Raw genomic sequence first — 57,671 nt, 5'->3', positions numbered from 1 at the left:
CCGTTGCGCAACAACCAGTACATCGCCAGCAATGCCAACAGCTCACGCTTCACCGGCAGCGAAGCCCAGTTCGACTGGCGCCTGGGCAGCGCCGACCGCCTGCGCCTGACCTATGCCTATGTCGATGTCCACGCCAGCAACCCGGTCGACGAACAGTTCACCGCCCGCAACAGCGGCTCGGCCGGCTGGATGCGCGACTGGAGCCACGGCTGGTCCAGTTCGGTCTTCTACTATGGCGACGATGCCATCAATCAATATCGCTTCGAACGGGTCGACCTGCGCCTGGCCAAGCGTATTCCCTTTCGCCGGGCCAGCCTGGAATTGGCCGGGACCCTGCAACAACGCCTCGACGACCAGCCCATCACCTGGGCCGACAACAACTACAACCAGCGCAGCGTCTTGTACTTCAGCGCAGAGCTGGAGTTCTGAACATGAGCCGCCAGGGGTCAAGGATGACATCGGCATGGAACCTTTGCCTCAAGCGACTGGGCCTGGCCCTGCTCGTGCTGTTGTCGAGCGCCCCGGCGCGCTCGGCCGAAGTGCTGTTGACCGGCCTCGAGGACAGCCCCGGGGTCCAGGCCTTTACCGCCGCGCTGGCGCAGCAGCGCCCGACCGACCAGATACGCTTCGTGCCTCTGGCCCAGATGCCCGAACCCAGCCGACTGCCCCCGGCCACTCGCCTGATCCTGCTGGACCCCGCCGGCCTCGACTGGCGGCTGAAGGATAAACAGGGGCCGGCGACCCTGGTCCTGCGCATCAGCCGCCTGCAAGCCATGCAACGTCTGGGCAGCGGACCGACCGCCAGCCTCAGCCTGCTCTGGAGCGACCCACCGCTGTCGCGCCAGCTGCGCCTGATCCGCGAAGTGATGCCCCAGGCCCGGCGAATCGGCGTGCTCTATACCCAGGGCAGTGAGTTCCTGTTGAACGAACTGAATCAGACGGCCCGCTCCCTGGGACTGGAGATCGTCCCCCAACGCTGGGACGACACCAGCGACAGCCGCCCCCTGCAAACCCTGCTCAAGAACAGCGACGTGCTGCTCGGCCTCGACGATCCGACCTTGTATAACCCCAGGACCGCGAAGAACCTGCTGCTCAGCAGCTATGCCCGGCAACTGGCACTGATCGGTCCCAACGCCGGCTTCGTCAAGGCCGGCAGCCTGGCCAGCACCTACAGCGACCAGACCGACTGGCTGGCGATCCTCGACGAGCTGCTCGACCGCGCCCCGTCCGGCTGGCCGAGCAGCCTCTACCCGCAACGCTTCAAGGTCCTGAGCAACCCGCAAGTCGCCCGCTCCCTGGGCATCGAACCGATTGACGAAGTCTCGCTCGCCAGCCGGCTGGCCGAAGGAGAAACCCGCCCATGACCCTGCGACGGTATTGGGGCATCAGCGCCCGGACCCAGATGATCAGCCTTGGCCCCGCGCTGTTGCTGACCTTGCTGCTGATCAGTTTCTTCACCTTCGTGCGGATCCAGGACCTGCGCCAGGAACTCGACCACACCGGCCAACTGATCGCCAACCAGCTGGCGCCGGCCACCGAATACGGGGTGATTTCCGGCAACAGTGAAGTCCTCGACAGCCTGATGCGGGCGACCCTGGCCACACCCCACGTGCGTTTCCTCGAGGTCCAGGACCGCAGCAACAATATCCTGGTGTATGTCGAGCAACCCTCCCAGGAACAAGCCCGGCAGCAGTCGGTGAAACTGTTCCAGGCCCCGGTACGCCTGCAACGCATTCAGTTGGACACTGACTTCCTGAAGGAAGGCAGCACCTCCGGCGCGACGCCGAGTGAGGACTATCTGGGGCGGGTGATCGTCGGCATGTCCAACGACGCCTTCAGCCAGCGGCAGCAGGAAATCCTGCTCAAGGCCGGGATCCTGGCGCTCTTCGCCCTGGTCTTCACCTTCCTCCTGGCCCGGCGCCTGGCGGCCAGTCTGGCGCAACCGATCAGCGCCATGGGCCTGGCGGTCAAGGCGATTCAACAGGGTGACTACAAGACCCAACTGCCGGTGGTCGACGACGCCGAGCTCGGCGCCCTGTCGCGGCATATCAACAACCTCGCCGGAGCCCTCGATCAGGCCAGTCGCGAACAGCACCAGGCCATTGCCCAATTGATCCAGACCCGGGAGGAAGCGGAACGGGCGAACAACGCCAAGTCGGACTTCCTGGCCATGATGAGCCATGAACTGCGCACCCCGATGAACGGCGTGCTGGGCATGCTGCAACTGCTCGAAACCACCGAGATGACCGAGGAACAGACCGAGTACGCGGCCCTGGCCTCGGAGTCCACCGAACACTTGCTCAAGGTGATCAACGACATCCTCGACTTCTCGCGGATCGAACGTTCGGCCCTGGAACTGGAACATATCCCGTTCAACCTCGCCGAACTGATCAACAGCTGCGCCCAGGCCTTCCAGCACAACGCGAGCCAGCGCGGCCTGAGCCTGGACCTGCAGATCCCTGCGGACATGCAGACCCTGCAGGTCAAGGGCGACCCGACACGCATCCGCCAGATCCTGGTCAACCTGATCGGCAATGCACTGAAGTTCACCGAGCACGGCAGCGTCGGCATCGAGCCACACTGGCAGGCACTGGACAACGATGTGCTGTGGTTTACCTGCACGGTGCGCGACAGCGGCATCGGCATTTCCAGCGAACGCCTGGAACTGATGTTCGATGCCTTCCAGCAGGCCGACAGCTCGATCTCCCGGCGCTACGGCGGCACCGGCCTGGGCCTGCCCATTGCCCGGACCCTGGCCGAACGCATGGGCGGCACCCTGCACGCCCGCAGCGAGGAAGGCCTGGGCTCGGTGTTCACCCTGGAAATCCCCCTGGCCCTGCACCGCCCGACCGCATCCGCGGTCCTGGCGCCCGTGCCGGGCGGCCATGGCGAAGGACGCAAGGTGCTGCTGGTGGAAGACAACCCGGTCAACCAGACCGTCATCGACGCCATGTTGCGTGGCCTGGGCTTCGACGTCAGCCTGGCCACCGATGGTGCCCAGGCCATCGATCGCGCGCGCAACGGCCTGTTCGCGGCGATCCTGATGGACTGCCGGCTACCGATCGTCGACGGCTACGAGGCCACCCGACAAATCCGCCAACTGCCCGAGTACGCTCAGGTCCCGATCATCGCCTTGACCGCCAACGCCTTGCAGGGCGACCGCGAAAGCTGCCTGCGGGCGGGCATGAACGACTACCTGGCCAAGCCCTTCAAACGCATGGATCTACAGCAGATTCTCCAGCAATGGCTGCCCTGAATACGATGTGCGACTGGCGTGAAAGACGAAAGTGCGGCAGTCTTAGGCACCCGAATGAGCTGGAAAACCGGCTTGAATAAAAATTTCAGTGCACAAGTGTACATTCATGTCCTTGGTGCTGTGACTTTCACCACAACGCAATAGTCTATGAGTAGGCTGTCGATTCGAGGCATGAACGCTTCGATCGGCCGGGAAGATTTGCCCCACCTGCCGCATGGGATTATTGAGGAGCTCGCATGACCAAACAAAACGCCTTTACCCGGGAAGATCTGCTGCGCTGCAGTCGTGGCGAGCTGTTCGGCCCAGGTAACGCGCAACTGCCCGCCCCCAACATGCTGATGGTGGATCGCATCACCCATATCAGCGAAGAAGGCGGCAAGTACGGCAAAGGTGAATTGGTCGCCGAACTGGATATCACCCCGGACCTGTGGTTCTTCGCCTGCCACTTCGAGGGCGACCCGGTGATGCCAGGCTGCCTGGGCCTCGACGCCATGTGGCAGTTGGTCGGTTTCTTCCTCGGCTGGCAGGGTCTGCCGGGCCGTGGCCGTGCGTTGGGTTCGGGCGAAGTGAAATTCTTCGGCCAGGTCCTGCCGACCGCGAAGAAAGTCACCTATAACATTCAAATCAAGCGCGTCCTCAAGGGCAAGCTGAACCTGGCCATTGCCGACGGTTCGGTCACTGTCGACGGTCGCGAGATCTACACCGCCGAAGGCCTTCGGGTCGGCGTCTTCACCTCCACTGACAACTTCTAAGGGTTATCCGCATGCGCCGCGTCGTTATCACTGGTCTGGGCATCGTTTCGTGCCTGGGCAATGACAAAGAGACCGTCTCCGCTAACCTGCGTGCAAGTCGCCCTGGCATCCGCTTCAACCCGGAATATGCCGAAATGGGTCTGCGTAGCCAGGTTTCCGGCTCCATTGACCTCAATCTCGAAGAGCTGATCGATCGCAAGATCTATCGCTTCGTTGGCCACGCGGCGGCTTACGCCTACCTGGCCATGAAGGACGCCATCGCCGACTCCGGTCTGAGCGAAGAGCAGGTGTCCAACCCGCGTACTGGCCTCGTGGCCGGCTCCGGCGGCGCATCGACCCTGAACCAGATGGAAGCGCTGGATATCCTGCGCGAAAAGGGCGTCAAGCGCGTCGGTCCATACCGCGTGACCCGCACCATGGGCAGCACCGTTTCCGCCTGCCTGGCCACGCCGTTCAAGATCAAGGGCCTGAACTACTCGATCTCCTCCGCCTGCGCCACCAGTGCTCACTGCATCGGTACCGCCCTGGAGCAGATCCAGATGGGCAAGCAGGACATCGTCTTCGCCGGTGGCGGTGAAGAAGAACATTGGAGCCAGTCGTTCCTGTTCGACGCCATGGGCGCGCTGTCCACCCAGTACAACGAAACCCCGGACAAGGCCTCCCGCGCCTACGACGCCAAGCGTGACGGTTTTGTCATCGCCGGCGGTGGCGGCATGGTGGTGGTCGAGGAGCTGGAACACGCTCTGGCCCGCGGCGCGAAGATCTACGCGGAAATCGTCGGCTACGGGGCAACCTCCGACGGCTACGACATGGTCGCGCCAAGCGGCGAAGGCGCGGTCCGTTGCATGCAGATGGCCATGGCCACTGTCGACGGCCCGATCGACTACCTGAACACCCACGGCACCTCGACTCCGGTCGGCGACGTCGCGGAAATGAAAGGTGTGCGTGAAGTCTTCGGCGACAAGGCACCGGTCATCAGTTCGACCAAGAGCCTGTCCGGCCACTCCCTGGGCGCCGCCGGCGTTCACGAAGCGATCTACTGCCTGCTGATGATGGAAGGCAAGTTCATTGCCGGTTCCGCCAACATCGAAGAGCTGGACCCGGAAGTCGCTGACATGCCGGTACTGACCAAGACCCGCGAGAACGTTGAGCTGAACAACGTGATGAGCAACAGCTTCGGCTTCGGCGGCACCAACGCCACCCTGGTCCTGAAGCGCTGGCAGGGCAAGTAAGCCCGGCTTGATCACAGAATGAAAAACGCCCCGACTGGTTCGGGGCTTTTTTTTGCAAACAACGCCGCTTTACCTATACTCACGGTGAGCAAATCTCCTGAAAAGGAGCAACCATGAAAGGTTTTCTCTGCTCCCTCGCATTTGTCGTCATCAGCGCTGTCAGTAGTCTGCCCTCGATTGCAAATGCCCAAGTGGGTATCAATATCAACCTGGGTGCACCTCCCCCACCGAGTTATATTGTTCCAGCGGCGCGCCCGGGATATATCTGGGCGCCTGGGTACTGGAACCTCGTAAGCGGTCGCCGTGTCTGGGTCAATGGTTTCTGGGTACCTGCTCGCCCCGGGTATGCCTACACCCCCGCACGTTGGGTTCACGGCCCCCACGGTTGGCACTTTCAAAAACCAGGGTGGAACCACCATCGGCCGTCCCATCACAAACCGCCTCACAAACCGCCCCATAAACCTCCTCATAAGCCGCCTCATAGACCTCCAGCAGGCGGTGGCAGGCCCGGTGGAGGACCGGGTGGAGGGCCGCGTGGTTGATCAGTAAACGATCAAACAAGCAGTTCGATGCCAACTCCACAATGGCGCGCGAGCGCAAAAAAGCTGAACACCACGCGCACCGAGTGATCTATAAAGCTCAGGGTCTTTTCCCGTCACTCTCTGCGCGAGGTTTGTCATGAGCATCACCATCAACACTGAATCCAGCGAAGGTTTTCGTCACAGCGTCCAGATCGATGATCATCAGTTGTTTACCGATGTCCCCAAGAGTGCCGGGGGCGAAGGCTCGGCACCGGAACCCCACGATTATTTCGACGCGGCCCTGGGAACCTGCAAAGCCCTGACCCTCAAACTCTACGCCCAGAAGAAAGGCATTCCGCTGACGGGGGTCACCGTCGAGGTCAAGCGCGACAACAGCCAGGAACAGAAAGGTCACTATGGCCTGCAGGTCAAACTGACCCTCAAGGGCGTGCTCAGCGATGCCCAGCGTGAAGAGCTGCATAAAGTCGCGGATCGCTGCCCGATCCACAAATTGATGACCAGCACCGAAGTCAGCATCGAAACCCTGCTGGCCGAAGGCGCTTTCAGCCAGTAAGGGCAGCGGCGAAAAAGCGGGTTATGCTCTGCGCATTACCCGCTGAGCCAGGAAGCCCCATGAACACACCACTGGTGATCCGTCCTCGCGCCGAGGATGTCGAAGGCCAACCGATCCTGCGCCCCCTGCCCTCGGCTCAGTGCCGCAGCGTCGGGCCCTTCGTGTTTTTCGACCATATGCTGGAAACCCGCTATGCCCCAGGGCACGGCATGAATGTGCGCCAGCATCCGCATATCGGCCTGTCGACCCTGACCTACCTGTTCGACGGCGAGATCGTGCACAAGGACAGCCTCGGCTCCGACCAGCACGTCAAGCCTGGCGATGTCAGCTGGATGACCGCCGGCAGCGCCATCGCCCATGTTGAAAGGACCCCCGCCGAGCTCGTCGCCAGCGGCTCCAGCCTGCATGGCTTGCAGATCTGGCTGGCGTCACCCAAGGCCTTCGAACAGGGTCACGGTCATTACAGCCATCACCCGGCCGCCAGCCTGCCCTTCAGTGACACCCTGGGGGTACGGATCTGTCTGATCGCCGGCAGTGGCTTTTGCCTGACCTCACCGGTGCCGGTCCTGTCGCCCACGCTGTATGCCGACATCCACATGGAAAGCGGGACCACCCTGCTGATTCCGGATGAGCATGAGGAGCGTGCGGTGTATGTGCTGGAGGGTGAGGCACAGCTTGAAGGTGACGCGCTGGAGCCGCGCAGCCTGGTGGTGTTGCCGAAGGGGGAAAGCCTCACGCTGTTCGCCGAGGGTGAGTGTCACCTGGTGGTGATCGGAGGTGCGCCGCTGGATGGGCCGCGACGGATGAACTGGAACTTCGTCGCCAGTGATCCGGCGTTGATCGATCAGGCGCGGACACGCTGGGCGGCCGGGGATTGGCCGACGGTGCCGGGGGAAAGCGAGCGGATCGAGTTGCCACAGAGGCCCGCCGCAGAAAAGCCCTGAATCCGACGCTATCCTGCGGTTGAAACACCCCTCCCCTGTAGGAGCGAGCTTGCTCGCGATTAGGCCAGCAAGTTTTGCATCGCTCTTGCGGCCGTCATCGCGAGCAAGCTCGCTCCTACAGGGGGGCAGCGTATCAGACGTGATGTCAGAGGCTGGCTCAGCCCTTGAACACTTCGTCCAGCAGGTTGTGCATCGACACAAAGGCCCGCGCCGCGGTCTTCGCGTCGTACATCATCATGCCCGGCGTATTGGCGTGCGGGTCGGTGAAGGAATGGAACGCGCCGCCATAGCTCAGGAGCTGCCAATCGACACCCGCCGCATTCATCTCAGCTTCAAATGCCGGCAGTTGCTCTTTCGGCACCAACGGGTCGGACGCGCCGTGCAGCACCAGCACCGAACCCTTGATGTTCTTCGCTTCCGATACATCCGGCGTATCCAGCGTGCCGTGGAACGACACTGTCGCTTTCAACGGCGCGCCAGTACGGGCCAGCTCCAGGGAGCAGCAACCGCCAAAGCAGAAACCGAAGGTCGCCAGCTGCGCCGTGTCCACCGCTGCCAGGTCCTGGCTTTGCAGCGCTTCAAAGGCCGCCTGCATGCGCTTGCGCAGCAGGACACGGTCGTTTTTCAACGGCATCATCGCCGCACCGGCTTCATCGCCATTGCTCGGACGAACCGACTGACCATAGATGTCGGCGATCAACACCACATAACCCTTGGCCGCGACCGCCTGGGCGATCTTCTCGGCACCGGCGCTGACGCCCATCCAGTTCGGTGCCATCAACAGACCTGGACGTGGCCCTTTGTGGCTGGCATCAAAGGCCAGACGGCTTTCATAGGACTGGCCATCAATCTGATAAACCACCGAACTCACAGTAACCTGGCTCATTTCGAACTCCGAAAAAAACATCCAAGGATAAAAAAACCCGCCGAAGCGGGTTTTCGTGCAACGAGCTTAAGCTGACAGCTCAACCAACAGCTTGTTCAGGCGGCGAACATACGCCGCCGGATCCTTCAGGCTGTCACCGGCCGCCAGGGCCGCCTGGTCCAGCAGGATGTGCGACAGATCGCCAAAGCGGTCCTCGTCCGGCTCCGCATCGAGCTTCTCGATCAGCGGGTGCGCCGGGTTGAATTCGAAGATCGGCTTGGAATCCGGCACTTTCTGCCCGCTCGCTTCGAGGATCTGGCGCATCTGCAGACCCAGGTCCTGCTCACCGATGGCCAGGATCGCCGGGGAGTCGGTCAGGCGATGGGAAACCCGCACTTCGCTGACAGCGTCGCCCAAGGCAGTCTTGATACGTTCAACCAGACCTTCTTTGGTCTTGGCGACTTCCTCGGCAGCCTTCTTGTCCTCTTCCGAGTCCAGATTGCCCAGGTCCAGGTCGCCGCGTGCCACATCGACAAAGCTCTTGCCGTCGAACTCGTTGAGGTAGCTCATCAGCCACTCGTCGATACGATCGGTCAGCAGCAGCACTTCGATGCCTTTCTTGCGGAAGACTTCCAGGTGCGGGCTGTTCTTGACCTGGGCGTAGGTTTCGCCGGTCAGGAAGTAGATCTTGTCCTGACCTTCCTTGGCGCGAGCCAGGTACTCGGCCAGGGACACCACTTGCTCACCGTCGTCACCCAGGGTGGAGGCGAAGCGCAGCAGGCCGGCGATTTTTTCCTTGTTGGCGAAATCTTCAGCCGGGCCTTCTTTCATGACCTGGCCGAAGTTTTTCCAGAAGCCCTTGTATTGCTCAGGCTCGTTCTTCGCCAGTTTTTCCAGCATGTCGAGGACACGCTTGGTCAGCGCCGACTTCATCGAGTCGATGATCGGGTCTTTCTGCAGGATTTCCCGCGAGACGTTCAGGGACAGGTCGTTGGAGTCGACCACACCCTTGATGAAGCGCAGGTACAGCGGCAGGAAGGACTCGGCCTGGTCCATGACGAACACGCGCTGGACGTAGAGCTTGAGGCCTTTCGGCGCTTCACGCTGATACAGGTCGAACGGAGCACGAGCCGGCACGTAGAGCAGCGAGCTGTATTCCAGCTTGCCTTCGACCTTGTTGTGGCTCCAGCTCAGCGGGTTCTCGTAGTCATGGGCGATGTGCTTGTAGAACTCCTGGTATTCCTCGTCCTTCACCTCGGTGCGCGGACGGGTCCACAGGGCACTGGCGCGGTTGACGGTTTCCCATTCCAGCGCTGGCTTCTCTTCGCCTTCGACTGCGGCCACTTCTTTCGGCAGCTCGATCGGCAAAGCGATATGGTCGGAGTACTTCTTGATGATGTTGCGCAGGCGCCAGCCATCGGCGAATTCGTTTTCAGCCGATTTCAGGTGCAGGACGATGCGGGTACCACGGTCGGCCTTGTCGACAGTGGCGACTTCGAACTCGCCCTCGCCCTTGGACGACCAGTGCACGCCTTCGCTGGCGGCAAGGCCGGCGCGACGGCTGAACACTTCAACCTGGTCGGCGACGATAAAGGCCGAGTAGAAGCCCACGCCGAACTGACCGATCAGGTGCGAATCCTTCTTCTGGTCGCCCGAGAGGTTCTTCATGAAGTCGGCGGTGCCGGACTTGGCGATGGTCCCCAGGTGGGTGATCACATCGACACGGCTCATGCCGATACCGTTGTCTTCGAGGGTGACGGTGTTGGCGTCCTTGTCGAAGCTCACACGGATCTTCAGTTCCGCGCCACCTTCCAGCAACTCAGGCTTGGACAGCGCTTCGAAACGTAATTTGTCGACAGCGTCGGAGGCGTTGGAGATCAATTCGCGAAGGAAAATTTCCTTGTTGGAATACAGCGAATGGATCATGAGGTGCAGCAGTTGCTTCACCTCGGTCTGGAAGCCCAGGGTTTCCTTTTGAGTTTCCACACTCATGGTCATCAAACTCCAATTGGATGGCAGTGGCCGCCCCCGAAAGGGTTGGCGGCGGGTTGTCATCAAAGTTGGGGGCGGTGATGGGGATTTCAAGTGCCCGGAAGCGTTTCCTCGATCTTGAAGTGGGCCCGGGCAGTGGCAATCGGCTCGGCCTCGGTAGTTTGCCAGGCCGTGATGGCGACGTTCGCCACCCGCCGGCCCTGGCGGCACAGCTGGCATTTGGCGTAGGTATCGCGGTATTGCCCGGCACGCAGGTAGTCGACGGAAAAGTCGATGACCTTGGGCACCCCCGGCGAACCGGTAAACACCAGCAGGTGCAGGGCGGCCGCCAGTTCCATGAAACCGGCGATCACGCCGCCGTGAATCGCCGGCAGCAACGGGTTGCCGATGTTGTCCCTGTTCGCCGGCAGGCAGAACAACAGTTCATCGCCCAGTCGTGAGCACTGGATGCCGATCAGCTTGGCGTAGGGGATAAGCTCCAGCAATTGGCCGTATTCACCCTGCTGGTGGGCCTGTTGCAGCATGGCCTTGAAGTCGTTGCTCATGCCGCACCGCCATTGAGTGAACCGCTGAAGCTGTGGGCGCCCTTGATCCCCTTGCCCATGCGCATGAAGGTGCCGACCACGTGGGCGATGGGCTGCTGCGGATCATCCTGATAGGCAAAGCCACGGGCGAAGATGATGTCGCGAGTCACCCGGTAGCATTCGGCGAAACCGTAGACATCCTGATGCGGGGCTGCCGGGTGCATGTAGTCGATACGCAGGTCCAGGGTCGGACAGACTTCGAACTCGGGCAGGACACACAGGGTGGACATGCCACAGGCGGTGTCCATCAGGGTCGTCAGCACCCCGCCATGGATCACGCCGGATTTCGGGTCGCCGACGATCTCGGCGCTGTACGGCAGGATCACGGTCAAGCCCGTGGCATCGGCGCTGAGCAAACGCAGCCCGAGGACCTGGCAGTGGCGGATGGCGCTGAGAAAGCGGGTGGCGCGCTCGAAAATCGGGTTCTGGCTCATGAACTGATAGCTCTCATCCGGAGAAAAACGTCCATAAAAACGAAACATCAGGAAAAAGTTCCGCTCGGTCGGTACTTATATATCTTTAAAAATCAAGGAACTTAACCCTGGAGAGCGTGTTCTGAAAGGCCGGTAGTCCAGTGATATTCACAAAGGAGCAACACCCCAATGCGTAAGACTTTAGCTATTGCCTTGATGCTGACCGCGTCCCTCGGTCTCGCCGCGTGCGATAAAAAATCCGAGGACAAAGCTCAAGACGCCACCCAACACGCCCAGGATGCTCAGAAAAGCATGAGCGAGGCTCAGGATAAGGTGAACGACGCCGCCAAGGAAAACGCCGAAGCTGCCAAAGCTCAGGCTGAATCCAACAAAGCAGCCGTCGAAGAGCAATCCAAGGAAGCCACCGGCTCCTGATTCTTCCAGACAAAATAAAACCCGCCTTGCGCGGGTTTTATTTTGTCTGCGTACAGGTGACGCAACCTCAGGCCAGGACTTCGCTCGGTTTGCCGAGCACCCGGTCGATCACCACCGCAATCGCCAGCATCACCACCGAAGGCACCAGCCAGGCCAGGCCCTGCTCGCTCAGCGGCAGGTGCGACAGCTGCGTCGGCATCCAGTCCGCCAGCCCGGCACCCTTGAGGGCGTCGATCATGCCGAACAACAGCGACACCAGCATCACCGGCCCGACGATACGCCCCTGGGCATACCAGAACGACTGGCAGAAGCTCAGGGCCACCAGGGCGATGCACGGCGGGTAGATCGCGGTCAGGACCGGGATCGAGAAGGCAATCAGCTTGGTCAGCCCCAGGTTCGACACCAGCAGCGAGAACGCCGCGAGGATGATCACCAGGCTCTTGTAGGACAACGGCAGGACCCGGCTGAAGTACTCGGCACAGGCGCAGGTCAGGCCCACCGCCGTCACCAGGCACGCCAGGGAGATCAGCACCGCGAGGAAACCGCTGCCCAGGGAGCCGAAGGTGTGTTGCACATAGGCGTGCAGCACCGCCGCGCCATTGCTGGCACCGGCCGCCACTTCATGGCTGCCCGAACCCAGGCGGAACAGGCTGATATACACCAGCGCCAGGCCGACCCCGGCAATCAGCCCGGCGATGACCGCGTAGCGGGTGATCAGCCGTGGCGACTCGACACCGCGGGAACGGATGGCATTGACGATGATGATGCCAAATACCAGGGCGCCGAGGGTATCCATGGTCAGGTAGCCATTGATAAAGCCCTGGGAGAACGGTGCCGCGACGTACTCGGGGGTGGCCGTGCCGATATCGCCGGCCGGCAAGGCAAAGGCCGCGATGCCCAGGGCCGACAGGGCAATGATCTTCAGCGGCGCGAGGAAACGGCCGACGGTGTCCAGCAGGCGCCCTGGGTACAGGGAGATGAAGAACACCAGCAGGAAGTACACCGAACTGTAGATCAGCAGTGCCAGCGGGCTTTCACCGGTCAACGGCGCCAGGCCGACTTCGAAGGACACGGTGGCCGTGCGCGGGGTGGCGAACAACGGACCGACCGCCAGGTAGCAGGCCGCGGCCAGCAAACCGCCGGCGACCTTGCCGATAGGGCTGCTCAGGGCATCCATGGCCCCGCCGACCTTGGCCAGCGCGACCACGGTGATGACCGGCAGGCCAACCGCGGTGATCAGGAAGCCCAGCGCCGCCATCCAGACATGGGGCCCGGACTGCAAACCGACGATCGGCGGGAAGATGATGTTGCCGGCCCCAACGAACAGGGCAAAGGTCATAAAGCCAAGTGCCAGGATGTCCTGGCCTTTCAACACTTTCATTTCAGGAAATACCACACTGCTGAATCGGAATTTAGAGAGGGATTTCCCGTGGGATGAGGGAAATGCTGTCGACCCGTATGGGGTTGACCCGTTTAGCGCGCGGCGGCCTTGTGGGCAGCAGACGCAAAGAGGCGGCCACACTAACAAATCTGGGGGTAAGGCGCACTGTTTGAGGGCAATATTGTCCTACAGACGACAACCTTATGTCGCATTTATATATGAAATCCAGAAAGCACAAAGGCCACCCGAAGGTGGCCTTTGCAGGTGAAGCATCAATCAAGAACACCCAACAAGCTCGCCGCTGATCGCTTGAAGCTCGTAGCTGTTCTTATTTGACCGCCCAACCGGTCAGCTCGGCCAGGGCCTTGCCGATGTCTGCCAGCGAACGCACGGTTTTCACGCCTGCGTCTTGCAGGGCAGCGAACTTCTCGTCCGCAGTGCCTTTGCCGCCGGAGATGATTGCGCCCGCATGGCCCATGCGCTTGCCCGCAGGGGCAGTCACACCAGCGATGTAGGAAACAACCGGCTTGGTCACGTGTGCCTTGATGTAGGCAGCCGCTTCTTCTTCAGCCGAACCGCCGATCTCACCGATCATGACGATCGCTTCGGTCTTCGGGTCTTCCTGGAACAGTTTCAGGATGTCGATGAAGTTCGAACCTGGGATCGGGTCACCGCCGATGCCGACGCAAGTCGACTGACCGAAACCGGCGTCAGTAGTTTGCTTGACAGCTTCGTAAGTCAGGGTGCCGGAACGCGAAACGATACCGACCTTGCCTGGCAAGTGAATGTGACCTGGCATGATGCCGATCTTGCATTCGCCTGGGGTGATCACGCCTGGGCAGTTAGGGCCGATCAGGATCACGCCCAGTTCGTCGCACTTAACTTTAGCGTCCAGCATGTCCAGGGTAGGAATGCCTTCGGTGATGCAAACGATCAGCTTGATGCCGCCGAACGCTGCTTCCAGGATCGAGTCCTTGCAGAAAGGAGCTGGAACGTAGATCACGCTGGCAGTGGCGCCAGTGGCAGCTACAGCGTCTTTCACGGTGTTGAACACTGGCAGACCCAGGTGCTCGGTGCCGCCTTTGCCCGGCGTTACGCCACCAACCATCTTGGTGCCGTATTCGAGAGCTTGCTGGGTGTGGAAACTACCTTGCGAACCGGTAATACCCTGGCAGATAACTTTGGTGTCTTTATTGATCAGGACGCTCATTATTTGCCCTCCGCAGCTTTGACAACTTGTTGAGCAGCGTCGGTCAGGCTGGTAGCAGCGATGATGTTCAAGCCGCTTTCTGCCAGTACTTTAGCGCCCAGTTCAGCGTTGTTACCTTCAAGGCGAACAACAACCGGGATTTTCACGCCGACTTCTTTCACAGCGCCGATGATGCCTTCGGCAATCATGTCGCAGCGAACGATGCCGCCGAAGATGTTGACCAATACTGCAGCGACGTTAGTGTCGGACAGGATGATCTTGAACGCTTCGGTAACGCGTTCCTTGGTTGCACCACCACCTACGTCGAGGAAGTTGGCTGGTTTGCCGCCATGCAGGTTGACGATGTCCATGGTACCCATGGCCAGGCCAGCACCGTTGACCATGCAACCGATGTTGCCTTCCAGGGCTACGTAGTTCAGTTCGAACTTGGCAGCGTGCGCTTCGCGCGGATCGTCTTGCGACGGATCGTGGAAGGTCTTCAGCTTAGGCTGACGGTACATGGCGTTGGCGTCGATGTTGATCTTGGCATCGAGGCAATGCAGATCGCCGTCAGCCTTGATCACCAGCGGGTTCACTTCCAGCAGGGCCAGGTCGTGATCCTTGAACAGTTTGGCCAGACCGACGAAGATCTTGGCGAACTGAGTCACTTGCTTGCCTTCCAGACCCAGCTGGAATGCCAGCTCGCGACCCTGGAATGGCTGAGCGCCAACCAGTGGATCGATAGTGGCCTTGAGGATTTTCTCAGGGGTGTCGTGAGCGATTTTCTCGATGTCCACGCCACCTTCGGTGGAAGCCATGAACACGATACGACGGCTCGAACGGTCAACGACAGCGCCCAGGTACAGCTCTTTAGCGATATCAGTGCACGATTCAACCAGGATCTTGGTGACAGGCTGGCCATTGGCATCAGTCTGATAGGTCACCAGACGCTTGCCCAGCCACTGCTGTGCAAAGGCTTTAGCGTCTTCTTTGCTGCGAACCAGCTTAACGCCGCCCGCTTTACCGCGACCACCAGCGTGGACCTGGGCTTTGACAACCCACTCGGTACCACCGATCTTGTCGCAAGCTTCTGCCGCTGCTTCCGGGGTATCGACTGCGAAACCCTGGGATACTGGCAGGCCGTATTCAGCGAACAGCTGCTTACCCTGATACTCGTGAAGATTCATGCTTTTTACCGTCTTCGTTAGGTACTGCGCATTCGGTGCTGCACTGATTGCAGTGCCGCACCACCTGTGACTGCTGCTTGCGTCGTTTTCCGGTTACCCGGCACAACGACGCAAGACTGCGTCCAGCGGACGTTCCGCGGTGAGTCTTGCGCGCAAGGCTCACGACGGGCAAACCGCCGTGGTTTCTTATTATCTACTTAGCGTTTTTTCTTGTTGGCAATGTGGATGGCGCCGCCATTCACTGCCAACGCCGCTTCGTGCAACGCTTCGGACAGGGTCGGATGGGAGAAAACCATCATGCCGATGTCTTCAGCGCTGGTGCCGAATTCCATACCGATCGCGCCTTGCTGTACCAGCTCGGCAGCGCTTGGGCCAATCACGTGGACGCCCAGGATACGGTCGGTCTTGGCATCAGCGATGACCTTGACGAAACCGCCGGTATCGTTGGCTGCCATGGCACGGCCACTGGCGGCGAACGGGAAGGTGCCGATGTTAACTTCAACGCCTTCGGCTTTCAAAGCCTGTTCGGTTTTACCGACCCATGCAATTTCCGGGTGGGTGTAGATAACCGATGGGATCAGGTCGTAGTTCATCTGGGCTTTGTGGCCCTTGATGCGCTCGACAACCATGATGCCCTCTTCCGAGGCCTTGTGTGCCAGCATCATGCCGCGAACCACGTCACCGATGGCGTAGACGCCCGGTACAGCGGTGGCGCAATGGTCGTCGACGTGCACGAAACCGCGCTCGTCCAGCACTACGCCGCAATCAGCCGACAGCAGGTCGGTGGTCACTGGGCGACGGCCAACGGCAACGATCAGCTTGTCGAACGTGATGGTCTGTTCGCCGGCAGAGTCGGTGTAGGTCACCACGACTTCTTTGCCCTTGTTGACCTTGGAACCGGTCACGCGTGCGCCCAGCTTGATGTCCAGACCTTGTTTGGTCAGGGTTTTCAGCGCTTCCTTGGAGATGGCGGTGTCGGCAGCCATCAGGAAGGTGTCCAGGGCTTCCAGCACGGTGACTTCCGCGCCCAGACGGGACCAGACGGAACCCAGTTCCAGACCGATCACGCCCGCACCGATCACGCCGAGGCGCTTCGGTACTGCTTGGAATTCCAGGGCGCCCGTCGAATCGACGATCACGTTCTGGTCAACCGGAGCCGGTGGAATGTCGATCGGACGCGAGCCTGGAGCCAGGATCACGTTCTCGGCTTCGATCACTTCAACCGTGCCGTCCGGCTTGGTCACTTCGACTTTCTTGCCCGCCAGCAGCTTGCCGTGGCCTTCGATCGAAGTCACGCCATTGGCCTTGAACAGCATGGCCACGCCGCCGGTCAGGTTCTTGACGATACCGGCCTTGCGACCAACCATCGCCGGCACGTCCATTTTGACGGCGCCGGTGGAGATACCGTGGATGGCAAAACCATCCTTGGCTTCATGGTACTTCCAGGAGCTGTCCAGCAGCGCCTTGGAAGGAATGCAGCCAACGTTCAGGCAAGTACCGCCGAGGGCCAGCTTGCCCTCTTTATCCTGGTACTTCTCGATGCAGGCAGTCTTGAGACCAAGTTGCGCTGCCTTGATGGCGGCTACATAGCCGCCAGGGCCCGCGCCAATCACTACCACGTCGAATTTCTGGGTCATAAAAAGGTTCCTTTTTAGCGGCAAGCTACAAGCCGCAAGCCACAAGTTCAAAGCCGACCGAACCCGCTTTGGGCTCGAGGCTCGTCACTTGCAGCTTGCAGCTGCTTTTTAGATATCCAACAGCAGGCGAGCCGGGTCTTCCAGCAGGTTCTTGATGGTCACCAGGAAAGACACCGCTTCCTTACCGTCGATCAGGCGGTGATCGTAGGACAGCGCCAGGTACATCATCGGCAGGATCACCACTTCACCTTTGACCGCCATCGGGCGCTCGTTGATGTTGTGCATGCCCAGGATGGCGGCTTGTGGCGGGTTGACGATCGGCGTCGACAGCAGGGAACCGAATGTACCACCGTTGGTGATAGTGAACGTACCGCCGGTCATTTCGTCGATGGACAGCTTGCCGTCACGGGCTTTCTTGCCGTAGGTAGCGATGCCGTTTTCGATTTCGGCCAGGCTCATCAGCTCGGCGTTGCGCAGAACCGGAACCACCAGGCCACGGTCGCTGGACACTGCAACACCGACGTCGGAGTAGCCGTGGTAAACGATGTCGGCGCCGTCGATCGAAGCGTTGACAGCCGGGAAGCGTTTCAGCGCTTCGGTAGCCGCTTTCACGAAGAACGACATGAAGCCCAGGCGTACGCCGTTGTGGGTCTTCTCGAACAGGTCCTTGTACTTCGAACGCAGGTCCATGATTGGCTTCATGTTCACTTCGTTGAAAGTGGTCAGCATCGCCATGTTCGACTGAGCTTCAACCAGACGCTTGGCCACGGTGGCACGAACGCGGGTCATCGGCACACGCTTCTCGACACGGTCGCCAGCAGCGAACACAGGCGCGGCGGCGGCCGGAGCGGCAGCCTTGGCCGGTGCAGCGGCAGGTGCGGCTTTCTTGGCGGCAACAGCAGCGACGACGTCTTCCTTGGTCACACGACCGCCTTTGCCGGTGCCGGCAACGGAAGCGATGTTGATACCGTTTTCTTCAGCCAGCTTGCGAGCAGCCGGAGCAGCCACTGGATCGTCTTCGCCGGCAGCAGCCGGTGCGGCAGCCTGGGCAGCAGCTGGTGCTGCGGCGGCGGCAGGAGCAGCGGCAGCAGCGCCGCCTTCAACGATGGAGCCCAGGACTTCGTCGGACAGAACGGTGTCGCCTTCGTTCTTGACGATAGCGCCCAGCACGCCGTCAGCGGTAGCCAGTACTTCCAGGACCACTTTGTCGGTTTCGATGTCGACGATCAGGTCGTCACGCTTGACAGCATCGCCCGGTTTTTTGTGCCAGGTGGCAACGGTGCCATCGGCAACCGATTCCGGGAAAGTGGGGGCTTTGATCTCGATAGCCATTATCTGTGGTTCCTTAAATTCGGTTTCAGGTGCGCGAAGGCGTTAAACAGTAAAGGCATCTTGCAGCAGTTTTTCCTGCTGCTCAGCGTGCATCGATGCATAACCACAAGCCGGTGCAGCAGAGGCGTCACGGCCGGCGTACTCAAGTACCAACGACTTGTTGTGTCCGCCAACGATGCGACGCATGTGATGCTGACTGCTGTACCAGGCGCCCTGGTTCATCGGCTCTTCCTGACACCAGACGATGTGCTTGAGGTTCTTGTACGGACCCAGGATTTCGATCAGATCGTCTTCCGGGAACGGATACAGTTGCTCGATACGCACGACAGCGATGTCGTCACGGCCTTCGGCACGACGTTTTTCCAGCAGGTCGTAGTAGACCTTGCCGCTACACAGAACGAGACGAGTAACCTTTTTCGGCTCCAGGGCATCGATTTCCGGGATAACGGTCTGGAACGAACCTTCGGCCAGATCTTCCAGCGTGGAAATGGCCAGTTTGTGACGCAGCAGCGACTTCGGAGTCAGCACGATCAGCGGCTTGCGCAGCGGACGGATGACCTGGCGACGCAGCAGGTGGTAGATCTGTGCCGGGGTGGTCGGCACGCAAACCTGGACGTTGTGCTCGGCGCACAGCTGCAGGTAGCGTTCCAGACGGGCCGAGGAGTGCTCCGGACCCTGACCTTCATAACCGTGCGGCAGCAGCATGGTCAGACCGCACAAACGGCCCCACTTGTGCTCGCCACTGGTGATGAACTGGTCGACAACCACCTGGGCACCGTTGGCGAAGTCGCCGAACTGGGCTTCCCAGATCACCAGCGCCTCTGGCGTGGTGGTCGAGTAACCGTATTCGAACGCCAGCACGGCTTCTTCCGACAGGAACGAGTCGTACAGGTCAAAGCGTGGCTGACCCTCGTACAGGTTCTGCAACGGAATGTAGGTGCCCGCGTCTTTCTGGTTGTGCAGCACGGCATGACGGTGCGAGAACGTACCGCGGCCGATGTCCTGGCCGGTCATGCGGATCGGGTGACCTTCGAACGCCAGGGTCGCGTACGCCATGGTTTCGGCGTAACCCCAGTTGATCGGCAGGCCGCCGGCTTGCATTTTCTGACGGTCTTCGTAGATCTTCGCGACCTGACGCTGAACCACGAAGCCTTCCGGGATTTCCAGCAGCTTGGCGGACAGTTCCTGCAGGGTCTTCAGATCGAAGCGGGTATCGTGACGTGCAGTCCACGCGTGACCCAGGTACGGGCGCCAGTCGACGAACAACTCCTTGTTCGGTTCCTTGACCAGGCTTTTCACTACGTGCAGACCATTGTCCAGCGCGTTGCGGTACTCGTCGATTTTTGCCTGAACCCGCGTTTCATCCAGGACATTGGCCTGAACCAGACGCTCGGCGTACAGCTCACGGGTGGTGCGCTGCTTGGTGATCTGCTGGTACATCAGCGGCTGGGTGCCACTCGGTTCGTCGGCCTCGTTGTGGCCACGACGACGGTAGCAGACCAGGTCGATCACCACGTCGCGCTTGTACTGCATGCGGTAGTCGATGGCCAGCTGGGTCACAAACAGGACAGCTTCCGGATCATCGCCATTCACATGGAGGATCGGCGCCTGGATCATCTTCGCAACGTCGGTGGCGTACTCGGTGGAACGCGAGTCCAGCGGGTTGCTGATGGTGAAACCGACCTGGTTGTTGATCACGATGTGCACGGTGCCGCCGGTCTTGAAACCGCGGGTCTGCGACATCTGGAAGGTTTCCATGACCACGCCTTGACCGGCAAATGCCGCGTCGCCGTGGAGGGAAATCGGCAGAACCTTGTCACCGGCCGCATCATTGCGACGGTCCTGGCGTGCACGCACCGACCCTTCGACCACTGGAGAAACGATTTCCAGGTGGGATGGGTTGAACGCCATCGCCAGGTGAACTTCACCGCCGGTGGTCATCACGTTGGACGAGAAGCCCTGGTGGTATTTCACGTCACCGGAACCCAACTCGACCTTCTTCTTGCCTTCGAACTCGTCGAACAGATCACGCGGGTTCTTGCCGAAGGTGTTGACCAGCACGTTCAGACGGCCACGGTGGGCCATGCCGATAACGATTTCCTTGGTGCCGTAGGAACCGGAACGCTGGATCAGCTCGTCGAGCATCGGAATCAGGCTCTCGCCACCTTCCAGACCGAAACGCTTGGTACCCGGGTATTTGGTACCCAGGTATTTTTCCAGACCTTCGGCGGCGGTGACGCGCTCGAGCAGGTGGCTCTTGATGTCCGCGGAGAAGGTCGGACGGCCGCGCACGCTTTCCAGACGCTGCTGGAACCAGTGGCGTTGCTCGGTATCGACGATGTGCGTGAATTCAGCGCCGATGGTGCGGCAATATGTCTGCTGCAACGCTTCGTGAATTTCGCGTAGGCTCGCTTCCTCTTTGCCGATGAACAGGTCGCCGGCACGGAAGGTCGTATCAAGATCGGCATTGGTCAAGCCGTAATGATTGATCGACAGGTCTGCAGGTGCAGGACGCTGCCACAGTCCCAGCGGGTCAAGCTGGGCTGCCTGGTGGCCACGCATCCGATAGGCCTGGATCAATCGCAGCACTTCAACCTGCTTCTTCTCGTGCTCACTGCTCACGCTGCCGGCGGAAACCGGTTGGGCGCGGCGCTGGTTCTTTGCCAGCAAGACGAAATGATCGCGGATTGTCGAGTGCGAAACATCGGTGGCAGCGTTGCCGTCAGCGGGCAACGTCTGAAATTTGGTGCGCCACTCTTCTGGCACAGCGTTAGGGTCGTGCAGGTAGAGCTCGTAGAGCTCTTCCACATAGGCAGCGTTACCACCTGAAAGATAGCCGCTGTTCCACATGCGCTGCATCACGCTTTCTTGCATGCTTGGTCACCCTCGGTTAGGGGACACCACCGGCGAAAACACCGCGCAAGCTTGCAGAAGTCCGAATACAGCGACCAAAACAAGCCACTTGGGATCACGCTGATAGTCCGGGTACCAGCCCGGATGCCCCTGCTGGTCTCATTTCTTCAAAAATAAGAGCCACAGCTTTATGAGCCGTTGCTCTGGTTATAGCCGGGGCGCGGGTTGAAGCCCGTGCCCTGGCCTTTCTACGGTTACAGCTACTACATTTACAACCGTCAGGTTACAACCGCTGAATCACACGCCGCTTTGCAGCAACATGTTACGGATGTGACCGATAGCCTTGGTCGGATTCAGGCCCTTCGGACAGACGTTGACGCAGTTCATGATCCCGCGGCAGCGGAAAACGCTGAACGGGTCATCCAGCGAAGCCAGACGCTCGGTGGTCTTGGTGTCACGGCTGTCTGCCAGGAAGCGGTACGCTTGCAGCAGGGCGGCCGGGCCCAGGAACTTGTCGGGGTTCCACCAGAAGGACGGGCAGGAAGTCGAGCAGCAAGCGCACAGGATGCACTCGTACAGACCGTCCAGCTTCTCGCGCTCTTCCGGCGTCTGCAGACGTTCGATGGCCGGAGCCGGCGTGTCGTTCTGCAGGAATGGCTTCACCTTCTCGTATTGCTTGTAGAAGATGCTCATATCGACGACCAAGTCACGGATCACTGGCAAACCAGGCAGTGGACGCACCACCAGCTTGTTGCCCTTGACCACGGCGGACAGCGGCGTGATGCACGCCAGGCCGTTCTTGCCGTTGATGTTCATGCCGTCGGAACCGCACACGCCTTCACGGCACGAGCGACGATAGGAGAAACCTTCGTCCTGTTCCTTGATCAGGGCCAGTACGTCCAGCACCATCAAGTCCTTGCCACCGGTGTCGACCTGGAAAACCTGGGTTTTCGGCGCGGCGTCGGTGTCCGGGTTGTAACGATAAACTTCGACTTGCAACATATCGATCACCCTTTAGTAAGTCCGGACTTTTGGTTCGAAAGTCGGAACGGTCTTCGGCGAGAAGTTAACGGCACGCTTGGTCACACGCTTCTCACCCGGGAAGAACAGGGTATGGCACAGCCAGTTTTCGTCGTCGCGCTCTTCAAAGTCTTCACGGGCGTGAGCGCCGCGAGACTCTTTGCGATGCTCAGCGGCAATCGCCGTGGCTTCGGCCACTTCCAGCAGGTTCTGCAACTCGAGCGCTTCGATACGCGCGGTGTTGAAGGCCTGGGACTTGTCGTTGATCTTGACGTTGGCAATACGCTTGCGCAGGTCAGCCAACTGGGCGATGCCCTTCTGCATGTATTCGCCGGTACGGAATACACCGAAGTAGTTCTGCATGCAGCTTTGCAGCTCGCGACGCAGGGTCGCCACGTCTTCGCCATCGGTACGCTCGTTCAGAGCGGACAGACGTGCCAGTGCCGCCGTGATGTCGGCGTCGGTGGCGTCGTCGTAGTCGATACCGTCGGTCAGGGCTTTTTCCAGGTGCAGGCCGGCCGCACGGCCGAAGACCACCAGGTCGAGCAGCGAGTTGCCGCCCAGGCGGTTGGCACCGTGAACCGATACGCACGCCACTTCACCGACCGCGAACAGGCCAGGGATGATGGTGTCGACGCCTTCGGCGTCCTGGGTGATGGCCTGACCATGGATGTTGGTGGCAACGCCGCCCATCATGTAGTGGCAGGTTGGAACGACCGGAACCGGCGCGACGACCGGGTCGACGTGGGCAAAGGTCTTGGACAGCTCACAGATACCTGGCAGACGGCTGTGCAGCACTTCCTCGCCGAGGTGATCGAGTTTGAGCAGCACGTGGTCGCCATTCGGGCCACAGCCGTTGCCGGCAATGATTTCCTTGACCATCGAACGTGCTACCACGTCGCGACCGGCCAGGTCTTTCGCGTTCGGAGCATAACGCTCCATGAAACGCTCGCCGTGCTTGTTGATCAGGTAACCGCCTTCACCGCGGCAACCTTCGGTGACCAGTACACCGGCGCCGGCGATGCCGGTCGGGTGGAACTGCCACATTTCGATGTCTTGTACCGGCACGCCAGCACGCAGGGCCATGCCGACGCCGTCACCGGTGTTGATCAGGGCATTGGTGGTGGACGAGTAGATACGACCGGCACCGCCGGTGGCCAGAACGGTGGCCTTGGCGCGGATGTAGCTGGTTTCGCCGGTTTCGATGCAGATGGCGATCACACCGACGAACGCGCCGTCCTGGTTCTTCACCAGATCGACAGCGTAGTACTCGTTCAGGAACACGGTACCGGCTTTCAGGTTGCCCTGATACAGGGTGTGCAGCAGCGCGTGACCGGTACGGTCGGAAGCAGCGCACGTCCGTGCAGCCTGACCGCCTTTACCGTAATCCTTCGACTGACCGCCGAATGGACGCTGGTAGATACGGCCTTGCTCGGTACGCGAGAACGGCATACCCATGTGGTCCAGCTCGTAAACGGCAGCCGGGCCTTCCTGACACATGTATTCGATAGCGTCCTGGTCACCGATATAGTCGGAACCCTTGACGGTATCGTACATGTGCCAGCGCCAGTCATCGTTCGGATCGGCGGACGCGATGGCGCAGGTGATGCCACCCTGGGCCGATACGGTGTGCGAACGGGTCGGGAACACCTTGGTGATCACGGCCGTCTTGTGACCGCCCTGGGCCAGTTGCAGTGCGGCACGCATGCCCGCGCCGCCGCCGCCAATGATGATGGCGTCGAAAGAAATCGTTGGAATGTTAGCCATGAATCAGATACCCCAGAGAATCTGCACACCCCAGACGAAGTACGCGAACATCGCAACGCCGCATACCACCTGGAAAAGGAAACGTATGACAGTCGCGGACTTGCCGAACGCCATTGGCGTCAGGTAGTCGGTCGCGATGGTCCACATGCCGACCCAGGCGTGAGCGCCCAGGGCCACCAGGGCCAACAGACTGAAGATGCGCATCCCGCTGTGAGCGAACAGACCGTGCCACTGAGCGTAGCCCAGGCCCGGGTTCGCAATGACGTATCCGATCAGGAAAATGAAGTAAGCCGCGAGAACGACCGCCGACACGCGCTGTGCCATCCAGTCATAGAGGCCCGAACGCGAGAGGTTTGTGACGTTGGTTACCATATCCAGACTCCTGCCAGCACGATAATCACCACGGAAACGGCGATAACGATTTTCGAGCCCAGCTTGCCGCCTTCCAGCGTTTCACCGATGCCCATGTCCATGATCAGATGGCGCACACCGGCAACCAGGTGATACAGCAAGGCGGACAGGATGCCCCAAATCACTAGCTTGGCTAGCGGACTGGTCAAACACGCTTTCACCTGACCGAAGCCTTCCTCGGAACTCAGCGACTTGTCCAATGCGTAAAGCATGATGGCCAGGCTGACAAAGAGGATGACACCGGAAATACGGTGAAGAATGGACGTGTAAGCAGTGACTGGGAGTTTGATGGTCCTTAGGTCGAGGTTTACAGGTCGTTGGCTTTTCACGGCTTTTTTTTCACTGATGAGCCCTAACGATCAGGGCAAAGTTGTTGGGCAAGTGCACTGGTCAGGTACCCACCACCCAGGGAGTGACGACCCCCAATAAAACAGGCCCAAAAGCCTCTGGCGGTCGGCTGCCGAGTATAGACAGTTAGGCTACTAATGACAACGCAAAGGACTCCCCCTAATGGCTCATTGCGTTAGCAGGATAAAAGGCGTAAATAGCCGTCAATTTCGAGGAAAAGCTCCGCCCAAAGCCGCCTACGACAAGACTTTTGGCAAATTGACATTCGAATTTATCTCACTATAGTGGTGCGGGCCCTGCGTGGGGGGCCTGTCTGATGATTTCAAGCATAAATAGGAGGCCACATGGCTGACAAAAAAGCGCAGTTGATCATCGAGGGCGCAGCCCCCGTCGAGCTGCCCATTTTAACCGGCACCGTTGGTCCCGATGTAATCGACGTGCGGGGCCTGACGGCCACGGGCCGGTTCACATTCGACCCAGGCTTCATGTCGACCGCTTCCTGCGAGTCGAAGATCACCTATATCGACGGCGATAACGGCATTCTGCTGCACCGCGGCTACCCGATCGAGCAACTCGCCGAGAAATCCGACTACCTGGAAACCTGCTACCTGCTGCTCAACGGCGAACTGCCGACAGTAGAGCAGAAGGCCCAGTTCGTCAGCACCGTGAAGAACCACACCATGGTGCACGAGCAGTTGAAGACCTTCTTCAACGGCTTCCGTCGCGACGCCCACCCGATGGCCGTCATGTGCGGCGTGGTTGGCGCCCTGTCGGCTTTCTACCACGACTCCCTGGACATCAATAACCCCCAGCACCGCGAAATCTCCGCGGTCCGCCTGGTGGCCAAGATGCCAACCCTGGCAGCGATGGTTTACAAGTACTCCATGGGTCAACCCATGATGTACCCGCGCAACGACCTGTCGTACGCGGAAAACTTCCTGCACATGATGTTCAACACCCCGTGCGAGATCAAACCGATCAGCCCGGTACTCGCCAAGGCCATGGACCGGATCTTCATCCTCCATGCCGACCACGAGCAGAACGCTTCGACCTCCACCGTGCGTCTGGCGGGCTCTTCGGGTGCCAACCCGTTCGCCTGTATCGCCGCCGGTATCGCCGCGCTCTGGGGCCCTGCCCACGGCGGCGCCAACGAAGCGGTCCTGACCATGCTCGATGAAATCGGCGATGTCTCGAACATCGACAAGTTCATCGCCAAGGCCAAGGACAAGAACGATCCGTTCAAGCTGATGGGCTTCGGTCACCGGGTCTACAAGAACCGCGACCCACGCGCCACCGTAATGAAGAAGACCTGCGACGAAGTACTGAAAGAGCTGGGTATCAAAAACGATCCGCAGCTGGAACTGGCCATGCGTCTCGAAGAGATCGCCCTGACCGACCCGTACTTCATCGAGCGTTCGCTGTACCCGAACGTCGACTTCTACTCGGGGATCATCCTCAAGGCGATCGGCATTCCAACCAGCATGTTCACCGTGATCTTCGCCCTGGCGCGGACCGTGGGCTGGATCTCCCACTGGAAGGAAATGCTCTCCAGCCCGTACAAGATTGGCCGCCCGCGCCAGCTGTACACCGGCTACGAGTCGCGTGACATCACCCAGCTGGAAGACCGCAAATAAGGTTTGCCCCAGGGTAAGACCTTAGCTGCACCGGAAACGGCCTCTTGATAGAGGCCGTTTTTGTTTGTGCTTCGCGCTGAGCGCGACCGACCAATAAAAAATGCCCCGATCTCTCGACCGGGGCATTTCGTTTCAACAGTGCTTATCTATAAGAACCGCTACAAGCCTTAGTGGGAAACCGCCCCGCTCGCCCCCAGACCGGTCTGCGAACGCACGAACTGCGGGAAGAACAGCGCCCGCTCCTTCTCGGCTGCCGCCGACTTGTCGGTGATGGAGAAGAACCAGATCCCGACAAACGCAATGATCATCGAGAACAGCGCCGGGTACTCATACGGGAAGATAGCCTTCTCGTGATGCATGATCTGCACCCAGATGGTCGGGCCGAGGATCATCAGCCCCACTGCGCTGATCAGGCCCATCCAGCCGCCGATCATCGCGCCACGGGTGGTCAGCTTCTGCCAGTACATGGAAAGCAGCAGCACCGGGAAGTTGCAGCTGGCGGCAATGGAGAACGCCAGGCCGACCATGAACGCGATGTTCTGACTTTCGAACAGAATGCCCAGGCCGATCGCCAGTACGCCAAGGGCGATGGTGGTGATCTTCGAGACGCGGATCTCATCCTTCTCGTTGGCCTTGCCCTTCTTGATCACGCTGGCATACAGGTCATGGGACACCGCCGAGGCACCGGCCAGGGTCAGGCCGGCTACCACCGCGAGGATGGTGGCAAAGGCCACGGCCGAGATAAAGCCGAGGAACACGCTGCCGCCTACCGCGTTGGCCAGGTGCACCGCCGCCATGTTGTTACCACCGAGCAACGCGCCCGCCGCATCCTTGAAAGCCGGATTGGTGCTGACCAGCAGGATCGCGCCAAAACCGATGATAAAGGTCAGGATATAGAAGTAGCCGATGAAACCAGTGGCATACAGCACGCTCTTGCGCGCTTCCTTGGCGTCGCTCACGGTGAAGAAGCGCATCAGGATGTGTGGCAGGCCGGCGGTACCGAACATCAGTGCCAAGCCCAGCGAGAAGGCCGAGATCGGATCCTTCACCAAGCCGCCAGGGCTCATGATCGCCTCACCTTTGGGGTGAACCTTGGTCGCTTCGGCAAACAGCATGTTGAAGTCGAAGTTGACGTGCTTCATCACCATCAGCGCCATGAACGAGGCACCGGACAGCAACAGCACCGCCTTGATGATCTGCACCCAGGTGGTCGCCAGCATGCCGCCGAACAGCACATAGAGGCACATCAGGATGCCCACCAGGATCACCGCCACGTAGTAGTCGAGGCCGAACAGCAGCTGGATCAGCTTGCCGGCACCGACCATCTGGGCGATCAGGTAGAACGCCACCACCACCAGCGAACCGCAGGCCGACAGCGAGCGGATCTGGGTTTGCCCGAGGCGATAGGAGGCTACGTCGGCAAAGGTGTACTTGCCCAGGTTACGCAGGCGCTCGGCGATCAGGAACAGAATGATCGGCCAGCCCACCAGGAAGCCGATGGAGTAGATCAGGCCGTCGTAGCCCGAGGTGTAGACCAGCGCGGAAATCCCCAGGAAAGAGGCCGCCGACATATAGTCACCGGCAATCGCCAGGCCGTTCTGGAAACCGGTGATCTTGCCGCCCGCGGCGTAGTAGTCGGCGGCCGACTTGTTGCGTTTGGAAGCCCAGTAGGTGATGCACAGGGTGAGGCCGACGAACACCACGAACATCGCGATGGCCGCCACATTGAGGGGTTGCTTGTGCACTTCGCCGGTCAGGGCGTCAGCCGCCAGGACCAGGGGCGCGAAGGCCGAGCCGGCCAATACTGCCAATAGACGCCGGATCATTGTTGGGCCTCCTTGAGAATCTCGTTGTTCAGGTCGTCGAACTCGCCATTGGCGCGACGCACATAGATGGCCGTCAGGACGAACGCCGAAACGATCAGTCCGACACCCAACGGGATACCCCAGGTGATGGAAGAGCCAGGACTGAGCTTGGCGCCCAGAATCTGTGGCCCGTAGGCGATCAATAGAATGAAAGCCGAGTAAAGTCCGAGCATGATCGCCGAAAGTATCCAGGCGAAGCGTTCCCGTTTCCTGACCAGCTCCTTGAAACGCGGGCTGTTTTGAATCGAGAGGTAAATGCTGTCGTTCATTGTTTTTATCCTCGCAGCACAGATGAGATGAAACATTTTTCACTTTAGGCGGCTGGAGAAGCGAAACCAGACGACCTTAGTATTAGAACGACATTACGATTTCGCCAGTTTTTGCCCGAATCCCGCACCGTCGCCGACGGAGAGGGGTTACGCCAGACGAAAAAAAGCCGCATGACGGGCTGTCATGCGGCTTTTTCGAGGGACTGCGCGGGTGGAGGTGTTACTTGATCCACTCGGCTACGCGGTCCGGGTGCTTGGCAACCCAATCCTTGGCCGCGACGTCCGGCTTGGCGCCATCCTGGACGGCCAGCATGACTTCGCCGATCTCATCCTTGGAGGCCCACTGGAATTTCTTCAGGAACGCCGCCACTTCCGGCGCTTTGGCTTCCAGGCCTTTGCTGCCGATGCTGTTGACGGTCTCAGCCGCGCCGTAGACGCCTTTCGGGTCGTCCAGGAAGCGCAATTTCCACTTGGCGAACATCCAGTGCGGGACCCAACCGGTCACGGCAATGGATTCATGTTTCTCTTCGGCACGGGTCAACTCGGCGATCATCGCCGCGCCCGAACTGGCTTGCAGCTTGTAGTCCAGACCGTAGTCCTTGATTGCCTGGTCGGTCTTGAGCATCACGCCTGAACCGGCGTCGATACCGACGATCTTGTTCTTGTAGGTGGTGTCATCCTTCAGGTCGGCAATGGACTTGGCCGTGACGTACTCTGGCACGATCAGACCGATCTTGGCGTCCTTGAAGTTGGGGCCGTAGTCGACCACCTTGTCCTTGTTCTTGGCCCAGTACTCACCGTGGGTCACGGGCAGCCAGGCAGAGAGCATGGCATCGAGCTTGCCGGTGGCAACGCCCTGCCACATGATCCCGGTCGCCACAGCCTGCAGCTTCACGTCGTAACCCAACTTCTGCTTGATCACCTCGGCCGCCACGTTGGTGGTGGCAACGCTGTCGGACCAGCCATCGACATAACCGATGGTGATTTCCTTACCAGCGGCACTCACCACGGTGGAGCCGATCGCCAGCGCCAGAACGGCACCAGCGCCTAAGAGTCGTCGCATCTTCATCGTTACTTCCCCGAAATGCTGCACCCGACGATTGCCGGGCGACGTCAACGTATTGTTTTGGTGCACAGCGCCCCCATCACGCCTCACCGCCAAACCGCCCGATCATCAGCGGAGTACTGACGCCCTGATCATCAACCCGCCCAGCCCTTCGACCTGCTCTGACAGCGACCTCAAGACAGCGAGAAACGACATCAGAACGCCAGCAGTCGGGGCCTGGAGAAATCCCTTCATTTATTGCGCTCGAACTTTGCATGACAAAATGCTGCACGGGCCCTGGGCCTGAAGAAATCCGGGTAAGATGCGCGGCTTTGTTCCCATACGGCCCGACCATGTCCGCCACTGCCCGCTTCCCGTTCCTGCCTTATTTATTCGCTTGCCTGCTCGGGCTCCTTGCACTCTGCGGCTTCTGGTATGGCCTTGGCCAACCGGTAATCCTGCCCGATGCGGCGACGCCGACGCACAAGCTGCAATGTGCCTCCTACACCCCGTTCGACAAGGACCAGTCGCCCTTCGACCAGCCGTTCAAACCGCGCCCCGAGCGCATGGATGCGGACCTGGCGTTGTTGTCGACGCGCTTCGACTGCATTCGCACCTATTCCCAGGCCGGCCTGGAAATGCTCCCCGAACTGGCGCGCAAGCACGGCCTGAAGATGATGATCGGTGCCTGGGTCAGCGCCGACCCGGTGGCCACCGAGCAGGAAGTCGACGCCCTGATCGCCTCGGCCAACGCCAACGCCGATGTGGTCACCGCGGTGATCGTCGGCAACGAAGCCCTGCTGCGCAAGGAAGTGACCGGCGACCAACTGGTCAAGCTGATCCAGAAGGTCAAGGCCCATGTGAAGCAACCGGTCACCTATGCCGACGTCTGGGTGTTCTGGCTGGAACATCCACAGATCGCCCCCGCCGTGGACTTCCTGACCATTCACCTGCTGCCGTATTGGGAGGATGAGCCTTCCAGCATCGACCACGCTCTCGAGCATGTCGCCCAGGTACGCGAGGAGTTCGGCAAACGCTTCGCGCCCAAGGACATCCTGATCGGCGAAACCGGCTGGCCAAGTGAAGGCCGCCAGCGGGAAACCGCACTGCCGAGCCGAGTCAACGAAGCCAGGTTCATTCGTGGCTTTGCCACCCTGGCCGAACAGAACGGTTGGCACTACAACCTGATCGAGGCGTTCGACCAGCCGTGGAAACGCGGCAGTGAAGGCGCCGTCGGCGGTTACTGGGGCCTGTTCGATGCCGATCGCCAGGACAAGGGCGTATTGGCCGGTCCGGTCTCGAACCTGCCGCAATGGCCGCTGTGGCTGGGCTTGGGCGGGTTGATTTTCCTCGGCACGTTGCTGATCGCCGGGCGGGTTCGCAGCACCCGGGCGGCGCTGCTGGTGCCGTTGCTGGGCGCACTGGCGGGCTGCTCCATCGGCGCCTGGGGTGAATTGGCGCGGGTCACCAGCCGGTTTACCGGTGAGTGGATCTGGGCCGGCTTGTTGCTAGCGCTGAATCTGCTGGTGCTGGCACATGCGGCGTTGGCCCTGGGTAGCCAGGCCGGCTGGCGCGCAGGCCTGTTCAAATCCCTGGAGCGACGCGCTGGCTGGCTGCTGGTGGGCGCGGGCTTTGCCGCGGCGGTGATGATGCTGGAACTGGTGTTCGATCCGCGCTACCGCAGCTTCCCGAGCGCGGCCTTGTTGCTGCCGGCGCTGGTGTTCCTGGTACGTCCGGTTCGCGGTCCGCGTCGGGAGATGGGGTTGCTGGCGTTGATCATTGGCGCCAGCTTGGCTCCGCAGCTGTACCGTGAAGGTCTGCAAAACCAGCAGGCCTGGTGCTGGGCGCTGGTCTGCGTGCTGATGGTTGCCGCGTTGTGGCGCAGCATTGTGGTGAGCAGGCAAGCCCCAGTGCCAGTCAGTTAAGAGCGATCTCAAGTCTGGCCGAAATTTGTGGTGAGCGGGCTTGCCCGCGCTGGGGTGCGAAGCGCCCCCAAAACCAGCGGACCCGACCTATCAGGCATACCGAGATAACCGGATTTACGACTGCTTCGCAGCCGAACGCGGGCAAGCCCGCTCGCCACAAGAGCTTGCCCGGCTGCAAGTTTCCTTAACTAGATGACACCGAGTCACGCGATGCTCTGACCAACCGCAACCCCGCAATCACCAGTCCAAACACCGCCAGGGTGGTGTTATACAACGCCAGCGCCGGAAACCCGGCCAGCATCGCCAACACCGCCAAGCCCCGGCCCAGGCGCCCCGGTGCCACAAACGCCAACACCGCCGCGACCAGCGCGGTCCAGCCCAGCGTCTTGAAGTGGATCAACCAACCCAGGTTCGAACGCGCCTGGCACTGCCAGCGCTGCGCCTCATCCATGCACAAGCCAACCCACTGCCCGTCCTCCATCAACCCATAACGCACGCCATAACTGGCAGCCAGCCACAACGGCAGGACAATAAGCAGCAGAACCAGCGGCAAACGGCGAGACATGGACGACTCCGATAAGCGAAAACGGCGCCCAGCATAATCGCCAGAACCGCCTATGCAAGCGCTCACCACACATAAGTGTTCGGCAAACTGCGGCAAAGTGTATCGTTGCCAGGCAATTGCTCGGCGCAACCCGGTCTAAAATATTTTTTTAGCGTCGGGACATGGCACTTCGGCAGTACCCCCGTGGTCATAGCCTGCGAACCTCATTCAGCGCTTTCCTTCAAAGGGATGTAGTCATGCTCCGTTCTCTGCGCCTCGCTGCCTTTCTCGGCGGTCTCATTCTGAGTGCGTCCGCCCTGGCAGTCGATGTCGACGCCGCCAGCTATGGCTACCCGTTGACCAACCCGTTTGAAGCGACCATCGCCACCACGCCGCCGGCGCTGCGACCGAAACTGCCCGACGACGACAAGATCAATCAGTCCGACTACAGCCTCAAGCTGCGCCCCGAGCGCGACTTCATCCTCCCGGACAATTTCTGGGCGGTGAAGAAACTCACCTACCGCCTGGCCCAGCAGGATCACCCCGCGCCCCTGATCTTCCTGATCTCCGGCACCGGCGCGCGCTATGACAGCAGCATCAACGAGTACCTGAAGAAGCTCTACTACCAGGCCGGCTACCATGTCGTGCAGTTGTCCTCGCCCACCAGCTTCGACTTCATGAGCGCCGCCTCACGCTTTGCCACCCCCGGCATCAGCCAGGAAGACGCCGAGGACATGTACCGGGTGATGCAGGCGGTGCGCGCCCAGCAACCGAAACTGCCGGTGACCGAGTACTACCTCACCGGCTACAGCCTCGGCGCCCTCGACGCGGCCTTTGTCAGCAAGCTGGATGAGACCCGGCGCAGCTTCAACTTCAAGAAAGTCCTGCTGCTCAACCCGCCGGTCAACCTCTACACCTCGATCACCAACCTCGACAAGCTGGTGCAGACCGAGGTCAAGGGCATCAACAACAGCACCACCTTCTACGAGCTGGTGCTGGCCAAGCTGACCCGCTACTTCCAGCAGAAGGGCTACATCGACCTCAACGACGCCCTGCTCTACGACTTCCAGCAGTCCAGGCAACACCTGACCAACGAACAGATGGCCATGCTGATCGGCACCACCTTCCGTTTTTCGGCGGCGGACATCGCCTTTACCTCGGACCTGATCAACCGCCGCGGCCTGATTACACCGCCCAAGTACCCGATCAGCGAAGGCACCAGCCTGACGCCGATGTTCAAGCGCGCCCTGCAGTGTGACTTCGACTGCTACCTGACCGAACAGGTGATCCCGATGTGGCGCGCCCGCAGCGACGGCGGCAGCCTGCTGCAACTGATCGACCAGGTCAGCCTCTACGCCCTCAAGGACTACCTGCACAACAGCCCGAAAATCGCCGTGATGCACAACGCCGACGACGTGATCCTCGGCCCTGGCGACCTCGGTTTTCTGCGCAGCACCTTTGGCGATCGCCTGACGGTCTACCCCCATGGCGGCCACTGCGGCAACCTCAATTACCGCGTCAACGCCGACGCCATGCTGGAGTTCTTCCGTGGCTAAATCTCTCCTGCTGATCGCTGCGTTACTCTGTGCAACCCCTGCCCTGGCCGACAACAGCAAGGCCCACGATCAAGTGGCGCCGGACCCGGACGGTTTCACCGAGCCGTTGAAAAAGCTCAAGTTCAATCCGGGCCTGGACCAGCGTGAATTCGAACGCTCGACCCTCACCGCCCTGAGCGTCTACGACCCGCTGGAGTCCTGGAACCGCCGGGTCTATCACTTCAACTATCGCTTCGACGAGTGGGTGTTCCTGCCGGCGGTCGATGGCTACCGCTACGTCACGCCAACCTTCCTGCGCGAGGGCGTGAGCCACTTTTTCAGTAACCTGGGGGATGTCTCCAACCTGCTCAACAGCCTGTTCCAGTTCAAGGGCAAGCGGGCACTGGAAACCACCGGGCGCCTGCTGCTCAACACCACCATCGGCGTTGCCGGCCTGTGGGACCCGGCGACCAAGATGGGCCTGCCACGGCAGACCGAAGACTTCGGCCAGACCCTGGGCTTCTACGGTGTGCCGGGCGGCGCGTACCTGGTGCTGCCGTTCTTCGGACCGTCGAACCTGCGCGATACCAGTGGCCTGGTGTTCGACTTCGCCGCCGAATCGCAGATCAACTTCCTCAACGTCTCGCAGGTCAGTTCAAACCACCCGGAGATCTACCTGCTGGAAGCCATCGACAAGCGCTACACCACCAGCTTCCGTTATGGCCAGTTGAACTCACCGTTCGAATACGAGAAAGTCCGCTACGTGTACACCGAGGCGCGCAAGTTGCAGATTGCCGAATAACCCCGGACCTTGCAGGGCCTGTCCGGGATATTAAAGACAAACAGATCTGACAAGGACATACACATGTACCACCTGATCGCCACCGACCTGGACGGCACCCTGCTGTTACCGGATGACAGCATCGGCGACTATTCCCACAGGGTACTCCAGCGCCTGCTGGACGCCGGCAAACAGGTGGTCATTGCCACCGGGCGCAGCCAGCCCGATGTCGAGGCGATCCTGCGGCCCTACAACCTGCCGGTTCACCTGATCACCGCCAACGGCGCGCGGATCAGCAGTGCCTGCAAGACCCTGCAAGCCAGCGAGCATCTGCCACCGCAGGCGGTGCGCGCACTGCTCGACGCCACCCGGCACGACCCTGACCTGGTGACCAACCTGTATGGCCAGTCCCGCTGGTTCACCAATGCCGATAGCCAGTTGCTCGCCAGATTCATGCTGAACGAAGGCTTTCCCCCCACGGTCGTGACGGGCGATGAGTTCCCCATCGAGGCGGTGGAGAAAGTCTTCTTTATCCACAAGGACAAGGACCATGAGGCCCTGGCCATTCTGGATGAACAGCTCAAATCCCTGGTGGGCGATCAGGTGCATAGCACCTTTTCCTCGCCTTTCTGCCTGGAAATGATGGCCAGCAGCGTGTCCAAGGGCAGTGCCCTGAAGAAGCTCGCGGACTTCCTGCAAGTGCCACTGAGTGAGTGCATCGCGTTCGGCGACGGGATGAACGATGTGGAAATGCTCTCGAGCATCGGCAAGGGCCTGGTGATGGGCACGGCCCACGCCAAGGTGTTCCAGGCCCTGCCCGGGCATGAAACCCTGGGCAGTTGCAGCGAGGAGTCGGTGGCCCGTTATCTGGCAGCGAACCTGCTGGCACCGTAACCAACCGGCTGCAAAAGCCCACGTCTTGTCACAGGTCCCTGTAGGAGCTGGCTTGCCAGCGATGAGGCCCTTGAGCCTTGCATTGCCCTTGCTGACGCCATCGCCAGCAAGCCGGCTCCTACAGAACCGCATTTCACCGCAAAAGTATCGTGCGACCCCAGTTCCCTGTAGGAGCTGGCTTGCCAGCGATGAGGCCCTTGAGCCCTGCATTGCCCTTGCTGACGCCATCGCCAGCAAGCCGGCGCCTACAGAACCGCGTTTCACCGCAAAAGTATCGTGCTGCCCCAGTTCCCTGTAGGAGCTGGCTTGCCAGCGATGAGGCCCTCGAGCCCTGCATTGCTCTTGCTGACGCCATCGCCAGCAAGCCGGCTCCTACAGAACCGCATTTCACCGCAAAAGTATCGTGCTGCCCCAGTTCCCTGTAGGAGCTGGCTTGCCAGCGATGAGGCCCTTGAGCCTTGCATTGCTCTTGCTGACGCCATCGCCAGCAAGCCGGCGCCTAGACCACCGACGCCGACTGCGCCACCCTCGAAACCTGCGGCAACCCGAGGAACCGGCACAACTCGTCACGCTTGGCCAGCGCATCACGACGCCCCAGCTCGATCAACTCGCTGCAATAAGACGCCTCGAACAGCAGATAGCTCAGTACCCCGGCACCACTGGTCCGGGTCGCCCCCGGCCCACGCAGGAAAAAGCGCAACGCCGGCGGCAATTCATGGCGATGGCGCGCGGCAATTTCATCGATCGGCTGGCTCGGCGCGATCACCAGCACATCCACCGGCGCCAGACCCAGGCTGCGCGGTTGTGGCGGCAACAGCCGGCTGCACTGATTCAAGCGCTGCAACAGCTCGATATCGCTTTCCAGGCTGTCAATAAACGTACTGTTGAGCATATGCCCACCAATCTGCGCCAGGCTCGGCTGCTGCCCGCTATAGGTACGCTCGGTGGCGGTGTCGATACCCCGCGGGTTGCCGCTGACCCCCACCACCAGCACCCGGGTAGCGCCCAGATGCAGCGCCGGACTGATCGGTGCCGACTGGCGCACCGCACCATCACCGAAATACTCCTGACCCAGCTTGACCGGGGCAAACAGCAGCGGGATCGCTGAACTCGCCAGCAAGTGCTCAACCGTCAGTTGGGTCGGCATACCCACCCGACGATGGCGCAACCAGGAATCAATGGCGCCCTTGCCCTGATAAAAGGTCACCGCCTGGCCCGACTCATAACCAAACGCGGTCACCGCCACCGCATGCAGTTGCTGCTGCTCGATGGCGTGGTCGATACCCGGCAGGTGCAGCTTTTCATTGAGCAGGTCGCGCAAGGGCGAACTGTCGAGCAACGCCACCGGCACCTGGGCGCCCATGCCCAGCAGGCTGCGGCCGAAGAATCGTCCGGCCTGACGCATCACGCCCGGCCAGTCGCTACGCAACACCAGGTGACTGTGAAAGCCCTGCCAGAATGCCGTCAGACGTTCGATCGCCGCCACGAAGTCCACCGCCCCACTGGCCAGACTGACCGCATTGATCGCCCCGGCCGAAGTCCCGACGATCACCGGAAAAGGGTTGGCCGCCCCTTCGGGCAACAGCTCGGCAATCCCCGCCAACACACCCACCTGATAGGCGGCGCGTGCGCCACCTCCGGAGAGAATCAGACCGGTGACCGGTTCAGCTGGGCTCATCGCGACACTCCGTCAGTCAGGAAACATCCTGATACACCACCCCCGGTCCCCGCCGCAACACCCGGATGGTTTTATCGGCGTTTCGGGTAGAGTTTTGGCTCACCTGGTGGCCGGCTCTTGAAGCGGCGATGGGCCCAGAGATACTGCTCAGGACATTTGCGCAGCACCACTTCGACCCATTGGTTGATCCGCAGGCAGTCGGCCTCCTCGGTTTCTCCCGGGAAGTCAGTCAGCGGCGGATGAATCACCAGCCGATAACCCCTGCCATCCGCCAGGCGTTCCTGGGTAAACGGCACCACCAGCGCCTTGCCCAAGCGGGCGAACTTGCTGGTGGCGGTCACGGTCGCCGCCTGGATACCGAACAACGGCACGAACACGCTCTGCTTGATCCCGTAGTCCTGGTCCGGTGCATACCAGATCGCCCGACCGGCGCGCAGCAACTTGAGCATGCCGCGCACATCGTCGCGCTCCACCGCCAGGGAATCGAGGTTGTGCCGTTCACGGCCACGGCGCTGGATAAAATCGAACAGCGCATTGCTGTGTTCACGGTACATACCGTCAATGGTGTGCCGCTGGCCGAGCAGGGCCGCGCCGATTTCCAGGGTGGTGAAATGCAGGGCCATGAGGATCACGCCCTTGCCTTCGCGCTGGGCGTTTTGCAGGTGTTCGAGCCCTTCGATATGGGCCAGTCGTGCCAGGCGTGGCTTGGGCCACCACCAGCTCATGGCCATTTCGAAGAAAGCGATCCCGGTGGACGCAAGATTTTTCCTCAGCAACTGGTCACGCTCGGCGTCGGACAACGCCGGAAAGCACAACTTCAAATTCAGAGCGGCAATCGTCCGTCGGTCGGCGGAAACCCGATACATCACCGCACCGAGGAAACGCCCCAGCCACAGCAGGCAGCCATAGGGCAGTTGGACAATCAGCCACAGCAATCCCAACCCCAGCCATAACAGCCAGTAACGGGGATGAAGAAAAGCAGCTCGAAAACGCGGGCGATCCATGGGTGATTCCGGACAGACAACAGGGCCGCGCATTCTACAACGGTTCGCGGCGGCTTGCGGCCTGCGGGCGTTCTCGTTATAAGTCTCGGCACTTTTAGTGACAAGCTGCGTTATCCCGACCATGAGCCAAACCGAACTGCTAGACCAGGATCCCGTGTTCCAGCTGAAGGGCAGCATGCTCGCCATCACGGTGCTGGAGCTGGCGCAGAACAACCTCGACGCCCTCGACCGGCAATTGGCGGCCAAAGTCGCCCAGGCCCCGAACTTTTTCAGCAACACGCCATTGGTGCTGGCACTGGACAAACTGCCGGACGGCCAGGGCGCCATCGACCTGCCCGGGCTGATGCGCGTCTGCCGCCAACACGGCCTGCGCACCCTGGCCATCCGTGCCAACCGCATCGAAGACATTGCCGCGGCGATTGCCATTGACCTGCCGGTGCTGCCGCCGTCCGGCGCCCGCGAACGGCCGGTCGATCCGACCGAAGGCCTGGAAAAGAAAAAACCGGAAAAACCACCAGAGCCTACTATCAAACCGACGAAGATCATCACCTCGCCGGTACGTGGCGGCCAACAGGTCTACGCCCAGGGTGGCGACCTGGTGGTGATCGCCTCCGTCAGCCCCGGCGCGGAACTTCTGGCCGATGGCAATATCCATGTTTATGGCCCCATGCGCGGTCGCGCCCTGGCCGGCATCAAGGGGGATACCAAGGCACGGATTTTCTGCCAACAGTTGAGCGCCGAGCTGGTCTCGATCGCCGGCCAATACAAGGTTTCCGAGGATTTGCGCCGCGATCCATTGTGGGGCGCCGGTGTTCAAGTCAGCTTGTCCGGTGACGTGTTGAACATCATCCGGCTTTAACGGATACTTGCCGCCATTTCCAAAATGTCGCCTTTTCGTAGCGAAAACAGCTCGAACAGCGTGGGAAATCGCGAAAGGTAAGAATAACCCGGGGCACTTCAGACTTTTCCTCGATTTCCAACCGACGCTACACGACTACAGTTATTTTTTAGTGACGTTCTTCAGGGGCTGAAAGTCCTTTATTCCTTAGGGGTGATACACCTTGGCCAAGATTCTCGTGGTTACATCCGGCAAGGGTGGTGTGGGTAAGACCACCACCAGCGCCGCCATCGGTACCGGCCTCGCGCTACGCGGCCACAAGACAGTGATCGTCGACTTCGACGTCGGCCTGCGTAACCTCGACCTGATCATGGGCTGCGAGCGTCGCGTTGTGTATGATTTCGTCAACGTCGTCCAGGGCGAAGCCAACCTGCAACAAGCCCTGATCAAAGACAAGCGCCTGGAAAACCTCTACGTGCTGGCCGCCAGCCAGACCCGGGACAAGGACGCGCTGACCAAGGAAGGCGTGGAAAAAGTCCTGATGGCCCTCAAGGAAGACTTCGAGTTCGTCGTCTGCGACTCCCCGGCCGGTATCGAGACGGGCGCCCACCTGGCCATGTACTTCGCCGACGAAGCCATCGTCGTGACCAACCCCGAAGTGTCCTCGGTGCGTGACTCCGATCGTATGCTGGGCCTGCTGGCGAGCAAATCGCGCCGCGCCGAGAACAACGAAGATCCGATCAAGGAACACCTGCTGCTGACCCGCTACAACCCTGAGCGCGTCAGCAACGGCGAGATGCTTGGCGTCGAAGACGTCAAGGAAATCCTCGCGGTGACCTTGCTGGGCGTGATCCCTGAATCCCAGGCGGTGCTCAAGGCCTCCAACCAGGGCGTGCCGGTGATTCTCGACGACCAGAGCGATGCGGGCCAGGCCTACAGCGACGCGGTCGACCGCCTGCTGGGCAAGACCGTTGAACATCGGTTCCTCGATGTGAAGAAAAAAGGACTCTTCGAGCGCCTGTTTGGAGGCAACTAAGCAATGAACCTTTTTGACTTCTTTCGTGCCAACAAAAAAGTAAGCACCGCGTCGGTCGCGAAAGAGCGTCTGCAGATCATTGTGGCGCACGAACGCGGCCAACGCAGCACCCCGGATTACCTGCCGGCCTTGCAGAAGGAACTGGTGGAAGTCATCCGCAAGTACGTCAATATCGGATCCGACGACGTACACGTGGCGCTGGAAAACCAGGGCAGCTGTTCGATCCTGGAACTCAATATCACCCTGCCCGATCGTTGATCGATCCGGCGGGAGCCACGGCGGCCCGGTGATGTTCACGCTTGCTGTTGTGGGAGCCGGCTTGCTGGCGATAGGTTCAACACGGTTTATCAGGTAAACCGCGTCGATGCGATCGCCAGCAAGCCGGCTCCTACAGTCTGCGTGAATATCATCGGGTCGCCGTTGGCGTTTGTACGAGACTGTTTTAATGCCGCTGTCCAATATCCGCATCATCCATCAGGACGCCGCCGTACTGGTGGTGAACAAGCCGACCCTGTTGCTCTCCGTCCCTGGCCGGGCCGATGACAACAAGGACTGCCTGATTACCCGCCTGCAGGAAAACGGTTACCCCGAAGCCCGTATCGTCCACCGACTGGACTGGGAAACCTCGGGAATCATCCTGCTGGCCCGCGACCCGGACAGCCATCGTGAACTGTCGCGACAGTTCCACGACCGGGAAACCGAAAAAGCCTACACCGCACTCTGCTGGGGTCAACCGGAACTGGACAGCGGCAGCATCGACCTGCCCCTGCGCTACGACCCGCCGACCAAGCCGCGCCATGTGGTCGACCACGAATTCGGCAAACACGCGCTGACCTTCTGGAAAATCCTCGAGCGTTGCGGCGACTGGTGCCGCGTCGAACTGACCCCGATCACCGGACGCTCGCATCAATTGCGGGTGCACATGCTGTCCATCGGTCACCCGTTGCTCGGTGACGGCCTGTACGCCCATCCCCAGGCCCTGGCCGCCTGGCCACGGCTGTGCCTGCACGCCAGCATGCTGAGCTTCACCCACCCGCAAAGCGGCGAGCGTCTGCGCTTCGAGTGCCCGGCACCGTTCTGAGCCAATCCCAAAGCCCGCCCCTGTAGGAGCCGGCTTGCTGGCGAATCGCAAGAGCAACGCGGCCCGCCAGGCACACCGCGTTATCGTTCTTCGCCAGCAAGCCGGCTCCTACAAGAGGTGGGCGCTAGACCACAGGTCTCGCGCCCAACTGACGACCAATACGGTAAACTCCCGACATTGCTGTCTGGAGCTACTTATGCGCGAAGAGTTGAACCAAGGCCTGATCGACTTCCTCAAGGCCTCCCCTACCCCGTTCCATGCCACTTCCAGCCTGGTTCAGCGCCTGGAAGCGGCGGGTTACCAGCGCCTCGACGAGCGCGAAACCTGGCACACCGAAGCCAACGGTCGCTACTACGTCACCCGCAATGACTCTTCGATTGTCGCCATCAAGCTCGGTCGTGCCTCGCCGTTGCTGGGCGGCATCCGCCTGGTCGGCGCCCACACCGACAGCCCGTGCCTGCGGGTCAAGCCGCAACCGGAACTGCAACGCCAGGGTTTCTGGCAGCTGGGTGTCGAAGTCTACGGCGGCGCTCTGCTCGCTCCCTGGTTCGACCGCGACCTGTCCCTGGCCGGCCGCGTGACCTTCCGCCGCGACGGCAAGGTCGAGAGCCAGTTGATCGACTTCAAGCTGCCCATCGCCATCATCCCCAACCTGGCCATCCACCTCAATCGTGAGGCCAATCAGGGTTGGGCGATCAATGCGCAGAACGAGCTGCCGCCGATCCTGGCCCAGTTCGCCGGTGATGAACGAGTCGACTTCCGCGCCGTACTCACCGAACAACTGGCCCGCGAGCACGGCCTGAATGCCGACGTGGTGCTCGATTACGAGCTGAGCTTCTATGACACCCAGGCCGCCGCGGTCATCGGCCTGAACGGCGACTTTATCGCCGGTGCACGCCTGGACAACCTGCTGTCCTGCTACGCCGGCCTGCAAGCGTTGCTCACCGCCGACAGCGAAGAAACCTGCGTGCTGGTCTGCAACGACCACGAAGAAGTCGGTTCGTGCTCCGCCTGCGGCGCCGATGGCCCGATGCTCGAGCAGACCCTGCGGCGCTTGTTGCCGGAAGGCGATGAGTTCGTCCGGACCATCCAGAAATCCCTGCTGGTCTCGGCGGACAATGCCCACGGCGTGCACCCCAACTATGCCGAAAAGCACGACGTCAACCATGGTCCCAAGCTCAATGCCGGCCCGGTAATCAAGGTCAACAGCAACCAGCGTTACGCCACCAACAGCGAAACCGCCGGGTTCTTCCGTCACCTGTGCATGGCCGAGGAAGTCCCGGTGCAAAGCTTCGTGGTGCGCAGCGACATGGGTTGCGGCTCGACCATCGGCCCGATCACCGCCAGCCACCTGGGGGTGCGGACCGTGGACATCGGCCTGCCGACCTTCGCCATGCACTCGATCCGGGAACTGGCCGGCAGTCACGACCTGGCGCACCTGGTGAAAGTCTTGAGCGCGTTCTACGCCAGCCGCGAGTTGCCGTAAAACAGCACCCCAACGGCTGACGCCGCCCCTGTAGGAACAGCCGGTCGACGCTCGATTGCTCGCGATGGGGACCTTGAGGCTTGGGTCGTCCTCACGGGCCTCATCGCTGGCAAGCCAGCTCCTACAGGGGGCTGGGGCCGCACGATATTTGTGGTGAGACGCAATCCCGTGGGAGCCGGCTTGCTGGCGATGGCGTCAGTAAGAGCCATGCAAGGCTCAAGGGCCTCATCGCGAGCAAGCTCGCTCCTACAGGGGTTCCAGGTACAACCATCGCTTGCCGATCACATCCAGGCACCTGTTTAAAACCGACCTAGACTCAAGGTATCACCCTCTCTCAGGTCGTCGTCATGATCACGCCCTTCGCTTTCCACACCATGCTCATTCCCATCCTGGGCGGTATGCTGATGCTGGCCGTCGGGTTCAACTTTCGCGAGCGCAACGCCGGAGTCCTGCTGATCTGGCTCGGCATGCTGTTCATCCTTGGCACCGTGGTCTACAAGATCCTCGCCCAGCTGACCGATTAAATGCATTGCCTCCACGCCTGACGTACACTTCGTCGACTCGTATCGTCCATGGTTGACTGCCCAGTGTTTGCCCGCCTCTTCGCCTTGCCCGCCGTCTTGTTCATCTGCCTGCTGACCCTCCTGCCGCTGGCCGGCGCCAACGCGGCCGGTCTGCCGAGCCTGCTGGCCAGCGCGGAAAAAACCCAGCCGGCCCCCAGCGAACCCCTGGCGCAATCCCTCGATGAAGTGATCAAGAGCCTGGAAAACGACCAGCAACGCACCAAGCTGCTGACCGACCTGAAGCGGCTGCGCGACAGCACCAAAAAAGCCCAACCGGCCATCGAGGAAGGCGTGCTGGGGCTGATCGGCAGCACCCTCGCCGGTTTCGAAAAACAGTTTTCCGGTGACGACAGCCCGCTCAATCGCTGGTCGCAAGAGTTCGACCTGGCCAAGGGCGAACTGATCGACCTGATGCTGCCGGCCAGCGAATGGCTGCCGATGGTCTTCGCCTTCGCCCTGATCCTGGCACTCTGGAGCTTCCTCGCCTGGGCGATGATCTGGCTCGGGCGCCAGGTCCGGCTGCGCTTCGGCCTCAGCGAAGAACTGCCGCAACACCCGCGCACCGTCGACCTGCTGCGTTTCGCCCTGCGCAAACTCGGACCCTGGCTGATCGCCCTGATCATCACCGTGTACATGAGCTACGCCCTGCCCTCGTCCCTGGGCAAGAACCTGGCGATGGTGCTGGCCTATGCCCTGGTGATCGGCACCTGCTTCTCCGCCATCTGCGTGATCGCCTTCTCCGTGCTCGACGGCCAGCATCGCCATCAGGCCCTGTATATCCTCCGCCGCCGGGCGTTCCGACCGCTCTGGCTGATCGGCAGTTTCGCCGCCTTTGGCGAAGCACTCAGCGACCCACGGATGATCGCCAGCCTCGGCAGCCACCTGGCCCATACCGCCGCCACCTTCGCCAATGTCATGGCGGCGCTGTCCACCGGACTGTTCATCATGCGGTTCCGCCGGCCCATCGCCCACCTGATCCGTAACCAGCCGCTGTCCCGGCGCCTGAACCGTCGCGCCCTGAACGACACCCTGTCGATTCTCGGCACCTTCTGGTTTGTCCCGGCGCTGATTCTGGTGGCAATCTCGCTGTTCGCCACCTTCATCTCCGCCGGCGACACCAGCACCGCCCTGCGCCAGTCGCTGATCTGCACCGTGCTGGTGGTGTTGTGCATGGTGATCAACGGCCTGGTTCGGCGTCACGCCCTCAAGCCCCATCGCGGCCACAAACGCCATGCGCTGTACTCCGAACGCCTGACCAACTTCGGCTACACCCTGGTGCACCTGGCGGTGTGGCTGGTATTTATCGAATTGGGCCTGCGGGTCTGGGGCATGTCGCTGATCCGCTTCACCGAGGGCGAGGGGCATGAGGTCAGCGTCAGGCTGTTCAGCCTGGGCGGCACGTTGATCTTCGCCTGGCTGGTGTGGATTCTCAGCGACACCGCCGTGCACCACGCCCTGACCCGCTCACGCAAAGGCCTGGCGAATGCCCGGGCGCAGACCATGATGCCGCTGATCCGCAACGTGCTGTTCGTGGCGATCTTCATCATTGCGCTGATCGTCGCCCTGGCGAACATGGGCATGAACGTCACGCCGCTGCTGGCGGGTGCCGGTGTGATCGGCCTGGCCATCGGTTTCGGTGCGCAGTCGCTGGTGGCGGACCTGATCACCGGCCTGTTCATCATCATCGAGGATTCCCTGGCCATCGACGACTACGTTGATGTCGGTGGTCACCTGGGCACGGTGGAAGGGTTGACCATCCGCACGGTGCGCTTGCGGGATATCGACGGGATCGTGCACACCATTCCGTTCAGCGAGATCAAGAGCATCAAGAACTACTCGCGGGAGTTCGGCTACGCGATCTTCCGGGTGGCGATTCCGTACAACATGGCCATCGACAGCGCGATCAAGCTGATGCGCGATGTCGGCCAGAAGATGCGCACCGACCCGTTGCAGCGACGCAATATCTGGTCGCCGCTGGAGATCCAGGGGGTGGAGAGTTTCGAGTCCGGCAGCGCGATCCTGCGCGCTCGGTTCAAGACCGCGCCGATCAAGCAGTGGGAGGTATCACGGGCGTTCAACCTGGCGCTGAAACGGACCATGGACGAGGCCGGCCTGGACTTGGCGACGCCGCGTTTGAGTGTGCAGGTGGTGACGGCGGGCGGTGGCCCGGAAACAGAGCAAACCGGTTCCTAAGCCAGACCACAACTCTGTGGCCAAGCCCAACTTTGTGGCGAGGGGGCTTGCCCCCGTTCGGCTGCGCAGCAGCCGCAAAACCGGCCATTTCGATCTGCCTGATACACCGCGTTCTCTGGTTTCGGGGGCGCTTCGCACCCCAGCGCGGGCAAGCCCGCTCGCCACGGGACCGTTAAACGACATCGACCCCGACATGAATCGCATCATGTCGCCAGAACTCCAGATCACAGTCGATCAGCCGTTCATGCTGGTCATAGTTGACCCGGGCAATCCGCAACCCCGGGCTCCCCACCGAGACCCGCAACGCCGCAGCCGCCTCGACCTGCAATGAGGTCGGCACGATCTCGAACCTGACCCGCCCGTAATGCAGGTCGTAATGCCGGGCATACAGCTCGGTGATCGACTGGTTCAGGTCAAACCCCAGAATCCCCGGGAAATACTGCGGATTCAGGTAATGCTCGACATACAGCACCAGCCGCTCATCAATCCGCCGCGCCCGGCAGATCTGGATCACGCTGGACAACGCCGGCAACTGCAACCAGTCACACACCGCCGCCGACGCCGGCTGCAAACGCGCCGAAATCACCTGGGTCGACGGCACTCGCCCCTGGGCACTGACCATCGCGTGAAAGTGGCTACGCTGCATCAGGTTGTAGGCCAGGCGCGGCGGCGAAATAAACCAGCCACGGCGCTCCTCGCGATAAATCAGCCCCTGGGCTTCCAGCTGCAACAAAGCCTCACGCACGGTAATCCGGGTGGTACCGAACAACTCACTGAGTTTGCGCTCGGCGGGCAATTTGCTACCCGGTGGCAGCAGGCCGTGACCAATCTGCTCATGCAGGGCCTGACCGATAGCTTTCACCGCCTTGGGTGCCTCTTCGCGCATCAATGTTACCTATCTGGACTAGACCAGCACTGTTTGAGGGCACAACCGCGCAAGATCGCGGTCTCCAGTTGTAGCGCTCAGCCTAGGCAATGCAGATGACTGATATGTGACAATGCGACGAAACGGTGCACATGGACGGTCGTTCCACAAAGATAAACTCCTTTAATATCAGCTAATTAACTATGGTCTACGCTTATCCCAGTGGACATGAGCACCACCGACAAAAACCCTTGCAGGACTGATGCCGACATCAAAGTGTCATCCAGCAAGCTTAAATTGGCTCAGGTATTGCTGACCTAGACCAATAACGTTCCAAACCACCGCACTACTTTTTATAAAAACCGCCGCGTTGAAAACGCCCAAAGGAGCTTCGGATGAAACAGCTTTTCCTGGCATCACTGTTAGGCTCGACCATTGCCCTGTGCACCTCCGCCATGGCTGCCGGCACCGATTTGAAAGCACTGGAAACCGCCGCCAAACAAGAAGGCACCGTGAACAGCGTCGGCATGCCCGATGACTGGGCGAACTGGGCCGGCACCTGGAAAGACCTGAGCGACAAGTACGGCCTCAAGCACATCGACACCGACATGAGCTCGGCCCAGGAAGTGGCCAAGTTCGCCGCCGAGAAAGACAACGCCAGCGCCGACATCGGCGACGTCGGTGCCGCTTTCGGCCCGATCGCGGTCAAGCAGGGCGTGACCCAACCGTACAAGCCAAGCACCTGGGAACAGGTTCCGGCCTGGGCGAAGGACAAGGACGGCAACTGGGCACTGGCCTACACCGGCACCATCGCTTTCATCGTCAACAAGAAGCTGCTGCACGGTTCCGACGCACCGAAAAGCTGGGCTGACCTCAAGACCGGCAAATACAAAGTATCGATCGGTGACGTGAGCACCGCTGCCCAGGCCGCCAACGGCGTACTGGCCGCTGCCCTGGCCAATGGGGGTGACGAGAAGAACATCCAGCCCGCGCTGCTGATGTTTGCCGAGATCGCCAAGCAAGGTCGCCTGTCGCTCGCCAACCCGACCATCGCCACCATGGAAAAAGGCGAAGTCGAAGTCGGTGTGGTCTGGGACTTCAACGGCCTGAGCTACAAGGCCAAGATGGCCAACCCGGATGACTACGTGGTGCTGATCCCATCGGACGGTTCGGTGATTTCCGGCTACACCACCATCATCAACAAATACGCCAAGCACCCGAACGCGGCCAAGCTGGCGCGTGAGTACATCTTCAGCGATGCTGGCCAGACCAACCTGGCGCGTGGTAACGCACGTCCGATCCGTGCCGAGCACCTGACCCTGCCGGAAGACGTGAAAGCCAAGCTGCTACCGAACGAGCAGTACAAGAAGGTCACGCCGATCAAAGACGCCGATGCATGGGAGAAAACTTCCAAGGCGCTGCCGCAGAAGTGGCAGGAAGAAGTCATCATCAACATGCAATAACTCTGGTAGGAGCCGGCTTGCTGGCGATCGCATCGACGCGGTTTACCTGATAAACCGTGTTGACCGTATCGCCAGCAAGCCGGCCCCCACGGATTCGGTAGCTCCCTGTAGGAGCGAGCTTGCTCGCGATGGTAGTCCAGGCACCGCTGGGGATCAGACACCCCGCGTTATCGTTGACGCCCATCGCGAGCAAGCTCGCTCCTACAAGGGTTGGTGTTCCCCCTTTTTGACGAGGCCCAGCTTATGCAGCACAACGTTATCCTGGTCGTGCTCGATGGCCTGAACTACGAGGTCGCCCAGCACGCCATGGGCCATCTCCAGGCTTACGCAGGCGCAGGACGCGCGGCGCTGTACAAACTGGAATGCGAGTTGCCCTCGCTCTCAAGACCGCTCTACGAATGCATTCTTACCGGTGTGGCTCCGATCCAGAGCGGCATCGTGCACAACCACGTCTCGCGCCGGTCCAACCAGCGCAGCGTGTTCCACTACGCCCGCGACGCCGGCCTGACCACCGCCGCGGCGGCCTATCACTGGGTCAGCGAACTCTACAACCGCACGCCCTTCGTCGCCGCCCGCGACCGCCACACCCAAGATGAAAACCTGGCGATCCAGCACGGCCACTTCTACTGGGTCGACCACTACCCCGATTCCCATCTGTTCGCCGATGCCGAAAGCCTGCGCCTGCAACACACGCCGAACTTCCTGCTGGTGCACCCGATGAACATCGACGACGCCGGCCACAAACACGGCCTCGACACGGCGCAATACCGCAACAGCGCCCGCACCGCCGACATCATCCTGGCCGACTACCTGCAAGGCTGGCTCGACGCCGGCTACCAGGTGCTGGTGACCGCCGACCACGGCATGAACAACGATCGCTCGCACAACGGCCTGCTGGCCTGCGAGCGCGAAGTGCCGTTGTTCGTCCTCGGCGATGCCTTCAGTTTCAATCCCGACGCCACGCCCCAACAGACGCAGCTCTGCGGCACGATCTGCGAACTGCTGGGCGTTCCCCATGACAAACCTGTATGCCGGGAGTTGTTGAAGTGAATTCACTCACCCGTGGCAAAGGGCTCGCCCTGCTCTGCCTGGCGCCCTTTGCCCTGTTCTTTATCGTGTTCGAGATCGCGCCGCTGGTGTGGGTGCTGATCAACAGCCTGCAGTCCGAAGACGACGGCTGGGGCCTGGCCAACTTCAGCAAGATCTTCAGTTCGAAGTTCTACCTGCAGGCGATCCAGTACAGCCTGGAAATCAGTTTCTGGTCCAGCGTGTTCGGCATGCTCATCGCGGTGCTCGGCGCCTACTCCCTGCGCCGGGTCGATTCGCGCCTGCGGGATTTCGTCAACGCCTTCGCCAACATGACCAGCAACTTCGCCGGTGTGCCCCTGGCCTTCGCGTTCATCATCCTGCTGGGCTTCAACGGCACCATCACCATCATGCTGAAGCAGGCCGGGATCATTCAGGATTTCAACCTGTACTCGAAAACCGGCCTGATCATTCTCTACACCTACTTCCAGATTCCCCTGGGCGTGCTGCTGCTCTACCCGGCCTTCGACGCCCTGCGCGAAGACTGGCGTGAATCCGCCGCGCTGCTCGGTGCCGGCGGCTGGCAGTTCTGGCGGCATATCGGCCTGCCGGTGCTGACCCCGGCGCTGCTGGGCACCTTCGTGATCCTGCTGGCCAACGCCCTCGGCGCCTACGCCACGGTGTATGCCCTGACCACCGGCAACTTCAACGTGTTGCCGATCCGTATCGCCGCCATGGTCTCCGGCGACATCAGCCTCGACCCGAACATGGCCAGCGCCCTGGCCGTGGTGCTGGTGGGCTTGATGACCTTCGTGACCGTGATCCATCAGTGGCTGTTGAAGAGGAGCTACCATGTCGCGCGCTGAACCCGGCTCCGCCGCCCTGTACCACCGCGTGGTGGTCTACCTGCTGTTCGCCATCCTGCTGCTGCCGCTGCTGGGTACCTTCGTCTACTCGATTGCCAGCAGTTGGTCGGCGACCATCCTGCCCGCCGGTTTCACCTTCAAGTGGTACCTGCAACTGTGGAGCGACCCGCGCTTTCTCAATGCCTTCGGCCAGTCGCTGATCGTCTGCGTCGGTGCCCTGATGCTGTCGGTGGTGCTGATCCTGCCGCTGCTGTTCGTGGTGCACTACCACTTCCCCAAGCTCGACGCGCTGATGAACATCCTCATCCTGCTGCCCTTCGCGGTACCGCCGGTGGTGTCTTCGGTAGGGCTGTTGCAGCTGTACGGCTCCGGGCCGTTCGCCATGGTCGGCACGCCCTGGATCCTGATCGGTTGCTACTTCACCGTGGCGTTGCCGTTCATGTACCGGGCCATCACCAACAATCTGCAAGCGATCAACCTGCCCGACCTGATGGACGCCGCCCACCTGCTCGGCGCCAGCACCTGGCAGGCGGCCTTCCTGGTGGTGCTGCCGAACCTGCGCAAGGGCTTGATGGTCGCGTTGCTGCTGTCGTTCTCCTTCCTGTTCGGCGAGTTCGTGTTCGCCAACATCCTGGTGGGCACCCGCTATGAAACCCTGCAGGTGTACCTGAACAACATGCGCAACAGCAGCGGTCACTTCACCAGTGCCCTGGTGATTTCTTATTTCCTCTTCGTGCTGGTACTGACGTGGGTCGCCAACCGATTGAACAAGGACAAAAGCCAATGAGCTTCGTCAGCGTCGAACAACTGCAAAAGACCTACGCCGGCACGCCGGTGTTCAGCAACATCAACTGCACCATCGCCAAGGGCGAGTTCGTCACCCTGCTCGGCCCGTCCGGTTGCGGCAAGTCCACGCTGCTGCGTTGCATCGCCGGCCTGACCCCGGTGGACAGCGGCAAGATCCTCCTCGACGGCCAGGACATCGTGCCGCTGAACCCGCAGAAGCGCGGGATCGGCATGGTCTTCCAGAGCTACGCGCTGTTTCCCAACATGACCGTGGAACAGAACGTCGCCTTCGGCCTGAAGATGCAGAAGGTCAATGCCGACGACAGCCACAAGCGCGTGATCGAAGCCCTCAGGCTGGTGGAGTTGCACGACTTCGCCGCGCGCTACCCGCATCAGTTGTCCGGCGGCCAATGCCAGCGCGTGGCCCTGGCCCGCTCACTGGTCACCCGCCCGCGCCTGCTGCTGCTCGATGAGCCGCTGTCGGCCCTGGATGCGCGGATTCGCAAACACCTGCGCGAGCAGATCCGGGCGATCCAGCGTGAGTTGGGCCTGACCACCATTTTCGTCACCCACGACCAGGAAGAAGCCCTGACCATGAGTGACCGGATCTTCCTGATGAACCAGGGCAAGATCGTCCAGAGCGGCGACGCCGAATCCCTCTACACCGCGCCGGTGGACGTGTTTGCCGCCGGTTTTATCGGCAACTACAACCTGCTCGATGCCGACGCGGCCAGCCGCCTGTTGCAGCGGCCGATCCACGGCCGTATCGCCATCCGCCCGGAAGCCATCGAACTGGGTACCGAAGGCGAGCTGGACGCGCTGATCCGCGGCCACAGCCTGCTGGGCAACGTGATTCGCTATCGGGTCGAGGCCCGAGGCGTGGAACTGGTGGTGGACGTGCTCAACCGCTCGGCCGCCGACCTGCATCCCGAAGGCCGGCGTTTGTCGCTGTCTATCGATCCGAGTGCGCTATGTGAGGTAGCCTGATGTCCTTAGAGCGTTTGAAGAGAGAACAGTACTGATGGCCTTGGCAATTTTTGATCTGGACGACACCCTGATCCACGGTGACTGCGCCACGCTCTGGAGCGAGCAGATGGTTCGCCTGGGTTGGGTCGACCCGGAGACGTTCATGCAGCGCAACAACGAGCTGATGGACGCCTACGGCAAGGGCGAACTGGCCATGGAAGACTACATGCTGTTCAGCCTGGAGCCGATGGCCGGGCGCACCCCGGAAGAAATCGCCCACCTGGTGGAGCCCTGGGTCGAGGACATCATCGAGCCGCTGATCTACAGCGACGCGTGCAAGGCCGTTGCCGCCCACCGTGCGGCGGGTGACCGGATCCTGGTGATCTCGGCATCCGGCATCCACCTGGTCAAGGCGATTGCCGAGCGCATCGGCATCGACGAAGTGCTGGGCATTGATCTGGACGTGCTGCACGGCGTCTACACCGGCCACACCACCGGCACCCTCACCTACCGCGAAGGCAAGATCGTGCGCTTGATGGAATGGCTGGATGCCGAAGGCGAGAACCTGGAAGGGGCGAGTTTCTACTCGGATTCACGCAATGATCTGCCGTTGCTGCTCAAGGTCGATCACCCCCATGTGGTGAACCCGGATCCGGTATTGCGCGCGCAGGCGGAAAAGGCCGGGTGGCCGGTTCACGCCTGGACCTGACATCCTGACGGACGCCAACAATGAAAGGGGAGCCAGGCTCCCCTTTCATTGATGATCACGCCTCTACGATGCATCAAGCTCACGGTATCAGACGGCTTTTACTCCGTAGCCATCTGCGTTTTCACTGGGATAGGGAGGAGTATCTCCCCAATCCATGATCGTGAACCTCACCAACGTAATCGGATTGATCACGTACTTCTTCCCTACTGGTGCACCGCCTGGATCGAGAATCCAATTTCGGAAACTACCCATGCCCATGTCATGGTTATAGTTCGTCCACAGGCCTCTCCATTCGCCTTCAGTCGGAACCCGGCAACCCTGGCTCTGAATCCAGGCCCGGCAGTCGCGGTAATTGCCCCTGTTGTATCCCGGCAAAAACATCTGAACATTCGACGCCCAAACGTTGAAAGCCGCCGTTTGACCGAGTGAATCCGATACCGTGATAGTGGAACCGGCCGAGCCTTTCGAGATAACACGCACTGTCGTTGCGTTAAACATAACCGCTTCAACAGCCGCCGGATTACTGGACGTACAGGTATAGGGTGGTGTTCCTCCTGACACGGCGCGGTACGCAAAGGCACCCGAGGGAGGATTCGGCGGAGTGGCGTCTTTCCTGTAGTGCGTCACACTCAGCGTGATATCACTGGGGTCGACCACCAACGGCACGTAGACATTGATACCCCAAAGATTCGACTCTTGATTATTGCCATAGAGCGCCTTGGTCTTGAATATGTGGGGGCCCAGGCCGAGCCCACTGACCGGCAGGGTCCAGTTGCCATTGCCGTCGACGTCGATCCGGCCCCTTGAGTCGGTACCCTCGAAGAGTTCCAACTGCATGCCCTTGGAGGCCGTGCCGCTCAGGGTGATGCTGGTCGAGGTGGTATAGCCACCCGTGGGGATTTCGGTACCGCCTGGGTCTTTGACCGAAGTGATCTCCGGTTGCACGCTGGCAACGACATTGATCTCCCAAACAGCAGACTCCGGATTATTGTCATAGAGCGCCTTGGCCTTGAAGGCGTGGGCGGTCAAGGCGAGTTGCGTCACCGCCAGGCTCCAGTCGCCGTTGCCACTGGCCTTGGCTGTCCCCTTCGAGGTGTTGCCGTCGAAGATTTCGACACTCTGGTTGTTCGCGGCCTTGCCGCTCAGGGTGAGGCTGGTTGAGACGGTGTACCCCCCGCTGATGATGGCGGTACCGTTGGGTTCCTTGACTGCGGTGATGGTCGGCGCTACTCCGCTTTCTACGGTCAGGGTGCGTACGTTCGAGTAGACGGTCGAGCTGTGATAGAGCGACTGGGCATACAGGCGCCGACCCCCTCTATCGACCGTGATCGTAAGTCTCCAGATGCCTGTCATGGTATCCGCAGTGGCCTGTCCCTTGGACTGCGCGGTACTGCCACTGCCCTCGAAAATCTCGACTTTCTGGCCTTTGCTGGCTTGGCCCGACAGTACCAATGTGGTGCTGGTGGTGGAGCCCTTGTCCGGGATTTCAGTGCCGCCAGGCTCCTGGACATTGTCGAGTGTCGGCGCCAGCAGTGCTGTCACGTCAAAGTCTTTTTCCAGCGAGTCGGGGACACCGCTGCCATAGAGCGCCCTGGCCTTGATGCGGTAGGCCTTGGGGCCCAGGCCTGCAAGGGGGGCGCTCCAGTTTATGCTGCCGGTTGGAATGGCTATCGGGTTGCCAATGTTGCTGCCAGCGTCCATGAGCTGTATCCGTTGACCACTGTTACCGGTGCCGGTGACGGTGACGCTGGTCTCGACGGTTATGTCGCCAACGACAGAGCCTCTGGAGTCACGGATATCGATAATGGTCGGGGCAACGGCAGCGGCGACAATAACGACCCAGGGGTCGGAGGTCAGGACACCGCCCACCGTCTTGGCAGTGAAGCTGTGAGTACCCTCGGTCATGGCAATCGACGCGCTGGTCCATATACGGCTGGGATTGACGTTGGCGATGCCTTTGGACTGGTTACCGTCGAAGATTTCCACCTGGGTATTGGCGGCGGCCGTGCCGTGCAGAATGACCGTGGTGTCGACGGTGTCACCACCGTTCGGTACATCGCCGGAAGGCGTTTCGGCCCGGCTGATAAAGGGTTTTACCTCGACCGCCACATTGACCACCCAGGGGTCGGAGATCAAGATACCGCCCACCGTCCTGGCGGTGAAGCTGTGGGTGCCGAGGCCCATGTCAATCGACGTGCTGGTCCATGTACTGCTGGCGTTGACGTCGACGATGCCTTTGGAGTCGGGGCCGTCGAAGATCTCCACCTGGGTATTGGCGGTGGCCGTACCGTGCAGAATGACGCTTCTGGCAGGGGTCTGACCACCGTTGGGCACATCCCCCAAGGGCGTTTGCGCCTGGTTGATCGCCGGCCTCACTTCAGTGGCGACAGTGATGACCCAGGGTGTGGAGGTCTGGGTACCGCCCACCGTCTTGGCGGTGAAGCTGTGAGTATCGGCGATCATGTCAATCGACGCGCTGTTCCAGTTACCGTTGGGGTCGACATCGGCGGTGCCTTTGGACGTGGTGCCGTCGAAGATCTCCACCTGGGTATTGCCGGTGGCCGTGCCGTAGAGAATAACGCGGGTTTCCACGGTGGTACCGCCATTCGGTACCTCGCCGGAGGGTGTCCGGGCCTGGGTGATCTGCGGTTTCACTTCGCTGGCGACCGTTATGATCCAGGGCGTGGAGACCAGGCTACCGCCCACCGTTCTGGCGGTGAAGCTGTGAGGTCCGGTGCCCATGTCAATCGATACACTGTTCCATGCACTGCTGGAATTGACGTCGAAGATGCCTTTGGAGTCGGCGCCATCGAAGATCTCCACCTGGGTATTGGCGGTGGCCGTGCCGTACAGGATGACGCTGGTTTCAACGGTGGTACCGCCATTCGCCACATCGCCGGAAGGCGCCTGGGCCTGGTTGATCTCCGGTTTAACTTCGGTGGCGACAATCAGGGTCCAGGGCGTCGAAACCAGGGTACCGCCCACCGTCCTGGCGGTGAAACTGTGGGTTCCGGTGCCCAAGTCAAGCGAGGCGCTGATCCATACTCTGCTGCCACTGACCTCGAAGATGCCTAGGGACTGGATATCGTCAAAGAGTTCCACCCGGGTATTGGCCGTGGCCGTGCCGTACAGAACGACGCTGGTTTGGACGGTGGTACCGCCATCCGGTACATCGCCGAAAGGCGTCCGGACCAGGGTGATCTCCGGTTTCACTTCAGTGGCGACAATGAGGGTCCAGGGCGCGGAGACCAGGGTACCGCCCACCGTCCTGGCGGTGAAGATGCGAGTGCCGGTGTCCATGTCAATCGACGCGCTGTTCCACGCACCATTGAGATCGACATCGAAAATCCCCTTGGAACTGGCGCCGTCCAGAATCTCGACCTGGGTATTGGCGGTGGCCTTGCCGTACAGAATGACGCGGGTTTCGACGGTGGTACCGCCGTTCGGTATCTCGCCGGAAGGTGTCCGGGACAGGTTGATCTGCGGTGCCACTTCGACGGCGACAGTGAAGGTTCGCACCCCGGAACTGGCGCCGCTGCCGTAGAGCGCGGTGGCCGTCATCGAGTGCAGGCCAAGGCCCAGATTCGGCATATCCAGGGTCCAGATGCCGTCATTGTTGGCGGTGACGGGCGCGCCCACGGGGTTCCCATCGTCATACACCTGAACCTGCAAGCCTTTGTTTGCATCACCACTGAGGATCACACGGGTTTGCACCGTGGTCCCCCCGTCGGCAATTTCGAAATCGCCGGGCTGGCCCTTTACCGACAGGATCGTCGGTACAATTTCCCGGGCGATCAACAGGTCCAGTACCCCCGAGTAGCGGTATTGACCGGTCGCAGCCAGCTTGAGGGTATAACGCACCTGAACCATGCGGTCGCGGTTGGCGATGATCAGCTCGCGCAACAGGGTGAAGCTGATCGGTTGCCCAGCCGTGACCGTGGTGATGGGCACCCAATCGCTGGCAGTGCCGCTGCCGGGGTTACCGTGCCAGTAGTACGTCAGGATATCGCCAGGGGTGGTGCCCAGGTAGTCCACCAGCAAGGTGGCGTTACCGGTGATCAGGTCCGGATCGAGGACATTGTCAGGGGCTTCGATCACCTTGGGCGGTGGCAGCTGTGCAACGATGCTGTTGACCTTGACTTCGAGGTGATCGGACTCCCTGACGTCATAGACCGCCGCGCTGTCGTTGGAGACATGGTAGTAGAGATCCAGAGTCCCCCCGTTCAGGGCCGCTATATGCTCGCCGTCGACCGCGAAGGTAATATCCGTTCCTTCCTCGTTCTCACTGACCGGATGCATGTCCTCATGCAAGTAAGGGACACCATTGGCCTTTTCACCCAGCCACACCAGCTGGATGAAATCCCCACTCTTCATGCCCGGATACGCATGAACCACCACCGTGGCGACGGGCAGATCCGGCATCAGGGTATCGCCGACGAGCTCGATGATGGAGGGCGCCGGCAGCAAGGACTCTTCGCCCACCACGCTGGCAAACGCATGCCGGGATGAGAGCGGCGGCGTACCGTCGGCTTTTCTCAAGATGTAGTAGACATCCCCCGCACCACCGGCGATGGCGCGGATTTCGCTGTTGGGAATTTTGAATTCATAGACGAAGGGCACGTTGTTGAGGAGTGTTGTCTGGGTGTTGATCAACGGCATGCCAACCACCGGCGTGCCGGTCCAGATCATTTCCAGCGTATCGTTCAAGACGAAGTCCGGCGCCTGCGCAACGATTTGTACCGTCACATCTTTCTTGCCCAGAGCGGCCAGGTCGATCACACCATTGGGTGCATCAGGAATAAAGGGCGCGGGTAGATACGCGGCCCCCGCGTCCACCTTCAGGTAGGTTCTCAGGGAATATTTTTCGGCATAGTTCCAGACTTCGTCGAACACCATGTAGTGCACCAGCAGGTTGGCACTGTCGCCGCCAGCCAGGATCGTGTCCTGCTCGACACGGATGAAAATCGAGTCGGTGCCGGCCGCTTCGCCCGGCGTGATCGTCCGGTAGACAAAAGTACTGCCCCAGGCCAGTTGCACGGTGTCCTGGGCCGCACGCCCCGGGTAATGCTGGATCTCGACGTCGAAGCCCAGCCTGGCCGACTCGGCGTCCACGCCGTCGCGGATGATGTTCGCAGGGGGCAGCGGCGCCTTGAGCTCCGAGTGGCCCGGATTGTTCGGCTCCCGGTCCTTGCCACCCGGTCGGTCGAGCTTGATGCGCAAACGAACCGGGTAGGACTCATCGTCGGGTTGGGTCGACCCCACACGGGTCAATTTGAAATGAAAGTCTTCACCCCAATCCGGGGTGATCCTGTCGTGGGGGAGCAACAGGAAAAGACGTTGGTCTTCCTCGCCGGCGAGGACATCCGCCTCGGCGATGATCGAACCGTCGAGATAGACATCGACATGATCGCCCGCCGCCTGCCCATTCCAGGGATCGATGATGCAGAGTGCGTCCTTGGCGACGTCATTCGGCAGAGGATTGAACACGATACTGCGATTGATCCCGAAATCGGCATCGGCGACCGGACTAACCCAGCTCGGAATGAAAAGCCCCCTGAGGGCAAGTGAAGTCTGGGAGTCGTCGATGGGAGGAAGCAGCAGGGGCATGAACCGGGTCATGGTCAACTCCATGGCGGCGTGGGTGGTGGTATTGATTGGATGCTCAAGTCATGGCTTTGCCTACTGTCAGAAATGACAGGTCGAACGCAATAGAGTGGCCGCCTGTCGGATAGCCATAAGCGTTCGGCACTACCGTGGGCCTGAGCCAGCACCCTCACCCAGCCCCGGAAGATCCGACCAACGGCCCCGTTTTTCCCCTCCGACCTGTCAGTTCTGACAGTAGGCAGCCTTCGTTTTCAGGCATTCAATAAGGACCAGTCCACCGATTCCCGACTGGAGTCTCGTCATGTCCCCCAAGAAGCCCCGC

The 57,671-nt window shown here is 60.9% G+C and carries 49 protein-coding genes (1 of these 49 running past the window's edge); 27 read left to right on the top strand and 22 right to left on the bottom strand.

Going from position 1 to position 57,671, the window contains the following annotated elements; genetic code table 11:
- The 8 genes from HX866_RS21970 to HX866_RS21935 form a co-directional block, all read left to right on the top strand.
- Positions 1-429, top strand: the 3' portion of a protein-coding gene (locus HX866_RS21970; protein WP_177094485.1) for a TonB-dependent receptor plug domain-containing protein. The gene continues 1,731 nt to the left of window position 1, outside the view; the window shows 429 of its 2,160 coding nt (coding positions 1,732-2,160); its start codon lies off the left edge, out of view; its stop codon occupies positions 427-429.
- Positions 430-452: 23 nt separating this feature from the next.
- Positions 453-1,364, top strand: a complete 912-nt coding sequence (locus HX866_RS21965) for an ABC transporter substrate-binding protein (protein ID WP_256344976.1) — start codon at positions 453-455, stop codon at positions 1,362-1,364.
- Complete coding sequence (locus HX866_RS21960) at positions 1,361-3,256, top strand: ATP-binding protein (RefSeq protein ID WP_177094481.1); 1,896 nt, start codon at positions 1,361-1,363, stop codon at positions 3,254-3,256. Before HX866_RS21965 ends, HX866_RS21960 begins: the two co-directional genes overlap by 4 nt.
- Positions 3,257-3,492: 236 nt before the next feature.
- On the top strand, positions 3,493-4,008 hold the full coding sequence (gene fabA / locus HX866_RS21955) for a 3-hydroxyacyl-[acyl-carrier-protein] dehydratase FabA (protein WP_017127984.1): 516 nt from the start codon (positions 3,493-3,495) through the stop codon (positions 4,006-4,008).
- Positions 4,009-4,019: 11 nt separating this feature from the next.
- Entirely contained in the window at positions 4,020-5,240 is a 1,221-nt protein-coding gene (gene fabB / locus HX866_RS21950; RefSeq protein WP_177094479.1) for a beta-ketoacyl-ACP synthase I, read from the top strand.
- Between the two features lie 113 nt (positions 5,241-5,353).
- Complete coding sequence (locus HX866_RS21945) at positions 5,354-5,782, top strand: YXWGXW repeat-containing protein (RefSeq protein ID WP_177126525.1); 429 nt, start codon at positions 5,354-5,356, stop codon at positions 5,780-5,782.
- A gap of 136 nt (positions 5,783-5,918) precedes the next feature.
- The gene (locus HX866_RS21940) at positions 5,919-6,335 is read left to right on the top strand and encodes an OsmC family protein (protein ID WP_177126527.1); all 417 of its coding nucleotides are present in this window, start codon (positions 5,919-5,921) and stop codon (positions 6,333-6,335) included.
- A 59-nt stretch (positions 6,336-6,394) separates the two neighbouring features.
- Positions 6,395-7,279: a pirin family protein gene (locus HX866_RS21935; RefSeq protein WP_177105716.1), complete on the top strand. Its 885-nt coding sequence runs from the start codon at positions 6,395-6,397 to the stop codon at positions 7,277-7,279.
- A gap of 157 nt (positions 7,280-7,436) precedes the next feature.
- On the opposite strand, the gene HX866_RS21930 is transcribed toward HX866_RS21935, so the two are convergent.
- From HX866_RS21930 to HX866_RS21915, 4 genes are all read right to left on the bottom strand, one after another.
- On the bottom strand, positions 7,437-8,165 hold the full coding sequence (locus HX866_RS21930; RefSeq protein ID WP_177094471.1) for a dienelactone hydrolase family protein: 729 nt from the start codon (positions 8,163-8,165) through the stop codon (positions 7,437-7,439).
- Between the two features lie 66 nt (positions 8,166-8,231).
- Positions 8,232-10,136, bottom strand: a complete 1,905-nt coding sequence (gene htpG, locus HX866_RS21925) for a molecular chaperone HtpG (RefSeq protein ID WP_177105717.1) — start codon at positions 10,134-10,136, stop codon at positions 8,232-8,234.
- 89 nt (positions 10,137-10,225) lie between these two features.
- On the bottom strand, positions 10,226-10,681 hold the full coding sequence (locus tag HX866_RS21920) for a PaaI family thioesterase (protein ID WP_177126531.1): 456 nt from the start codon (positions 10,679-10,681) through the stop codon (positions 10,226-10,228).
- Positions 10,678-11,154 carry a PaaI family thioesterase gene (locus tag HX866_RS21915; RefSeq protein WP_177126543.1) on the bottom strand — a complete coding sequence of 159 codons (477 nt, stop codon included), beginning with the start codon at positions 11,152-11,154 and terminating at the stop codon, positions 10,678-10,680. The genes HX866_RS21920 and HX866_RS21915 overlap by 4 nt, the downstream gene beginning before the upstream one ends.
- A 168-nt stretch (positions 11,155-11,322) precedes the next feature.
- Between HX866_RS21915 and HX866_RS21910 the strand changes: the two genes are divergently transcribed.
- A complete protein-coding gene (locus tag HX866_RS21910; RefSeq protein WP_121133599.1) occupies positions 11,323-11,568 on the top strand; it encodes a hypothetical protein in 246 nt (81 codons plus the stop codon).
- Positions 11,569-11,635: 67 nt separating this feature from the next.
- On the opposite strand, the gene brnQ is transcribed toward HX866_RS21910, so the two are convergent.
- From brnQ to sdhC, 10 genes are all read right to left on the bottom strand, one after another.
- On the bottom strand, positions 11,636-12,949 hold the full coding sequence (gene brnQ, locus HX866_RS21905; protein ID WP_177140408.1) for a branched-chain amino acid transport system II carrier protein: 1,314 nt from the start codon (positions 12,947-12,949) through the stop codon (positions 11,636-11,638).
- A gap of 328 nt (positions 12,950-13,277) precedes the next feature.
- Positions 13,278-14,159 carry a succinate--CoA ligase subunit alpha gene (gene sucD, locus HX866_RS21900; protein WP_177094463.1) on the bottom strand — a complete coding sequence of 294 codons (882 nt, stop codon included), beginning with the start codon at positions 14,157-14,159 and terminating at the stop codon, positions 13,278-13,280.
- Positions 14,159-15,325: an ADP-forming succinate--CoA ligase subunit beta gene (gene sucC, locus HX866_RS21895; protein ID WP_103498765.1), complete on the bottom strand. Its 1,167-nt coding sequence runs from the start codon at positions 15,323-15,325 to the stop codon at positions 14,159-14,161. The genes sucD and sucC overlap by 1 nt, the downstream gene beginning before the upstream one ends.
- A gap of 197 nt (positions 15,326-15,522) precedes the next feature.
- Positions 15,523-16,962, bottom strand: coding sequence for a dihydrolipoyl dehydrogenase (gene lpdA, locus HX866_RS21890; RefSeq protein WP_177094461.1), 1,440 nt, complete (start codon positions 16,960-16,962; stop codon positions 15,523-15,525).
- A 108-nt stretch (positions 16,963-17,070) separates the two neighbouring features.
- Complete coding sequence (gene odhB / locus HX866_RS21885) at positions 17,071-18,294, bottom strand: 2-oxoglutarate dehydrogenase complex dihydrolipoyllysine-residue succinyltransferase (protein WP_177094459.1); 1,224 nt, start codon at positions 18,292-18,294, stop codon at positions 17,071-17,073.
- Between the two features lie 42 nt (positions 18,295-18,336).
- Positions 18,337-21,168, bottom strand: a complete 2,832-nt coding sequence (locus tag HX866_RS21880; RefSeq protein WP_177126535.1) for a 2-oxoglutarate dehydrogenase E1 component — start codon at positions 21,166-21,168, stop codon at positions 18,337-18,339.
- A gap of 276 nt (positions 21,169-21,444) precedes the next feature.
- Positions 21,445-22,149 (bottom strand): succinate dehydrogenase iron-sulfur subunit, encoded by a 705-nt coding sequence (locus tag HX866_RS21875; RefSeq protein WP_100940979.1) that lies wholly within the window; start codon positions 22,147-22,149, stop codon positions 21,445-21,447.
- Between the two features lie 12 nt (positions 22,150-22,161).
- Positions 22,162-23,934 carry a succinate dehydrogenase flavoprotein subunit gene (sdhA, locus tag HX866_RS21870; RefSeq protein WP_177126537.1) on the bottom strand — a complete coding sequence of 591 codons (1,773 nt, stop codon included), beginning with the start codon at positions 23,932-23,934 and terminating at the stop codon, positions 22,162-22,164.
- 3 nt (positions 23,935-23,937) lie between these two features.
- The gene (sdhD, locus tag HX866_RS21865; protein ID WP_177094453.1) at positions 23,938-24,306 is read right to left on the bottom strand and encodes a succinate dehydrogenase, hydrophobic membrane anchor protein; all 369 of its coding nucleotides are present in this window, start codon (positions 24,304-24,306) and stop codon (positions 23,938-23,940) included.
- Positions 24,300-24,674 (bottom strand): succinate dehydrogenase, cytochrome b556 subunit, encoded by a 375-nt coding sequence (sdhC, locus tag HX866_RS21860; protein WP_040065285.1) that lies wholly within the window; start codon positions 24,672-24,674, stop codon positions 24,300-24,302. Before sdhC ends, sdhD begins: the two co-directional genes overlap by 7 nt.
- A 363-nt stretch (positions 24,675-25,037) precedes the next feature.
- Here sdhC and gltA point away from each other — a divergent pair, with 363 nt between their 5' ends.
- Complete coding sequence (gltA, locus tag HX866_RS21855) at positions 25,038-26,327, top strand: citrate synthase (RefSeq protein WP_177094451.1); 1,290 nt, start codon at positions 25,038-25,040, stop codon at positions 26,325-26,327.
- A 167-nt stretch (positions 26,328-26,494) separates the two neighbouring features.
- On the opposite strand, the gene HX866_RS21850 is transcribed toward gltA, so the two are convergent.
- The 3 genes from HX866_RS21850 to HX866_RS21840 all read right to left on the bottom strand — a co-directional run bounded on the left by HX866_RS21850 (position 26,495) and on the right by HX866_RS21840 (position 29,530).
- On the bottom strand, positions 26,495-28,153 hold the full coding sequence (locus tag HX866_RS21850) for a cation acetate symporter (RefSeq protein ID WP_177094449.1): 1,659 nt from the start codon (positions 28,151-28,153) through the stop codon (positions 26,495-26,497).
- Complete coding sequence (locus tag HX866_RS21845) at positions 28,150-28,461, bottom strand: DUF485 domain-containing protein (RefSeq protein WP_177094448.1); 312 nt, start codon at positions 28,459-28,461, stop codon at positions 28,150-28,152. The genes HX866_RS21850 and HX866_RS21845 overlap by 4 nt, the downstream gene beginning before the upstream one ends.
- Before the next feature lie 220 nt (positions 28,462-28,681).
- Entirely contained in the window at positions 28,682-29,530 is an 849-nt protein-coding gene (locus HX866_RS21840; RefSeq protein WP_121133619.1) for a glycine betaine ABC transporter substrate-binding protein, read from the bottom strand.
- A 329-nt stretch (positions 29,531-29,859) separates the two neighbouring features.
- Here HX866_RS21840 and HX866_RS21835 point away from each other — a divergent pair, with 329 nt between their 5' ends.
- Positions 29,860-31,431, top strand: coding sequence for a glycoside hydrolase family 17 protein (locus tag HX866_RS21835; protein ID WP_177140407.1), 1,572 nt, complete (start codon positions 29,860-29,862; stop codon positions 31,429-31,431).
- Between the two features lie 184 nt (positions 31,432-31,615).
- On the opposite strand, the gene HX866_RS21830 is transcribed toward HX866_RS21835, so the two are convergent.
- Positions 31,616-31,996, bottom strand: a complete 381-nt coding sequence (locus HX866_RS21830) for a hypothetical protein (protein WP_177140406.1) — start codon at positions 31,994-31,996, stop codon at positions 31,616-31,618.
- Between the two features lie 236 nt (positions 31,997-32,232).
- Between HX866_RS21830 and HX866_RS21825 the strand changes: the two genes are divergently transcribed.
- From HX866_RS21825 to HX866_RS21815, 3 genes are all read left to right on the top strand, one after another.
- The gene (locus HX866_RS21825) at positions 32,233-33,531 is read left to right on the top strand and encodes a serine/threonine protein kinase (protein WP_177140405.1); all 1,299 of its coding nucleotides are present in this window, start codon (positions 32,233-32,235) and stop codon (positions 33,529-33,531) included.
- Complete coding sequence (locus tag HX866_RS21820; protein WP_177105724.1) at positions 33,524-34,312, top strand: MlaA family lipoprotein; 789 nt, start codon at positions 33,524-33,526, stop codon at positions 34,310-34,312. The genes HX866_RS21825 and HX866_RS21820 overlap by 8 nt, the downstream gene beginning before the upstream one ends.
- A 63-nt stretch (positions 34,313-34,375) precedes the next feature.
- Complete coding sequence (locus HX866_RS21815) at positions 34,376-35,185, top strand: Cof-type HAD-IIB family hydrolase (RefSeq protein ID WP_177140404.1); 810 nt, start codon at positions 34,376-34,378, stop codon at positions 35,183-35,185.
- 499 nt (positions 35,186-35,684) lie between these two features.
- Here the strand turns inward: HX866_RS21815 and HX866_RS21810 are convergent, their stop codons facing one another.
- Both HX866_RS21810 and HX866_RS21805 read right to left on the bottom strand, forming a co-directional pair.
- Positions 35,685-36,863, bottom strand: coding sequence for a patatin-like phospholipase family protein (locus HX866_RS21810; RefSeq protein ID WP_177094436.1), 1,179 nt, complete (start codon positions 36,861-36,863; stop codon positions 35,685-35,687).
- Positions 36,864-36,934: 71 nt separating this feature from the next.
- Complete coding sequence (locus HX866_RS21805; RefSeq protein WP_177140403.1) at positions 36,935-37,867, bottom strand: lipid A biosynthesis lauroyl acyltransferase; 933 nt, start codon at positions 37,865-37,867, stop codon at positions 36,935-36,937.
- A gap of 121 nt (positions 37,868-37,988) precedes the next feature.
- Here HX866_RS21805 and minC point away from each other — a divergent pair, with 121 nt between their 5' ends.
- The 7 genes from minC (at position 37,989) to HX866_RS21770 (ending at position 45,064) form a co-directional block, all read left to right on the top strand.
- The gene (gene minC, locus HX866_RS21800; protein ID WP_121133633.1) at positions 37,989-38,726 is read left to right on the top strand and encodes a septum site-determining protein MinC; all 738 of its coding nucleotides are present in this window, start codon (positions 37,989-37,991) and stop codon (positions 38,724-38,726) included.
- A 202-nt stretch (positions 38,727-38,928) separates the two neighbouring features.
- Positions 38,929-39,741, top strand: coding sequence for a septum site-determining protein MinD (gene minD / locus HX866_RS21795; protein ID WP_177094432.1), 813 nt, complete (start codon positions 38,929-38,931; stop codon positions 39,739-39,741).
- A 3-nt stretch (positions 39,742-39,744) separates the two neighbouring features.
- Complete coding sequence (gene minE / locus HX866_RS21790; protein ID WP_019693048.1) at positions 39,745-39,999, top strand: cell division topological specificity factor MinE; 255 nt, start codon at positions 39,745-39,747, stop codon at positions 39,997-39,999.
- Positions 40,000-40,186: 187 nt separating this feature from the next.
- A complete protein-coding gene (locus HX866_RS21785) occupies positions 40,187-40,822 on the top strand; it encodes an RluA family pseudouridine synthase (protein WP_177105728.1) in 636 nt (211 codons plus the stop codon).
- A gap of 196 nt (positions 40,823-41,018) precedes the next feature.
- Complete coding sequence (locus tag HX866_RS21780) at positions 41,019-42,308, top strand: M18 family aminopeptidase (protein WP_177094428.1); 1,290 nt, start codon at positions 41,019-41,021, stop codon at positions 42,306-42,308.
- Between the two features lie 347 nt (positions 42,309-42,655).
- The gene (locus HX866_RS21775; RefSeq protein WP_164886239.1) at positions 42,656-42,832 is read left to right on the top strand and encodes a hypothetical protein; all 177 of its coding nucleotides are present in this window, start codon (positions 42,656-42,658) and stop codon (positions 42,830-42,832) included.
- 63 nt (positions 42,833-42,895) lie between these two features.
- On the top strand, positions 42,896-45,064 hold the full coding sequence (locus HX866_RS21770; protein ID WP_177095300.1) for a mechanosensitive ion channel family protein: 2,169 nt from the start codon (positions 42,896-42,898) through the stop codon (positions 45,062-45,064).
- A gap of 172 nt (positions 45,065-45,236) precedes the next feature.
- Here the strand turns inward: HX866_RS21770 and HX866_RS21765 are convergent, their stop codons facing one another.
- The gene (locus HX866_RS21765; RefSeq protein ID WP_177094426.1) at positions 45,237-45,950 is read right to left on the bottom strand and encodes a UTRA domain-containing protein; all 714 of its coding nucleotides are present in this window, start codon (positions 45,948-45,950) and stop codon (positions 45,237-45,239) included.
- Positions 45,951-46,324: 374 nt separating this feature from the next.
- On the opposite strand from HX866_RS21765, the gene HX866_RS21760 reads away from it, so the two are divergent.
- From HX866_RS21760 to HX866_RS21735, 6 genes are all read left to right on the top strand, one after another.
- Positions 46,325-47,392 (top strand): ABC transporter substrate-binding protein, encoded by a 1,068-nt coding sequence (locus HX866_RS21760; RefSeq protein ID WP_177140402.1) that lies wholly within the window; start codon positions 46,325-46,327, stop codon positions 47,390-47,392.
- A gap of 243 nt (positions 47,393-47,635) precedes the next feature.
- Positions 47,636-48,442 (top strand): alkaline phosphatase family protein, encoded by an 807-nt coding sequence (locus HX866_RS21755; protein ID WP_177140401.1) that lies wholly within the window; start codon positions 47,636-47,638, stop codon positions 48,440-48,442.
- A complete protein-coding gene (locus HX866_RS21750) occupies positions 48,439-49,284 on the top strand; it encodes an ABC transporter permease (RefSeq protein ID WP_371319276.1) in 846 nt (281 codons plus the stop codon). The genes HX866_RS21755 and HX866_RS21750 overlap by 4 nt, the downstream gene beginning before the upstream one ends.
- Positions 49,271-50,071: an ABC transporter permease gene (locus HX866_RS21745; protein WP_177140399.1), complete on the top strand. Its 801-nt coding sequence runs from the start codon at positions 49,271-49,273 to the stop codon at positions 50,069-50,071. The genes HX866_RS21750 and HX866_RS21745 overlap by 14 nt, the downstream gene beginning before the upstream one ends.
- Positions 50,068-51,057, top strand: a complete 990-nt coding sequence (locus HX866_RS21740) for an ABC transporter ATP-binding protein (RefSeq protein WP_177094419.1) — start codon at positions 50,068-50,070, stop codon at positions 51,055-51,057. The genes HX866_RS21745 and HX866_RS21740 overlap by 4 nt, the downstream gene beginning before the upstream one ends.
- A gap of 34 nt (positions 51,058-51,091) precedes the next feature.
- Positions 51,092-51,745 (top strand): HAD family hydrolase, encoded by a 654-nt coding sequence (locus HX866_RS21735; RefSeq protein WP_177140398.1) that lies wholly within the window; start codon positions 51,092-51,094, stop codon positions 51,743-51,745.
- Positions 51,746-51,832: 87 nt separating this feature from the next.
- Here the strand turns inward: HX866_RS21735 and HX866_RS21730 are convergent, their stop codons facing one another.
- Positions 51,833-57,364, bottom strand: coding sequence for an Ig-like domain-containing protein (locus HX866_RS21730; protein ID WP_177094417.1), 5,532 nt, complete (start codon positions 57,362-57,364; stop codon positions 51,833-51,835).
- Positions 57,365-57,671 lie beyond the last annotated feature (307 nt).

Origin of the sequence: Pseudomonas gingeri (assembly GCF_013386165.1) — a bacterium.
In the GTDB taxonomy this organism is placed as follows: Bacteria; Pseudomonadota; Gammaproteobacteria; order Pseudomonadales; family Pseudomonadaceae; genus Aquipseudomonas; species Aquipseudomonas gingeri_C.
Note: the sequence above shows the minus strand (reverse complement) of the source record. Positions and strands in the feature narration are given on the sequence as shown.

Excerpts from the sequence above, each read along its gene's own strand:
- HX866_RS21965 (WP_256344976.1), top strand. The coding sequence starts at position 453 with ATGACATCGGCATGGAACCTTTGCCTCAAGCGACTGGGCCTGGCCCTG.
- HX866_RS21960 (WP_177094481.1), top strand. The coding sequence starts at position 1,361 with ATGACCCTGCGACGGTATTGGGGCATCAGCGCCCGGACCCAGATGATC.
- fabA (WP_017127984.1), top strand. The coding sequence starts at position 3,493 with ATGACCAAACAAAACGCCTTTACCCGGGAAGATCTGCTGCGCTGCAGT.
- fabB (WP_177094479.1), top strand. The coding sequence starts at position 4,020 with ATGCGCCGCGTCGTTATCACTGGTCTGGGCATCGTTTCGTGCCTGGGC.
- HX866_RS21945 (WP_177126525.1), top strand. The coding sequence starts at position 5,354 with ATGAAAGGTTTTCTCTGCTCCCTCGCATTTGTCGTCATCAGCGCTGTC.
- HX866_RS21940 (WP_177126527.1), top strand. The coding sequence starts at position 5,919 with ATGAGCATCACCATCAACACTGAATCCAGCGAAGGTTTTCGTCACAGC.
- HX866_RS21935 (WP_177105716.1), top strand. The coding sequence starts at position 6,395 with ATGAACACACCACTGGTGATCCGTCCTCGCGCCGAGGATGTCGAAGGC.
- HX866_RS21930 (WP_177094471.1), bottom strand. The coding sequence starts at position 8,165 with ATGAGCCAGGTTACTGTGAGTTCGGTGGTTTATCAGATTGATGGCCAG.
- htpG (WP_177105717.1), bottom strand. The coding sequence starts at position 10,136 with ATGAGTGTGGAAACTCAAAAGGAAACCCTGGGCTTCCAGACCGAGGTG.
- HX866_RS21920 (WP_177126531.1), bottom strand. The coding sequence starts at position 10,681 with ATGAGCAACGACTTCAAGGCCATGCTGCAACAGGCCCACCAGCAGGGT.
- HX866_RS21915 (WP_177126543.1), bottom strand. The coding sequence starts at position 11,154 with ATGAGCCAGAACCCGATTTTCGAGCGCGCCACCCGCTTTCTCAGCGCC.
- HX866_RS21910 (WP_121133599.1), top strand. The coding sequence starts at position 11,323 with ATGCGTAAGACTTTAGCTATTGCCTTGATGCTGACCGCGTCCCTCGGT.
- brnQ (WP_177140408.1), bottom strand. The coding sequence starts at position 12,949 with ATGAAAGTGTTGAAAGGCCAGGACATCCTGGCACTTGGCTTTATGACC.
- sucD (WP_177094463.1), bottom strand. The coding sequence starts at position 14,159 with ATGAGCGTCCTGATCAATAAAGACACCAAAGTTATCTGCCAGGGTATT.
- sucC (WP_103498765.1), bottom strand. The coding sequence starts at position 15,325 with ATGAATCTTCACGAGTATCAGGGTAAGCAGCTGTTCGCTGAATACGGC.
- lpdA (WP_177094461.1), bottom strand. The coding sequence starts at position 16,962 with ATGACCCAGAAATTCGACGTGGTAGTGATTGGCGCGGGCCCTGGCGGC.
- odhB (WP_177094459.1), bottom strand. The coding sequence starts at position 18,294 with ATGGCTATCGAGATCAAAGCCCCCACTTTCCCGGAATCGGTTGCCGAT.
- HX866_RS21880 (WP_177126535.1), bottom strand. The coding sequence starts at position 21,168 with ATGCAAGAAAGCGTGATGCAGCGCATGTGGAACAGCGGCTATCTTTCA.
- HX866_RS21875 (WP_100940979.1), bottom strand. The coding sequence starts at position 22,149 with ATGTTGCAAGTCGAAGTTTATCGTTACAACCCGGACACCGACGCCGCG.
- sdhA (WP_177126537.1), bottom strand. The coding sequence starts at position 23,934 with ATGGCTAACATTCCAACGATTTCTTTCGACGCCATCATCATTGGCGGC.
- sdhD (WP_177094453.1), bottom strand. The coding sequence starts at position 24,306 with ATGGTAACCAACGTCACAAACCTCTCGCGTTCGGGCCTCTATGACTGG.
- gltA (WP_177094451.1), top strand. The coding sequence starts at position 25,038 with ATGGCTGACAAAAAAGCGCAGTTGATCATCGAGGGCGCAGCCCCCGTC.
- HX866_RS21850 (WP_177094449.1), bottom strand. The coding sequence starts at position 28,153 with ATGATCCGGCGTCTATTGGCAGTATTGGCCGGCTCGGCCTTCGCGCCC.
- HX866_RS21845 (WP_177094448.1), bottom strand. The coding sequence starts at position 28,461 with ATGAACGACAGCATTTACCTCTCGATTCAAAACAGCCCGCGTTTCAAG.
- HX866_RS21840 (WP_121133619.1), bottom strand. The coding sequence starts at position 29,530 with ATGAAGATGCGACGACTCTTAGGCGCTGGTGCCGTTCTGGCGCTGGCG.
- HX866_RS21835 (WP_177140407.1), top strand. The coding sequence starts at position 29,860 with ATGTCCGCCACTGCCCGCTTCCCGTTCCTGCCTTATTTATTCGCTTGC.
- HX866_RS21830 (WP_177140406.1), bottom strand. The coding sequence starts at position 31,996 with ATGTCTCGCCGTTTGCCGCTGGTTCTGCTGCTTATTGTCCTGCCGTTG.
- HX866_RS21825 (WP_177140405.1), top strand. The coding sequence starts at position 32,233 with ATGCTCCGTTCTCTGCGCCTCGCTGCCTTTCTCGGCGGTCTCATTCTG.
- HX866_RS21815 (WP_177140404.1), top strand. The coding sequence starts at position 34,376 with ATGTACCACCTGATCGCCACCGACCTGGACGGCACCCTGCTGTTACCG.
- HX866_RS21810 (WP_177094436.1), bottom strand. The coding sequence starts at position 36,863 with ATGAGCCCAGCTGAACCGGTCACCGGTCTGATTCTCTCCGGAGGTGGC.
- HX866_RS21805 (WP_177140403.1), bottom strand. The coding sequence starts at position 37,867 with ATGGATCGCCCGCGTTTTCGAGCTGCTTTTCTTCATCCCCGTTACTGG.
- minC (WP_121133633.1), top strand. The coding sequence starts at position 37,989 with ATGAGCCAAACCGAACTGCTAGACCAGGATCCCGTGTTCCAGCTGAAG.
- minE (WP_019693048.1), top strand. The coding sequence starts at position 39,745 with ATGAACCTTTTTGACTTCTTTCGTGCCAACAAAAAAGTAAGCACCGCG.
- HX866_RS21785 (WP_177105728.1), top strand. The coding sequence starts at position 40,187 with ATGCCGCTGTCCAATATCCGCATCATCCATCAGGACGCCGCCGTACTG.
- HX866_RS21780 (WP_177094428.1), top strand. The coding sequence starts at position 41,019 with ATGCGCGAAGAGTTGAACCAAGGCCTGATCGACTTCCTCAAGGCCTCC.
- HX866_RS21775 (WP_164886239.1), top strand. The coding sequence starts at position 42,656 with ATGATCACGCCCTTCGCTTTCCACACCATGCTCATTCCCATCCTGGGC.
- HX866_RS21765 (WP_177094426.1), bottom strand. The coding sequence starts at position 45,950 with ATGCGCGAAGAGGCACCCAAGGCGGTGAAAGCTATCGGTCAGGCCCTG.
- HX866_RS21760 (WP_177140402.1), top strand. The coding sequence starts at position 46,325 with ATGAAACAGCTTTTCCTGGCATCACTGTTAGGCTCGACCATTGCCCTG.
- HX866_RS21755 (WP_177140401.1), top strand. The coding sequence starts at position 47,636 with ATGCAGCACAACGTTATCCTGGTCGTGCTCGATGGCCTGAACTACGAG.
- HX866_RS21745 (WP_177140399.1), top strand. The coding sequence starts at position 49,271 with ATGTCGCGCGCTGAACCCGGCTCCGCCGCCCTGTACCACCGCGTGGTG.
- HX866_RS21740 (WP_177094419.1), top strand. The coding sequence starts at position 50,068 with ATGAGCTTCGTCAGCGTCGAACAACTGCAAAAGACCTACGCCGGCACG.
- HX866_RS21735 (WP_177140398.1), top strand. The coding sequence starts at position 51,092 with ATGGCCTTGGCAATTTTTGATCTGGACGACACCCTGATCCACGGTGAC.
- HX866_RS21730 (WP_177094417.1), bottom strand. The coding sequence starts at position 57,364 with ATGACCCGGTTCATGCCCCTGCTGCTTCCTCCCATCGACGACTCCCAG.